A 57,671-nucleotide genomic window follows, 5' to 3' on the forward strand; every position below is an offset into this window, starting at 1 on the left:
CAATGCCACCGTGCTTGACGGCGATGCAGGTGCCTTCGAAGAGCTGAATTCGGGACTTGTCTCCCTCACGGACTCGGACGTGAACCTTTACGGTATCACCCGGCCAAATGGTTGGCGCGTCTGGGTTGATATTCCCCTCGGCGACGCTGGCCAAGATAGCTTGTTTCGACATAGTTTTTGTTACTTCCGTATCCGTATTGCCTGCATTCTCCAGAACGCAAAATCGTAAACCCGTAGGTTTTGCATCCAACCCAGAGGCGCAACGGAAGTTCTGCGCTTAGGCCGAACTTCCATTCTGGCATATTTTCGACTCGAAAATCCTTGTTGTCAGCGGTTACCGCAAGAACTCGGGGACCTCGTCGCCGTCCTGCTTCGGAATATGGTTGTCCACGTAGCCAACCTTGCCGATTCGGGTCAGGGGGAGCCAGATGAATTCGGCGCGTCCAACGATGGCAGATCGAGGCACGAGACCCCATCCTCGGCTGTCAAACGACCCGTTGCGGTTGTCGCCCATGAAGAAGAAGAATCCGGGCGGAATCTTCTCGGCCGGAAGGTCGCGAACCTTCGGCCATTCGGCGGGGTCCTCAATTCGATACTTGGCGGCGACGTCGTACGGTCCGCCGAGATGGTTCGCGTCGTATTCCGTGTAGTTCAGCGGGATCAGCTCACCCTTGTACTTCACGAGCTTCCAATTTGCCTTGGGATAGGCGTCGACCTCGGAACCTTCCAGGAGTCGGAACTGGGAGTTCTGAGGCGGGTTCATGCTTTGGGTGTAGTGCTTGTAGGGCTCCCAAAGGTGCTTGCCATTGACGTAGACCTCGCCCTTTCGAATTTCGATGAGGTCGCCGGGTTCGCCGATGAGGCGCTTCACAAAGTCGGTGTTGACCGTTCCGTCGGGGTCGATTTGGTCGGGCGTACAGGCCTCGGCTGGCGGTCGAAAGACGACGATGTCGCCCCGCTTCGGCTCGGTATAGCGGTAGATCAGCTTGTTCAGGCCGATGAAGTCGCCCACCATACAGGTCGGGACGAGCGAGCCGGTTGGGATTTGGAACGTCTGGAAGAAGAATGGCCGGATGACCATGAAAATGAAGATGGCAGCGTAGATGATCGAATCGCAGAATTCGCTGACGCCATTCAGGGCCTTCCAAGTGGTATCGCGTCGGTGGATGGGCGCATTCTTAATGAATTTGTAGGTTGCAACCCGGTATGCCGACAACACGAGCGCCAAGATGAGAATTTGGCTGAGAGGCGTCCTTGCCAAATGGTCGACGAGTTTTTGGATGTCCATATTTCTTGAGCGGGTCCTGCCAACGTCTATTCTACAGACTTAAATACTACTAAGGCCACGGTTGGATTGAAAGTTCCGACTGTTAACCTTCGAGCAAGTCGGGTCTGCGGGTCCTGGTTCGCTCTTCGGCCTGCTGTTGACGCCACTTGTCGATCGCGCCGTGATTGCCGCTCTTGAGGACGTCGGGAATGGGGATGCCGCGCCAGACTTCAGGGCGCGTGTAGTTCGGTGCGCCGAGGAGATTGTTTTGGAAGGATTCTTCGTCGAGCGAGTTCTCGTTGCCGAGCACGCCGGGGATTAGGCGAACCACGGCGTCCGCCATCACGAGAGCGGGCATTTCGCCATTGGTGAGCACATAGTCGCCGATCGAAAATACGTGGGTCGCGAAGGTTTCCTCGATTCGATGGTCGATGCCTTCGTAGTGGCCACAGACGAAGATGATTTGGTCGAATTCTGCGAGTTCTTCGGCGTGTTTTTGGGTGAAGGGGATGCCGGATGGTTCGGTGATGACGATGGCGGTTGAGTTTGGAGTTTGGAATTTGGAATTTGGAAGGTGTTCATTCCCGTTTTGCACGATCGACTCACCCGGTTCGTTCGTGCCTCTCTCACCGACCTCTCTCTCAAGAGAGGTATCTGGCTCGTCTGTTTTCGGCAGACCGTTCTGCAAACTGCCGACTGTCAACTGCCAACTGGAAAGGCTCTCAATCGCCAACGCCACTGGCTCGGCCTTGATGAGCATGCCCGGGTGGCCGCCGTAGGGGACATCGTCGACTTTCTTGTGCGGGTCGTAGCAAAAATTTCGCGGATTGACGACAGAAAACTCGACCAAATCCGACGCCTCGGCCCGCGCGAGGATCGAGTGGTCGAGGGACGACCGAATCCAGTCGGGAAAGAGCGTGACGAAGGCGATTTTTTTCATCGGAAATGGGGACGGGCAACCCTTATTTTGACCGAACCCGAAACGGTATCCTATTACCCATGTCGAATATCCCAAGCGACCTCAAGTACACCAAGTCGCATGAGTGGGTCCGGGTCGAAGGCGGCGTCGCGACCATTGGCATCTCTGACTTTGCTCAATCAGAACTCGGAGACGTGGTTTACGTCGATCTTCCCAGCGTTGGAAAGGTGCTCGCGGTTGGCGACATCTTTGGTAGCGTCGAAAGCGTCAAGACGGTTTCAGACCTTTACGCTCCGGTTCCTGGCGAGGTCGTCGAGGTCAACGGTGCGCTTGCCAACGAGAGTCAATTGGTCAACGACGATCCGTACGGAGACGGTTGGATGATCAAAATTCGGGTCACGGCCGAAATTCCGGGCGACCTTTTAACCCCTGAGGCATACGGAGCAGTCGCTCAGTAACGATGCCCTACGTACCACACACCGAAACCGACACCCAAGATATGCTTGCGGTGATCGGTTCTCATTCTATTGACGACTTGTTTCGCGAGATTCCCGCGAACCTGAAGGTCGCTCCGGGCTCGCTGAACCTGCCGCCGGCACTCGACGAGCATCGTCTGATGGCGCACTTGACCGAGATTGCGAGCAAGAACCTCGACTGCACCAAACTTGTCAGCTTCCTCGGCGCAGGCATCTACGACCGCTACATTCCCGCCACCGTAGGGGCCGTCATTTCGCGAGGCGAATTCCTCACCGCCTACACTCCTTATCAGCCGGAGGCATCGCAGGGCTACCTCCAAACCATCTACGAATTCCAGACGATGGTCGCCGAGCTGTACGGAATGGACCTCGCTAACGCCTCGATGTACGACGGCGCAACTTCGATGGCGGAAGCCGCCATCATGGCGACCGGCATCAAGGGTCGCGAGAAGGTCGTGGTGAGCGAAGCCGTCCATCCGCACTACAGGCAGGTACTGGCCACCTACTGCTGGTCGATTGGAATCGACGTCGTGACGGTGCCGGCTAAGGACGGTGTGACCACGGAGTGGAATGCCGCCGATTCGGCTTGCATCATCGTTCAATATCCCAACTTCTTTGGTTGCATCGAAGACCTCGCTGCCGCTCGTAAGGCCGCCGACGAGGCGGGGGCGCTGTTGATTGTGGTCGCTGACCCGATCGCCTGCGCATTGCTACGATCTCCGGGTTCCTATGGGGCCGATGTGGTGGTTGGCGAGGGTCAGCCGATGGGCATCGCGATGGGCCTTGGCGGTCCAGTCGTCGGCTTGTTTGCCTGTAAGAAAGAGTACGTTCGACACATTCCGGGGCGAATCGTGGGCAAGACGAAGGAGCTTCACGGCGACAAGATCGGCTATGTGATGACGCTTCGCACCCGCGAGCAGGACATTCGGCGCGAGAAGGCGACTTCGAATATCTGTACGAACGAGGCGCTGATGGCTCTGGCGGCGACGGTTTACATGATCGCGCTGGGCAAGAACGGCATGACTCAGGTCGCGACGAGTTCGGTGCGGAACACACAGTACGCCATTTCGGCCCTGAAGGGGATTGGCGTCAAGGTCAAATTCGGCGGGAAGGTCTTCGGCGAATTCGTCGTCAGTCTTCCGAAGAACGCGACCCAAGTTCGGGATGCGATGATCGAAAAGGGATTCCTGGCCGGGCTACCTCTGGGAACCTACTACGATGGAATGGACAACGATCTGCTAATTGCGGTGACTGAGATTCGCTCGAAGGAGCAGATCGACGCATTTGTTTCGGCGCTCCAGGAGGTGCTCGCGTGAGCCGAACCCAAAAGATGCTCGAAACTCCGCTGATTTTCGACCAGTCCCGACCGGGACGAATCGGATGCAACGTGCCGCGATGCGACACGCCAGAAGTCGATTTGAGTTCGGTGGTGGGTGAGACCCGGGACGACCTGCATCTGCCGGAAGTCTCTGAGCTTGAGCTCCTTCGCCACTTTACGAATCTGAGCCACATCAACTACGGGATCGAGACGGGCTTCTATCCGCTTGGCTCGTGCACGATGAAGTACAACCCGAAGATCAACGAGCAGACGGCTCGCTTGGCTGGTTTTGCGAATCTACACCCGATGCAACCGGTTGCGACCATCCCCGGAGCAATGGAGATTCTGTACGGAGTTCAGTCGATGCTGATGGAGATCACCGGCTTCTCGACCATCACGCTTCAACCGGTGGCAGGAGCGCACGGCGAGATGACGTGCTTGATGCTGATCAAGGCGTACCATGAGTCGCGCGGGGAAGCAAACCGGACGATCGTGCTGGTGCCGGACTCGGCGCACGGCACGAACCCGGCTTCGGCGGCGCGGTGCGGGTACTCGGTGAAGTCGATTCCGACCGATGCGGCGGGCAATACGGATCTGGCTGCGTTGGAGGCTGAATTGGCGCTCGACGGTCCGAATGTGGCGGCGTTGATGCTGACGAATCCCTCGACGCTTGGTTTGTTTGAACCAAATATCGAGAAAATCTGCAAGATGCTTCACGAGGTTGGCGGGCAGGTGTTCTGCGACGGCGCGAACATGAACGCGATGGTCGGCACGACGCGACCGGGCGACCACGGCTTCGATTGCATGCACTTGAACCTGCATAAGACGTTTAGCACGCCGCATGGCGGCGGCGGTCCAGGTTGCGGCGCGATTGGTCTGCAGAGCCACCTTGAGCCGTTCTTGCCCAAGCCGGTGATTCGGCTTTCGGAAGGGAAGATCATTGCCGATGAGGAACGTCCACAGTCGATTGGGCGAGTGGCCGGGTTCTACGGTCAATTCCTGATGGAAGTTCGGGCGTACACGTACCTTCGAGCCTTTGGCAAAGAGCACATGGCGGACATTTCTCGTTATTCGGTTTTGAATGCGAACTACGTTCGCGAGCGATTGAAGGACGTTCTTCCTCCGGCGCATGACCGCCCTTGCATGCACGAGTGCATTTTGACGGCGGAGAAGTACAAGAAGGAGCACGGGGTTCGGGCGTTGGACATCAGCAAGCGATTGATCGACTATGGCTTCCACCCGCCTACCAACTACTTCCCGCTCATCGTTCCCGAGTGTTTGATGATCGAGCCTACGGAGACGGAGACCAAGGAAACGCTGGACGAGTTTTGCGACGCGATGATCGCGATTTGCAAGGAAGCGGTCGAAGACCCAGACCTTCTGCACGACGCGCCTTCGACGAAGGTGGTTGGTCGTTTGGATGAGACCCTGGCGGTGAAGTCGCTGGACGTCCGCTGGTGGCCCGCTTAGAAGGTAGGGTCGATTAATTTCGAATCGGATGAGCCATCGATAGGTTCGACTCATCCGGTTCACACAGCTTTGCGTGTTCACCGGCTTCTCTATCCAGAGAAGCATCTTGTCTTGTCGACGAAACGAGATGCTCCTCGGATTTCTTGCTAACCGGTGGTTTAACCCAGCCATTCAGGCAGGGCTACGATGAAACGGGGCAAGTTAGATTTCGCTGGCTTCCATTGGTTCGACTCATCCGGTTCACACAGGTTCGCGTGTCCTCCGGCTTCTCTATCTAGAGAAGCACTTGTCTCGTGTGGCGCCGACGAGACGTGTCGTTTTGGCACAAAATGGCACGAGTGAGCTTGGGAATGTGTACCCTATACCGGTATATCTTGCACTCAAGCGTTTAACTAATGGGATAGTGGAAAAGTTATAGTTTAGAAGTAACGTCTTAGTATTTGCTGTTTTGGGCTGTTCGTCCTATACTGGCGGCATGTCGATCCAACAAATGCAGGTTCACAGTCGATTCCGCTTCTTTGAGGCCTCGACCATATCCGAACTCGGAATGAAAATCCGAATGTTCACCGCCGGTGGCGCGATTGCCGCCAAGAGTCTGAGCATTACGCACGTCGCGTCGCGCAATGTTTATGTGCTCGTTCTCGGTTTTGCCGAGCTTCAAGCTGGCTACCCGGTCAAGCTCACCGAAGTCGAAATCGGCCCGATGCCCACCGATGGAGAGATGGATGCGATCTCGCAGGCGATGGACGCCAAAGCGCATGAATTGGGAGAGGTGATCAGTCAATCGACGACGATTGGGCCTGATGGCATCATTCGAACGGTTTTCATGCAAGTCGTCTATATTGGATAAGGGCCCTTTTCCGGTTACAATGGAAGGGTGGTAGCGCGAGAGCGGCTGGAAGCCGAGAGCAAGCTTTTTGTGGGTCTTTTTGGGGGATTCGGCGTGCTGATGTGTCTTTCCGTTTCTTCCTTTTTGCCGATCTACCACGCCGAGTGGTACCGCTATTTCGCGGCCATTGTCCTAACCTTGGTCAACAGCTGGTCGGCATGGGCGGCCTGGCGCACAGGGTATGGCGCAAATTTGCTTCGTTTCCCGGCCGCGGTTTGGGTGATGAGCCTCTTGGCGGTTGCGGCGGTGAGAAAGTTCGAAGTCTCCGACCTGCCGGTGGTCTTGCTCTTCTTGGCTCCGTTTTTGACGATTGCCCTATATTCGGCCATTCAATACCGGAAGCCGGATGGCGGAAAACAGTTGGGAGTTCCGGTTGGGATGGTCCACAACTACAAACGGCTCGGCTGGAAGTGGATGACCCGGCCTCAGTTAGATTTTTGGTTGGTGTGGGTTGGCATTTTGACCTCGCCTACGCTTGGAATCTACTGCTTTGCCAGGCTTTGGGACCGTACATTAGGGAACGCGTGGGCCTACCTTCTGGCTTTCTTCGGGGTGGTCTATTTAGCGATTTTCGCCTACCAGTGGTTCAAGGCTTTGGGTAGTCGAGGCAACTACAAGAATGTCGTCGTCTCGGCTGGACTGGTCCGTGGGACGGGGTTGCTGTACGCTTATTGTTTTCGGCCCGATATGGAACCGTGGACGGCACGATTGAGTGGTTTCTTAGTGGTCTTCGGGATTACATCTTTGATTGAGAATGCCTACGGTCGGTGTTGCGAGCGCCAGACTCAAGAGGGAATTCTCGAATATGAGTCTCTCGAAGGACCGTCCGTCGGCCTGTGACCTCATTAGTGGTCGAGGGTAGGAATGACGGCGTCACGAATATGGCGCGAGACGTTGACTTGCTTAAGCGGGCCGAATCCGGTGTAGGTGGGGCTCGAATCTATTTTTGGGAGTCGGTTTGGGTGACGCTCGGCAACAGCCAGGTGGCCTCGGATGTGTTGTTGGATTTGTCGGTGCCGCACGTGGTTCGTCCGACCGGCGGGGCGGCGGTGCTACATGGGCATGACCTGACGATTGGGATTGCCATGCCTTTGACGGCCCTTGGGTGCGAGGGAAGGGAAGTGAAGAAGGCTTTTCTCGGGTTGACGAGACCGATTCTTACCGCTTTGAATGCGGTTGGGATTCCGGCGGTTCTTGGGCGTGATTTGGCGGGGCGTGGAGTGGTGGATTCGCCCTATTGCTTTGGGATGAAGTCGGACTACGACGTGTTGCGCGGAGACACGGGCGAGAAGATCTGTGGGTGCGCGATGAAGGTGTCTCGTCATGCGGCGTTGGTTCAGGCGAGTATTCCGATTGGCGAGCCGCTGGTCGAGCCGTCGCGGGTGGTTCGGGATTATGTGGAGACGTCGGCGAGTGTGTTTGACCTTGATGGTTTTGTGGCGGCTTTTCGGGATGAGATTGGTGTTTGACTAGCGCTGCCGGTAGAGCCGCTTCTCGACCCTGGCTAGGTTAGTTCGCCACTTTGTGGCTTGGTGGTCGCAAGATTGTTTCGGTGAAGGCTTGGCTCATATTTTCGAGATGGCAGCTATGGTCTCTTGAGATGGCTGTTATCATCCACCCCATCGCTTCGCGCCACCCCTCCGATCTTCGGAGGGGAGATGGTCGGTCGGCATTTAGTGGCTTGGGCGGGGCAAATCCCAGCTTTGCAGATGTCTCTGCCATTGCCAAGAACTTGGATCAATCCAAAGAAAGTGGATTTTCCCCTCTCGTCGTTCCGCCTGTGGCTCTGCGGAACGACACTCTTCCATGCCGAATCAGCCTTTTTGGCAGTTTCGGCATGGACCCTCCAAATCTCCTTCGGACAATTTGGAGAAAGGTTCTGCGTCGCTTCGCGCCACCCCTCCGATCTTCGGAGGGGAGATGGTTGGTCGGCATTTAGTGGCTCGGGCGGGGTAAATCCCAGCTTTGTTTGCAGGTGTCCTTACCGTTGCTACCATTATTTCTAAGTGCGAGTGCAGAGAGATGGGTGGGTCGGAGGCGGGTGAACGAAGAGAAATAGATTTTCTCAGTGCGAAGCGCAAAGGAAAATGCGGACGTGCCAGAAGAATTCATAATATGCTTTGGTACAACGATGTCCGATAACCTGATTCCTGGCGCAAGTTTTCTGTCCGGCGAGGTCGCCCGAGTCTTCACCCCTGAGGATTTTGGGAGCGATGAGAAGCTGATGATCGATACGGCGGAGCAGTTCTGCCGGAGCGAGGTCATGCCTCACCTCGAAGCGATCGACGCACAGGAAGAGGGGTTGATGCCGAAGCTGATTCAGAAGGCGGGCGAGCTTGGGCTCTGCGGCATCGACAGTCCCGACCAGTACGGCGGTTTGGGTTTGGGCAAGAACCTGGCGGCGCGAATCCTCGAATTTATGAGCTTGAACGGCTCGATGAGTGTGACGTACGGCATCACGAGCGGGATCAGTCAGGTTGGGTTGAGCCTATTTGGAAACGAAGATCAGAAGGCGAAGTATCTGCCACCGTTGACGAGCGGCGAATGGATCGGCGCTTATGCCCTCAGCGAGCCGAATTCGGGTTCCGATGCGTTGTCGGCGACGACCAGCGCGGTGCAGAAGGGCGACAAGTGGGTGCTGAACGGCACGAAAATGTGGATCAGCAATGCCAAATGGGCGAACCTCTTCCTCGTGATGGCGAAGATCGATGGGGAGCAGTTTTCGGCGTTTTTGGTCGAGCGCGACACGCCAGGTCTGACCATTGCTCGCGAAGAATACAAGATGGGCCTGAAGGGGTCGTCGACGGCGCGTATCGTGCTGGAGGATGCCGAGATTCCGCTCGAGAACCTCCTTTATGAACCGGGGAAAGGGCACCATGTCGCCTTTAATGCGCTGAATATCGGCCGGTTCAAGCTTTCGTCGATGTCGATCGGTCCGGCGCGAAACGCAATCGAGCTGGCAGTGACGTATGCGCACGACCGGAAGCAGTTTGGGCAGAGTTTGTCGTCTTTCGGCCTGATTCAGAAGAAGCTGGCGCAAATGGCGGGGTGGTTTTTTGTGGCCGAGTCGGCGATTTATCGAACCGGCGCGATGATCGACGAGGCGTTTGACGCCTTGGGCGGGACTATCGAAGGGAACCGAAAGGCGGCGGAGGAATATGCGATTGAGTGCTCGGCGTGTAAGGTTTTCAGCACCGAGGTGGAGTCGTACATCATCGACGATGCGCTTCAGATTTTTGGCGGCTACGGGTTTACGGAAGAGTTTCCGATTGCGCGGCACTACCGCGACGCACGGGTCAGCAAGATTTACGAGGGAACCAACGAGATCAATCGAATCTTCTTGGCCGACCGGTTCCAGCGGAAGCTGAAGGCGGGGCAAGTTTCGGTTGGGGAAGGTCGGTCTTTTATTGAGGATCTGGCGATCAAGGCGATTCAGCGAGATTTGGCCGGGCAAATTGAGATTGGGGCGGCGTCGGATTTGCTTCTGCTCTCGTACGCTGAGCAGTCGGCGAAGGCTCGGGCGGAACGGCTCGGGGCTCAGGCTTTGCTGGGCACGGTTCAGGGGGCGATGAACGCAAAGGCGGCGGAGGCGTGGCAGACTCTTACGGGCGAGTCGGTTTCGTTGCCGCCGGTTGGGAAGGCGGATTTTGCGGCGGTGGCGGAGATGGTTCGGCACCATAACGGGGCGGTTCGGTTTAACTAGGGTTTTGTTTGTTGAGTGTTATCATCCACCCCGTCGCTTCGCGCCACCCCGTCGATCTTCGGAGGGGTGGCGCGACCTAGTGTTTGCTGGACTAATTTGCGTCCAACAGGTCCCCCTCTGGACGACTAGGAGCCATGCGGTCACAGAACTGGTGGAGAAGTCTCATATTTATGCTGGGTCGGCTATCTGATCGCCATACGCATTTGAGCAGATTGAGTTTCTTTTGTAGCATCGTTTAACCTAGAAAATGCGAGTGCTCTCCACCTTAGGATTGGTGCAAGCGCTTGGCTGAGAGATTGAAGCGGTCTTATCTCAGAGCCTTATGGTGCTTCATGCATTGTCGTTGCGGTTTCAAAAGTCAATCCACATTGCAATAATCTTTCGTGGTTAGGCGCGGACTAGCACGACTCAGACTCAGCTAGACTTATCGAAAGTCAGACCAATGACGTTGTCGTCGTCTTTCGTATCCCATTCCTGGAATATTTCGATGGATGGATGAACGTCAGAAAGCCACTCAGCTAGACGCAATGAGCTCCATCTCCTCAAGGAAAGTTTGCCTTCTTGGCCAAAAATGGTGAACGCACTCTCCACCTTATGACCTGCTGACAGAACGACGTAGTCGCTCGCATATATAACATCGACGTAACCCAGGCGATAGGACCACGAAGAAAACAATTGTTGGACTGTGAGATTTGCTGGAGAGCTCCTGGCAACAATGAAATCTAGTTCAATGTGCTTGGGCATCGTCTCCATCGAATAAATATATTCGAGAAATGCCTCCGCTCGACTGGGCACATAGCAAAGCAAATGTGTTGAGCTCCTTAGGCTCTGTGAGAACTCGTTAACGCCGACCTTGGCAGTCAGCAAGTTCAAAATGGCTGTGCTCGGACCTTGCGGGAGACCACCTAAATCATCGCGATGCAGGTAAAGGGCGTTCCGGATGTTTCCCTTTTCAGAGTTCGTTATGATCTCGAGATCTGCAAGCGCAGACACAAGGGCATTAGCCGACCTGAAGCCGGTTGCTTCCTGCAACTCTCTTAGGGTCTTGCCCTTCAAATGGCTCTCGCTGGAGGTTCCCATGAGCTCGGAATCCTGACTAAGATACCAATATTATCAGATTCTTACATGAATTTCTACACAAATTTTTCATAGCCAGTGAATATAGATTCTATTGTGGCAAAAAAGATGATTCCATTTTGTCTCAAAAATCTTTGAATATAAGTGAATATTTGGAGTTAAATGGCCTCGCGTGTCTCGTGGAACGTGATGTCTTCTAGGATTGATATGTAACATTTTACATATTTTTACACATTTCTACATAATCTCGTCCTTGTTGGTGTATATTGGCATTAATGGATTGGCTATCGAGGCACGATGCCTCAAATTCAAATGCGTGCAATTATGGAAGGTTCTTCTTTTTCCGAAATAATGACTGCGGCAGTGCTTGCTGGAGCCGGAGCAGTCCTAGTCAAAGTGGCTGAAGAGGCTTTTCACCGCTTCACTACCGATAAGTGTTCTATCCGGATTGAGTTAGAGGGTGAGCCAGTAGCCCACGCCCGACTCGTCGTTCTTGGATGGAGGTCATTTTTGGCTAACGAATCAGGTTGGGTGGAATTTCGAATTCGAAAGGGAACCGAGTTGGAACTTGCTGTCTTCGACGACGAATTCCCCTTTCTGATTCTAAACAGCTTGAAGAAGCAATATTGCTTTGTTAAGCGCGTAGCATCGCAGGCTGACCCGCTTGTGCTGAAAGTTAGGAAGGCAAATATACGTCGTGGATGACATTGGGCAGTAATCTCGGTTTAATCCCATTTCCGGTTTTTGGCTTGTTCCAGCGTGGGGCAGTGCATGGCTTTGCGCTCGGCGTCGCCGATGCCGGTGGTGTCGAATGCGTCGAGTTTGAAGGGGCCGCCGCCGTCGCTGGAGTACTGGGTTCCGTACCGTTGGCGGTATCCGGCGGAGAGGGACATACGGTCGTAGGTGGCGGCGCAGAGCCAAGCGGCTTCTTGGCGGCCGAGGAGGAGCGAGCAGATGGAGAGTTCGTGGGCGAGGGCGTAATCCTCCCAGCTTGAGCCGTGCTGGAGGACGAGCGAGGCGTGGTCGAAGTCTTCGGCGGTGACGACGCGGCCCTTCTTGAGCAGGTCGATGATGCGGGTCTTGCGCTTTTTGTCGCCGTCCATGATCTCCTTCATTTCCTTCGAACTGAGCTTTGACCAGTCCTTGGAGCGGACGGCTTGGTCGTCGGCGCAAATCTTGGTGACTTCCTCGTCGCTCTTCATCTTGGAACTGCGTTCGACGGCTTTGTCGGGAGCGAGGAAAACGTCGCGGATCGACTTGGGGGCGGGATCGACCTTGAATCGGTCGTCTAGGTACTTGATGGTCCCGATGGGCTGGCGGCGACCGGTCGCCAGTACATAACCGTCCCATGTCTTCTTCACTTCCTCGCGGGCTTTGGGGTTGCCGTTGGCGAGGGCGGCGAGGCATAGCTCGTGCTTGACTCGACTGATTTCGAAGCGAAAACGGACATCGGTGACGATGGACGAGGCGCGGACGAACTCATCGGGGGACTTCAGGTCGTCGGCTTCGGCGAGGGAGAAGACCCCTTGGTTGACGGTCAGGAGTTTCAGGATGTCGAAGTGCGGCGCTTGGTTCGCCTTGTAGGTCTCTTCGAGGTCGGTGAGGGAGGTCAGTTGAGTTACGGCGAAGGCGAGCACTGGGACCATTCCTTTCATTGTAGACAAGAAATCTGTCCCAGTACCAGATTTATTTACGAATCTTGACTTGCGAACTGGACCAGTCCAACACTATTGCCGTCGGGATCGTGGACGGTAGCGGACCAGCCGACGCCGGGAACGGGCTGTTTGGGGTCTTGGGCGGAGCCGCCCAGGGATGCGGCCTTGGCAATGGTGGCGTCGATGTCTTCGACTTGGAACCAAACGCTTGGCGAGTTGCCGACGACGATGTTGTCCGACTTCATGAGTCCGCCGATATGCTGGTCGCCGATGCCGAAGACGACCATGCCCTCGATGAAGCTTCGGAATTCCCAGTTGGGGAAGAGGCCGTGGAAGAACGCCTGTGACCGAGCGAGGTCGGAAACATTGAATTCAATGTGACAGATTGTGTGCATGACGGGACCATGTTACAGGCTTTAGCGTGGTCCTCAGTTATCCAAAATTGCGCTTCTTGTATTCGGTTGGCGTGACTCCGAACGCGGCTTTGAAACGGCGGCAGAAGGTGGGGACGCTTTCGTAGCCGACGGCGAGGACCACGGCGGCGATCTCCATACCCGAATCGAGCAAGCTTTTCGACCATTCGAGGCGGCGACTGGCGAGCATCTTGATGGGCGATATTCCGTAGGTATCGCGAAATAGGCGGATGAAATGGCTTTCGGAAATGCCGGCGACGCGCGAGAGTCCGGCGACGGTCAGGTCCTGGCCAGGGGCGTCGAGGATCAGCTTGCGGGTGAGCTCGACCCGCTCCAGCAGTTCGGCCCTGGTGGCCCACTTTTGGCGCGGAACTCGGCTCATCGCCAGTGCATAGGGGCAGGGGCCAGGCATACCGAGATTATAACGCCGGGTAGTCTCGCGGCATGATCGCCGCTCTTTGTTTGGTCGCCGTTGTCCAGGCCGATGTGTACGTCGGGGTTCGCGGGCTGGACTCGAACCCGGGAACCGACAGCCGTCCGATGCGGACGATCATGTCGGCGGTACGGCGAGCGCGGGAGTTGAAGGCGCATCGGGTTGTAGTTGGTGCAGGCGAGTACCGATTGTTGGATTCGATCGAGTTGGGGGCGGAAGACTCGGGGTTGGTGATCGAGGCGGGGAAGAACGCTCGGCCGATGATTACGGGTTGCGTCGACGTGGCTAAAGAGTCGTGGAAGAAGTGTCGCGATCGGGCGGTTTTGGATCGGATCATCGATGCGGAAGCCTGGGGCAAGGTTTGGGAGATCGACTTGGGGGCATTGATTGGTAAGCCCTTGCCTGCAGCGGCACCGTACGGATTTACGACGCCGGTTTCGGTGGCGGGCAACGAGCTTTTCGCCGACGACAAGCCGATGACGGTGGCACGATGGCCGAACGAAGGCTTTGCCAAGGTGGCCGAGGTGGTTGAACCGGGAAACGGCGAAGAGGACCAGAACAAGCCGCCCAGGAAACCGGTTTTCTTGGCCAATTCGGATCGCCCGAAGCTGTGGGCGAAGGCGTCGGACGTGTGGCTTTATGGCTATTGGAAGTTCGATTGGGCGGACGAAAGCATTCTGGCCGACTCGATCGATGGCGCAACCGGGCGAATTACGCTTTCGAAGCCGCACAGCTACGGGGTGACGAAGGGGGCGGACTTTTTTGCGGAGAATCTGCTGGAGGAACTGGACCGGCCAGGCGAATATTTTGTGGATCGGGTCGGGGGGATGGTGTATTTCATTCCTCCGGATGGTGCGCAGACGATTCGCATTTCGGCACTGGATAAGCCGTTGATTCGGGCTACGAAGGCCTCGAAAGTTGTTTTGCGCGACATTGATTTGGCCTACTCGCGGGGCGACGGGATTCGATGTGAGGACTGCGTCGATCTGAGGATCGAGGGGTGCCAGATGTACAACCTGGGCGAGCGAGGGGCGGTGGTGAATGGTGGCCGGAATTCGGGCCTGTACGGGTGTAACGTTTGGAATACGGGCGAGGGCGGGGTGACGCTTTCGGGCGGAGATCGGAAGACGTTGACACCCGCCGGGCTGTATGTTGAGAACTGCAATATTCACGATTTTCAGCGCCGGACGCAGACGTATCGACCAGCGGTTAGCGTTAATGGGGTCGGCAACATTGTCCGTCATTGCGCTCTGCACGACGCGCCACATTCGGCGATTATTTATGGCGGCAATGACCACCTTTTTGAGCTCAACCGGTTCTATCGGACTTTGAAACGGACGGGGGACGGCGGGGTGGTTTACACCGGGCGGGACTGGACGGCGAGAGGGACGATCATCCGCAACAACTACTTCTTCGACAATGTCGGCATGAGCAAATGGGAGCCCGCGATTTACTTCGACGACCTGGCTTCGGGGTTGACGGCGACAGGGAACGTGATCGAGCGGTGCCATTGGGGCTTTTTGATCGGTGGCGGTCGCGACAATGTGATCACCGACAACGTCATCGTTGACTGCAAGCTCGGGTTTGACTGTGATGCGCGGGGTCTCGGTTGGGCGGCGAAGAGCGAGCCGACGATGATGGAGCGGCTGAAGGCGGTGCCCTATGAGAGCGAGCCTTGGAAGTCTCGGTATCCGCAGTTATTGACATTGTTGGCGAACCAGCCGATGGCGCCGATGGGGAACGTTTTGAAAGGGAATCTGTTGGTGCGGTCGGGGATGGTTTTGGACCGGACCGAGGCGCCGTTCCAGAAGACAGCTTTGTACGAGGGGAATATCGAGTCGTCGGCGTCGGGGGATTGGGAGAAGATTCCGGGTGCGCCGAAGGTTCCGATTGGAAAGATGGGTCTTGTGGAGGACAAGGTTCGGCGTCGGTTGCCGGGAAAATGGGATTGAGTTGGGATTTTTGCGGTGGTAAGGGCGTTGCCTTCACTGTGGGGAATAGCGTAAACAAATTGCCTTTTGTTCGGTCCGCTATCCCCCGGTTCCTTCGTCACCGACCCCTTCGCCAAGAGGTAACTGGGTTTGGGATAGTAGGGATTTTGGCGGTTGTAATGGCGTTGCTTTCGGCTGGGCTTCATCCGGGTCGCGTCGATTACGCTTCGCCCTAACGACTCACTCGGTTCACTCGCAACTCGTTCACCGGCCTCTCTAGCCAGAGAGGCATCTCGGCTCTGACCCTTCAAGGTTTGGATTGGAAATGTTTGGGAACTAGTTGATTGGCCCTCACCCGTCTCCTGACACAGGTCAGGAGCCACCCTCTCCCATTTTCACTTCGTGAGAAATAGGTGAGGGACGTTTGCTGGACTCAGGATTCAGCGATTGGAACACGCCGTCACATTTCTTGTGAGCGAGACGCTCACAACTCCCAGGGGTTGTTCACCTTGGCGAATGTGCCCTCACCCGTCTCCTGCTGTAGTTCAGGTGACAACCATCCCCGTTGAAACTGCCTATGTGGCAGTTACAACTACGGACCCTCAATTCAATAATTAGGAGAGGGAAGTCTTTCCGTGGACCGACTCTAGTCTTCCCAGTGCATGGCCATGTCGCCTTTAAGTTCCTGGAGGTAGTTCAGTTGGGCGTCGTGGTAGCCGTTGTGCCAACAGCACGAGAAGGCGAGATCGAGGGGGCTGGTGTCGCCAGTTGGGAGGGGGATGACGCGGGCCATTTCCTCGGCGGGGGTTGCTTCCCAGGCTGCGATGAGGGCGTTGGTGCCCTCGCGGACGCCGTCGATGGCGGCTTGCTTGGTGCGGAAGCTTTCGGGAGCGAGCATCCAGCCACCTTCGGGCCACGGGTCGGGGGTTCCGCCCTGGATTCGGGTTGCAAAGCGGCGGTTGACAAAGGCGACTTCGTAGCTGAAGTCGATCGGCTTGCGTTCGGACCCGCCCATGCCGTTGAGGAGGTCCGATTCGGACATGGATTCGAGGTCTTGGAGGTAGCTGTCGCGGGCGAATCCGAGCTGTTTGGTGATGAAGGCTTTGACGGTATCGAGGCTCATAGGGCAATCATAGCCGGAATGGAGGGGCGATGGAACTACTGGGACGGCCCCGGCGGTAACGAGTTTGGAATATGATGGTGGGAATGAAGGTTCGCGGGTTTGGGATTTTGGCGGCGGTGGCGCTGACTTGCTGGGCGTCGGCTCAGGTTGAGCGGGGCGCGCCATTGCCTCGGAAGGCATCGCTAGGTGCGCAATTGGGAGTGGTGAGCCCCGAGCAGGCGAAGCAATTTAATGCGCCTGTGGGCTCGGTGGACATCGTGCGAGTGATTCCGGGTACGACGGCGGAAGCGCTTGGGCTTGAGGTCAACGACGTGTTGTTGAGTCTGAACGGAGCGAAGACGCCGACGGTGGCGGCCGCGTTGAGTCAACTGCGAAAGGTTAACGGCGGCGATACGCTAAAGGTGAAGATCCTTCGGGGTGGGGCGACGATCGAGCGAAGTGGGAAGGCAGTCGAGCGTCCACGACAGAAGGGCGACGGCATCGTGGTTGCTTACGACCAAGTCGTGAGTTTGGGCAAGCGGATTCGGGTAATCGAGACGCATCCCGAGGGCGCAGGACCGTTTCCAACGATCTTTTGGATCGGGGGAATCGGGGCGTATTCGCTGGACGGCGAGTATCCAGGGATCGCCTATGGCAACATCATGGGTCCGCTCTCCAAAGAGTATGCGATAGTGCGCATCGACAAGCCGGGGCAGGGCGATAGCGAGGGGCCGGAGTACACCGACCTGGGCTTTGATACGGAACTTGATGCCTACCTACAGGCGTTGCGGCTGACTAAGACCTTGGGCTTTGTGGACTCGAAGCGGATTGCGATTGTGGGTCACAGCATGGGCGGCGTGTTCGCGCCGCTGGTCGCCTCGCAAGAGCCGGTCGCGGCGATTGCGGCATGCGCGACGATCTCGAAAACTTGGAACGAGTACATGCTGGAGAACACCCGACGTCAGTCGCTGCTGGGTGGGGCGTCGCCGGATGCGGTCGATCAAGAATTGGTGGAGATGAGCGCGATCTGCGACCATTTGTTTAACGAGCAGATGAAGCCAGCGGATATTGCCAAGAAGTATCCGGCGCTGAAGAACCGGCTGAACGGGATCATCCCGGACGGGAAGACCTATTCGGGGGTTGGGATTCGGTTTTTCCAGCAGTTGGCGAAGCGGAATCTGCCGGCGGCCTGGCTGAAGGTTGACGCCAAGGTGGCGGCAATCTGGGGCGAAAACGACTTCATTTCGACGCGCTACGACCATGAATTCATTGCCGACATGATGAACAAGAAGCATCCGGGTTCGGCGGAGTTCATTTTGGTGCCGCATAGCGATCACGGCTTCTTCAATACGGATTCGTTTGCCGATAGCCTGCAGAAGTGGGGAAGGGGCGGCAAGTTCAACCCCAATATTATTCAGATTTTGGGCGATTGGCTGAAGAAGTCGATCGGACCCTAATTGAGGTCTTTGGAGCGCTCGTCGTAGGTCGCGCGGACTTGCTGGGCGAGCTGTTCCATTCGGCTAGGATTGGACTCGACGTTCTTTTCTGCTTTAGGAGCGGCTTGGTCGTCGCGGCGAGCGGTGGCGGATAGGATTTCGTGCTCGGTGACGTCGCTGGCTGCGTTGGTTTCGGCCCGGATGGCGGCGACAAAGGGGAGGAGTTCGACGGCCTTTTGCTTGATGATGCGCTCGCGGTAGGCGGCTTCGGAGTCGAAGCGGACGTTGCGGTCGCGGATCATCTGTTCTTTGTTGCGTTCGATGACTTCGAGGAACTCGGGACGCATGTGGGCCATTTGGGCTTTGGCTTGCGCCCACCACTCATCGTCGGTGACGGCCTCCTGCTCCTCGCGGACCTTTTGACGATTGGGATGGGCGGCCTCGTCCTGCAGTCGAAAGTAGGTTTCGATCTGCCGCAGGAGTTCGCTTTGCGTCATCGTTGGTTTACTTTACGCCAAATGATGGCGATTAGGAGGCAAAAAGGGGTTTAGTGTCGGTCTCTGATCTCTTGGAGTTTCTGGCCTAATTGTTCCATGCGTTTGTGTAGGCGTTTCGAGTGGGCCTCCCATTTTTCTTCGGTGAGGTTGGCTGGGTCTTCGAATTGCGCCATCTCGGCCCGATGAGTTTTGCCGTCTTCGATGAGGAGCGCGAGAAGGTCCCGCTTCTTCGGGTTTTCCATTTGGCCAAGACGATCTTCGAATTGGTTCAATGCCGATTCAGTGAATGCGCGATGTTTGCGCATGGTGACGATTTGGATTTCGTCTTCGGTGATTTGGCCGTCGATGTTGTTTTCCCGTCGATACTCCAGGATATGCGGGAGGAGTTCTTCGGCTTCGTGGGAAGCCATTTGCTCCACGTCCATGCGGTCCAATGTGGTTTCTTGATGTCGCGACTGAATGACTTCTTCTTTGGTGCGGCGATCGAAGTTGCGGAGGCTGGGGGGAAGTTCTTGTTTCTGGGCTTGGATTTTTTCCCACCACTCGTCATCGGTCAGTTTGTCCGATTCAGCCTTTTGCTGGTCGTGGTGACTTTTGATGTTCAAGTACTTCTGACGAAAGTGATCCTCTAGTTGGCGGAGGAGGTCATTCGAATCCACGAATGTATTGTAATGTAGGAATGTGAGATGAAGGTCAAGCGATTATTGGTCGGTGCCTTTGGGGTTCTCGTCGCTTTGATGGGGGTTGGGATTTTGGCTGATGCATTGACGGTCCAGATGCGGCCATTTTCGTGGGATTCGTATTTCGGTCAATGTTGGAAGGATCTTGTTTCGGGGGTGGGCCTGTTGGTCCTGGGATTGACGATCTTTTTCTTGCGGGAGTCGAGGTCCGTAGTTCGAATTTGGCGTCGTTGAACGTTGTTTGGGGTCTAAGGCGGTGATAATCGCTTTGCCTCTTTTGAGCCTTCGGCTGGGCTTCGCCCGGGTCGTCCCGAGGATCGGGACTCCTCGGACTCTTGCCGGTACGGGTTGGCACCCAGCCCTACGAGCCGATTCTCGGCTCTTCGGACTGGGCTAAATTAGGACGGGCCTTCAGCCCTGCGTTGGTCAGGGGTTGTTGGTTGATTGGCAGGGCCGAAAGCAGTTTTGTTTCTGGTGACTCTTAGTTCGCTGATGAGCCTCAACTTGCCACACTAGAAGTTCTTGAATTCCGCCACCGTTTGCAATAGTTATGTCGATGATCCCTTGTCGCATGCGAAGTCAAGACGGGCTTCGCCGGGGTCGTCCCGGTCGGGACTCCTCGGACTCTTGCTGGTTCGGGCTGGTCTAAGCTAAATCGGGCTTTTAGCCCTGCGTTGGTTACCGTCTGAAGGTTGGCTGGCTGGACCAGAAGCCGTTTGATAGGAGGATCTCACATTTGAGCTTGGCCTGAATCTTCATGAAGGTCAGTGGATGATGGCTGTATTGATGCACCGAATTGGCCTTGGTTCCATTGATCTTTCCTTGAATTAGCCAGCCTTGAGATGCTCAGTACTTCGGTAAACATGTAGACGTGTTTACCAGTGCCACGACTTAGCCTTGATGGGCAATCCCGATTCGCTTCGCTCATTTCCCTACGGCGGGAACTTCGTGATGCCCACCTTCCCAGTGGCTCGTCGGCTACGAGGATAGGTGTCGGTTCTTGCTCTTGGTTTGAGGGGATTGGTCTTATTTGGGTTGAGATGAAGCAAGTGATGCCGTCGTGATTCATGTCAAACTATTGGGAGCATGACGTTCCAAGAGTTGATCCGCCGCCTCGATGAGTATTGGGCAGCCCAGGGCTGTGCGATTCTTCAGCCGTACGACGTGGAAGTCGGCGCGGGGACGATGCATCCGGCAACAACTCTGCGGGTGCTTGGACCGGAGAGTTGGAACGTGGCCTACATTCAGCCATCGCGACGTCCGGCGGATGGTCGATACACGCTCAACCCCCAGCGGAGCCAACGGTATTACCAGTACCAGGTCATCATGAAGCCGTCGCCGGACAACATCGTGGACCTTTATCTCGGTTCGCTGGACGCGATCGGCATCGACACGACGAAAAATGATATTCGGTTTGTGGAGGACGACTGGGAGAGCCAGGCGGCGGGTGCGAGCGGCGTGGGTTGGGAGGTTTGGATCAACGGCGCCGAGATTACGCAGTTCACGTTTTTCCAGCAGATGGGCGGAATCGAGTGCAATCCGGTGTGCGCTGAGATCACTTACGGCCCTGAGCGGCTGTGCTTGATGCTGAACAACCAGCAATCATTTTGGAAGGATCTGGAGTGGAGCGACGACCTCAAGTACTTCGATGTGGACTACCAATTGGAGTTGCAGGATAACGTCTACAACTTTGAGGTCGCCTCGACGGAGATGCTGTTTAAGATGTTCGACATGTATGAGGAGGAGTCGAAGCGCGTGATTGAGACCGAGGTCTTTTGGGACGCGAAGCAGGGAATCCTGACGGCGGCCGATCCGGGAGGAGAGAAGGTTTTGCCTCCGAAGGGCGCGGGGCCGGCCGCGCTGGTGTACCCGGCGTTGGATTTGGCGCTGAAGTGTTCGCACATTTTTAACTTGCTGGATGCTCGGGGAGCAGTTGGCGTCACGGAGCGGGCGAAGTATATCAATCGGATTCGCGGTCGCGTGCGCGCGTGCTGTTTGAAGCATGTGGAGCAGTTTAGAGTGGCAGTTAGTTAGGGGTTCGCCGTCAATCCCCCGGTTCGCTCGTTTCTCGCTTACCCTCCACGGAAAGCGCATCTTTTTGATGCCCTTTCCGCGGACCCTCCTTCACCAAGGGGCATCTTAGGGAGCCGCGAGCGGCTAGCCGCAAGCAAGTATTAAGCTATCGCCAGTCAAACCAGACGCCCATCGTCTCGGCGCGACGTTCGGTATTTAGTTTGTAGGCTTCGACGGCGTCGGTGGGAAGGAAGCGGTGGGTGTTGAGGCCTTGCACCGAAAAGCGGCCGGCTTGGACTAGATCGTAAAACTTGGGAATGATCCTGGTCTCGTGCCAATCGGCGGTTTCATGACTGATGTGGCAACCGTGGACTCGAACTCCGCGAGTCAGGACGTCGGGGGTTAAATGCTGTCCGGCGGGGGTGCCGGTGTCGCCGAGCAAGATGACCGTGCCGAAGTTGCGCGGAATAGCGAGCGCCTTCTCCATGACGGATGCGAAGCCCGTGCAATCCACAACAACCCGAGGCTTTGCCCCGAAAACCTGTTCGACGTGCGGACCAAACTCTTCGACGGTGCCGAGCATGGGGTTAGTGACGCCGGCTAGTTCGGCCATGCCGAGGCGCATGGCGACCGTGTCGCAGATCGTGACTTTGCATCCAGCGGCGAGGAGCCAGCGACACGCCATCTGTCCGACCGGGCCAGCGCCGACGACGGCGACGTCATCTTGGAGGCGGATATCGCCCGCATCGAGGATCATGGAGCCGATCATGGCGAGGGCCGACCATTGGGCTTCCTCGTCGGAGATTGCGTCTGGAATCTTGACGACGCGTGTGGTATCGACGATGTGTTCCGATGCGTGGGTAACGCGCGTAAAGACGCGATCTCCAACCTTAAAATCGGTGACGTCGGGTCCGACGGCGACGACATCAGCGACGACACAATAGCCGGTTCGGAAGGGGTATTTCACCCATCGATCGAAATGGGTTCCGGGGTCGAAAAGGCGATTGAGGCAGATGCCCTCGGTACCGGTGCTGATGAGCGACGTGCGCGTTTGGAGGTGAATTTGGTTCGCGCCGAGGTCGCCAAGTTTGAACTCTTGAAGCTCGACAAGACCTTTGCCCTGGAAGACGATCCCAAATGCCATTTTTCCAGTCTATCCAAATGTGGTTTTCTCTCCGAACTATAATGAGGTGCTTATGGACGTAAAACGTATCATCGCCGAGAGCTATTTGGCAGCTGGATTCACTGATGAGTTCATGGATCGGGTAGCCGCGATCTCCGAGATTCGGCAGTTTGGCGATGGTGACTCCATCGTTCATGAAGATGACGAGACGGCCGATTTGATGATCTTGGCGGAAGGGAAGGCCGAGATTGTTCGCATCACGGGCGACACGATTGCGTATATCAAACCGAATATGCCGTTTGGCGAGGTGGCTTTTCTCGATCATAAGCGACGTTCATCGTCCGTTATTGCAAAGGGCGACTGCAAAGTGGTTGTCATCCCCGAGGAGCCTTTGCGGGAAATGCTTCGCGCCGAACCGGAGATGGCCGTTCGTGCCCTGATCAACCTTAGCTCGCTGCTGTGCGAACGACTTAGGAAGGCGAACCAGCAGATCGCTGCCCTCAACGCGATCGAAGAGTTTCAGCGTTAGGCCGCTCGGCGCTTGGCGACGTACATCACCTGATCGGCTTCGGCGACGGCCACATCCGGCGTGTGTTCGGGGGTGAGTTCGATCGCACCATAGCTAATGTGTAGCGGAATGCTCGCGCCCACGTAGACTAGCGGATTTTTGGCGAGGATGGTGTTGACGCGCTCAAGTTTGGCTTCCAGTTGGACGAGCGAACCCCGATAGAGAACCGCGAACTCATCGCCTCCATAGCGGACCACCGAGGTGCCAGGAAGAGAAAAGGTCTCGGTTAGCCGATTAGCTATGGCGACCAGCGCGGCATCGCCACATAGATGGCCACGGCTGTCGTTGATGTGCTTGAACTTGTCCACGTCCATGATCGCGAGGCAGTATTTTTCGCCATGAGCGATCTTGGCGATACCGACGGTGAGGAGAAAATCGAACGCACTGCGGTTTCCGAGTTTGGTTAGGTGGTCGGTTCGGACGGCCTTCTCGGCATGCTTGAGCTTGGTGCGAAGGACTTCGACATGTTGAGAAGCGACCTTTCGGACGAGCTTTGCGTCTTCGCGGTGCTTTTCGACGGCGGAGTTCAACGTGGCGATTTCCTTCTTGATTCCACCAATGACTTCTTCGTAGCTCTTGGCGCTTTGGAGGCTGAGCAGGCGGGTGGACGCGGACTGGGTGGCGTCTTCGAGCGTGTGCCCGGTGGCAATGGCGCCTTCGAGTGACTTGAGGACGTCGCGGAGGCCATCGTAGACCTCGGAAATGCTATCTTCGATGGCCGAGCGTTGTCGGCGTGAGAACTTGGTGATGATGGACTCAAGTTCATCGACGATCTCGCCGAACTGAGCTTGGCTGATTTCGGGCACGCAAGCCTCGTTGGCAAGGGTATCGACATCCTTGATGAACTGCTGCGAAACCGGGTCGTTGGGAACGATGACCAATTTCTCAAAACCCTTCGACGCAGCGACCCCGAAGCGAATCGCCGACGGACTACTTGGGGCTAATTTTGCCCACTCCGACCCCTTCTTCCAAAACATCCCAAAGTAGGAATGCCATATGATTTACGACGTGGCCCAAGAAAAAATGCTAGGCGGGAAACAATTCTTTTCGATAGATCGTCCAGATTTCGCAAGAGGACTAGCTTAATCGTTCGTTCTGCAATATAATGGCAAAGCTGGTGCAAATGCGAGTGCCGTCTTGGCGTCGCTGTGCATCGGGATTTGGATGCATATTAGAGGTGTCTTGTTAGTGTCTATGACTAAAACAATCTGCAATCGAGTTTGGCTCGGTGCCTTGACCCTTGGAATTGCTTCGCTGGTTGGTGCGCAAACGGCGGACCTCTCCAGTGGCGGTCAATCCATGTTAAAGGCCCGTCCATCCACGTTTACGAAAAACATTGGACAGTGGGACTCGAAGGCTCTATTCGGCGGGCATGCCGCAGGAATGGACTTCTGGGTTTCTAAGGAAGGATTTGTATTCCAGTATCAGCGAACAGCGAACGATACAGGAAACAAACAGTACGCCGGCCAAGCGGTTGGAATGCTCTTCGACGGAGCCAAGCCGTTCGTGGCGACTGGTTCTACGGAGTCTGGCGCACAGGAGTTCATCGGAAGCAAGGCGAAGGGGGTCGCAACCAAGTATCAGCGGGTCAACCTAACTGGCGTTTACGACAACGTGGACGCGGTGGCCTACTTTGACGGTAAGACTCCTCGCTACGACTTCATCCTGCATCCAGGCTCGAAGGCAAGCGATCTTCGATTCAATTTCAAGGGCGCGGCAGTTAAGGTCGTTTCCGACCAGAAAGTCAAGATCAACACTATTCTTGGTGATCGATTCCAAGAAGGCCTGTTTGCCTACCAGATGGTTAATGGCAAGAAGGTTTCGGTCCCGGTCAGCTTCCGGCAGATCGATGGCACCCACATCGGTTTTAATGTCGGGTCCTACGACAAATCGAAAGACCTAATCATCGACCCGCTCGTGTATGGCACCTACTACGGCGGCGATCAGGGATTTGACGAAGTGCGTGGCGTCTGCGCGGACGCCAGCGGCAATGTCTATTTGACAGGCTACACTCGCTCTGCAATCTATCCGGTTCTTTACGGTCCGTTTGGCTATAACGGTCTGGGCGGCAAAGAAGCGTTCGTTTCCCGACTTCAGGGTGACGTTTACGTTCATGACTATTCGGCTCTCTTAACGGGCACCGGAGACGACCAAGGCAACTTTATTAAGCTAGACGCTTATGGAAATGTCTGGGTTCTCGGTTCGACGACGTCCAACACGTTCTGCGGCAACACGAAGGCCGGCAACATGTGGCTCGTTCGATTTACGTCGTCGCCCACGACGGTTCTGACGCCATTCAAAGCAGACGGAGTCACTCCGGTTCTGTTCCGGTTTGGCGGTACGACCTCGAACCCCGACGTTACCGCGATCCGATCATTCAGCATTCGACCCGACGCCACTCCGGCGCCGGTACAGATGTTGATCACGGGCGCTTGTAAGTCGGTTGGTCCTACCGGTTTGTTCACGGGTAATTCGCACGGCGGATTCTACTGCTCGCTTTCTTACACCGAGGCCACAGGCTTTAGCTTGGTCTCGGGCGCATCTGGTTTGCCAATCACCTCGAGCGCAGGTTCGTTGACGGTTACGGGTGGAGCCTATGATAGCGATGGTAACTTCTTCCTGTCGGGAACTCTGATCGCGTCCGGTAACTCGGATACGGCTCAGCCCGGCATGGTATTCGGTACGACGGCTGGAATTTTCCAGAATGGTCGACTGCAACGCCAAAAAGACATTTGGGTCCGCAAGATGGCGGCCGACGGAACGCTGGTTTGGTCCGGTCTCGTTGGTGGCGCTTCGGACGACGTGACGGAAGGTTTCTTCCGAACCCACAGCGCCAATACGACCGACGTCGGTGGTACAACGGTCGCTACCGACCCGGCTGGCAACGTTTACGTTCTCGGTCGATCTTCGTCTTATGACTTCCCGCGAACCTCTGGAGTCCTCGGTGAAATCTACGTTAGCGGTCAGAACTACATTACGGTTACCAAGATCAAGGCCGATGGCTCTCAGATCCTGTACTCGACCAACATTCGAAACCGAGGTCGCATCAACGCTTCGGGCATTGGCGTCGACGCTCGCGGCAACGCCTATATTACGGGTGTCGTCAGCACTGAAGCCGACCTCGTTCCGACGTTCCCAGACCCGATCGAACCAAACCTTCAGCGCCCTGATACTGACGGTTCGATTCCCCTTGTAAATCCGATCCGATCGGCTTACACCTACCCAACCATTCCTGAGACTTCGTCGAACGACGCTTGGCTCATGATCATCAACGATACGGCGACGGATATCATCCGCTCGACGTACATTGGCGGAATTCTCGACGACGCAGCGTTCGCTCCGTTCGTCGATCCGAACGGTGACGTCTGGGTCTTCGGTTGGACCGATACTTGGCGCGACTATTTTGTCATCAACAGCACTCAGACGACGATCACTGAGCGACCGACGGGTGGACGAAGCGGCGGTCTGGATACGGCCTTCATCACCAATCTGGCATTTAAGCAGTTCCCTGAACCGCCGAGCAGCCAGGGTGTGATTACTGATCCTACAGGCTACTTCCTGACGAACAACGGTACTGACTTCAACTTCGGTGCCATTTATCCTCCGGCGAACTTCCCTGGCTTCGGCATCTCTTATGCCCGAGACGGATACGTTCTGCGATTCCGAGAATCTCTGCCGCTCATTTCGACGATGACCCTTGCTCCGTCCCCGATTCCGGGTGGCGATCCGCAAGGTCTTGCTAATCCTCCGTCCTCGACGGGAACGATCACTCTCTCCGCTGCGGCTCCGTCCGGCGGTGCGACGATCAACCTGACGCTCAACAACTCGACGGTAGCGTCCTTCTCGCCAACAACGAACACCGCCTCGCAGACGATCATCATCCCTGCCGGCGCAACTTCCGCTACTTATAGCGTATACAGCCGAACGGTGACTGCTCCGGTCAACGTCCAGGTTCAGGCCAACTACTCAGGCAACCTCAAAGTTGCCTCGCTTCAGATCATCCCGTGGCTGAGTTCGCTCACCATTAATGGTTCAAGCATCGTTGGTGGTAATACCACGACGGCGACGATCAAGCTCGCATCGACGGCTCCGTCCGGCGGTGTGACGGTTGACCTCGCAACGGATCAGCCGAGCGTGGTGACCTTCCCCTCGGGCAGCACGGTTACGGTGCCTGGCGGTCTGGACAACGTCACCTTCACGATCAACACCAATGGTGTCGATGCGTCGGTGAACGCAACGATCAACGCGACGCTCCTTGGAGTGACGCGATCGGGAAGCCTCGGCGTGAGCCCGGCCAAACTGACGACCCTCGTCCTGACGCCGAACCCGGTTGCGGCCGGTGGTACGGTGACGGGCGTGGTCAACCTCGACGGCAAGACCGGTTCTGCCGGAACACTGAACATCACGATTCAGGGTTCGCCGGCAGGGTACGTGGTCAACCCGACGACGGTTACGATCCCGGCTAACTCGAACGTCTCGAATCCGTTCACCATCACGGTGCCGTTTGAAGCGGCCGACGTGTCGCGAGTGGTTCAGGCGGTCCGTGTCAATGGCAGCAACACCATTATCGATGGTCCGGTTACTTCGACGCTGAACGTTGAGGCTCTTGCAGTCTCCTCGATAACGGTCGACCCCGATACGATCGACAGCGGTGGCTCTGCGGTAGCGACGGTCAACCTGACTGGAGCGGCACCGGTTGGTGGAGCACGAGTCTTCGTCTCCTCTGACAAGCCTGGCATCGCCGTCCCGGTTGACTCCAATGGAGTGCCGATCACGGAAGTGACAGTCCCAGCTGGCACGACGAGTGTCGACTTCGACGTGAAGGGTCTCTTTGCCCTGAACGGTGACGAGTTGGTGACGCTGAGCGCCTATCGAGGCCCGACGCCGCAGATCAATAGCCTGGTGAAGACGACGACCCTCACGGTCCTTGCCCTTACCTACACGATGGACATCACTCCTTCGTCGGTCTTCGGTGGCCAGAGTGCAACCGGTACGATCACGTTGAGTGCTCCGGCTATCCCCGGCTTCTCGATGCCGGTGACCTGCGACGACAATACCGTGACGTTCACCCAGCCGGTGTTCACCACGGGTAGCACAACGGCTACGTTCTCGATTACGACTCCGATCGTGACCGATACGAAGACGGTGACGTTCTCGACGCATGCAGGCACTCTGCCGGATGTGTTCGCGACGCTTGAGATCAAGGCGACGGAAGTTGTGTCGGTAGCGATCCTGCCAAGCAACTCGGTACGCCAAGGCGCCACGATCCAGATCCAGGTGACGGTGAATCGAAATGTTCCGACGGCGACGACAGGAACGATCACCTTCGACAACCCGAGCTTGGTCATCCTGCCTAACGGTCAGAACTACGTGAACTTCACGGTACAGCCTGGTTCGAACAAGGCAACGGTGACTCTGATCACCCGACGCGTTCCGAGAAATCTCTCGACTCTGGTTACCGCAACCACGAGCGTGTCTGGTCTAGGGGCAGTCGCATCCACCACTCTCTACGTCAAGATCTAACGGCGTAGGGTTACACAAAAAGGGCTCCAGCAACGGCTGGAGCCCTTTTTTCGTATTTGGGGGTAGAGTTATGAAAATGAGAAAGACCTTCGCCCTGCTTATGGGAATTGGCGTGGGCGTTGGAGTTCTGGCTTGGATGATTCGGCAGAAGGAAGAGGAAGAGTCCTCAGAGAACCTTCTGAACCAGATGAACGAGAAGATCGAACATCTGGAAGCCAGAACAAAAGAACTACAGCAGAACGCTTAGTCTAGGATCGTTTTTCCGAGTACGGTTCCCGCTTCGTCCAAATCATAGATCAGCGGGACGGCGGTTCCCAAATTGAGCTCAAGAACCTCGGCGGTCGAGAGCTTGTCGAGTTGCATCACGATCGATCGGTTCGAGTTGCCATGGGCGACGACCAACACGTTTTTGCCCTGGGCGATGTCACCGAGGATGCATCGCTCGAAGAAGGGAAGCGTTCTTGCGGCGGTGTCTTTGAGGGACTCGCCGTTGGGTGGCGGAACGTCGAAGCTGCGTCGCCAAATCTTGACTTGTTCGGCTCCGAACTTCTCGGCAGTGCGGGCCTTGTTGAGACCCTGGAGGTCTCCGTAGTGCCGTTCGTTTAGGGCCTCGTCGCGGATGGTCGGAAGGGTCGTCCCCATGCTTTCGAGAATGAGCTTGAGCGTGTTCTGAGCTCGTTGCAGACTGCTTGTGTAGGCAACATCAATGGAGATACCTTTGAGCTTGGTGCCTGCGTTGCGTGCTTCCTGTTCGCCTTGAGGGGTCAGGGGTACATCGACCCAACCCGTAAATCGGTCTTCGAGATTCCAAAGGGATTGGCCGTGGCGAACGAGAATCAGTTTCGGCATACCGTTGAATGATACCGTCTAGGACCGTTAGCCGCCGAGGCGGCGAAGAATCTGTTGGAAGTCCTCGTCGGTGAACTGCATTTGCCCGTCGATCCAGGTGAGCGTAGAGGCGGCTTCCTGCATGAGGTGGCGAAGTTCGGAGGCGAGGTCGTCGGATAGCTCGATAATGATTCCGTCGTGCTGGAACCGGGTCTTGTTTTCTGCTGAGAGAATGCTTTTCAACGCTTCTTGGAATTGGCTGGGCGAATCGTAGTCGAGGGTTATTTTGTTGAAATCGACGTGGGTACAGCCGACGGGGCAGATGCGTACCGTCCCGTGCGGGGACTTTGCGAGGGGGATCGATTCGTCGTGGTGATTCACTATCGGAAAGTCCAGCCTTGTTTAACTAGACAATAAAGTATAGATTAGTCGAATCGGGAAAGTCATGGGGCACGGTGTTTTTGGCGAAGAGATTTGGGAAGTATCCGTCGGTTTTCGGGAGAAGCGACGCTAAGCGCCTTCCTTCGAGCAAGCCTGCAGCAGGGCTTTGCCCGGGCCGTCCCGATGCTCGGGACTCCTTGGACTTTTATGGATACGGGTCTTTCCCGGGGTCTACGACCTCGGGCTAATAAGCTCTGCGACTGCTAGATTGGCTGGTGCCCAATCGCTCTAGACCCATGTTCTGAACCAGGAAGAGGTGTTGGGTCGCTCAATCTTTGATTTGCCAGCCGGTGAATTCGTCCCAGTCGGTGTCGGGCCAATCGTCGAGTCCGGCGGCTTCGGCGAGAGCGCGGATGTGCCCGCGGTGGTAGGAGCCGTGGGTTAAAGTGTGGTGGATGACATCGACGGTCTTCCAGGCCCAGGTGCCCCAGTCCGGGTGCGAGCGTTGGCGGGTTTGGTCCAGATCGCATGTTTCGATGAACTTGGCCATCCGTTCGTATTGATACTTGAGATCTTGGGGCAGGTCGCCGGTTGGGCTTGTTTCGGTGTCGGTCATCCAGTCGTACCAAGATTGATAGCAACCGCAGATGTGGCCGAGCCACCTTTCGGCGGCGACCCGAAACTGGGCACCTCCTGGCTTTTCCGACACGCAGTCGAGGTACTTTAGCCAGAGGCCATTGGCGTGCTCCTCGTAAGCCACCATCTGAATATATCGATCACGTAGGTTCATATTAATGGTCTCCAAATTGCAGGCATCGGCCCATCGGACTGCCGACCGGTTCTTGCTCGAATGCAGCAAGGCTACCCGCCAGGTAGACGGCCTGCACCTGGCCAATTAGTTCTTCGCCATCGTAGGGACTCCATCCGCACTTGGAATGGAGAAGGGATTCATCCACCGTCCAGCGGCGATGGGGATCGACGAGCACGAAGTCGGCGTCATAACCGATCTCGATTCTCCCTTTGCCTTCGATCTGGTAGAGGGCGGCGGGAGTCTCGCAAAACATGCGAACTAAGGTTTCGTAGGAGATACGGCCTTGAGCGGCGTAGGTTAGCAAGACGGGAAGAATGGTTTCGACGCCAGGCATGCCGCTGGGGGAGGATGGATAGGGCTTGGCTTTCTCCTCGGCGGTGTGCGGGGCGTGGTCCGAGCCGAAGACGTCGAAGAGACCGTCATCGAGCGCGCGCCAAAGAGCGGCACGATGCCCCTCGGAGCGGACGGGAGGGTTCATCTGCGCCTTGCTGCCGAGGCGATCGTAACATTCGGGAGCGACGAACCATAGGTGCTGGGGCGTGATCTCGCAAGTGATGGGGAGGCCCTGGCGCTTGGCTTCGGCGATGAGCGGTAATTCGTCGGCAGTCGAGATGTGAAGGATGTGGACCGGGCGATGGGTTTCCCGGCAGAGGCGAATTAGACGCTCAGTCGAAATCTTTGCGCTTTCCGCATCGCGCAGGAACGGATGCTCGCGAGGGTGCGGGTTATCACTAATGAGGGCCTTTCGCTCGCGATTTCGAGCCTCATCCTCGCTGTGGACGGCGACCCGCTTGTGCCCATTCATCAGCACACGGCGGAGGTCGTCTTCTTGGTCGACCAGGAGATCGCCCGTGGAACTACCGACGAAGATCTTGACTCCCGGTGCGCCGGGCAGGAGTTCGTATTCGGCCAGGTGTTCGGCGTTGGCGGGTGTCGCGCCGAAGAAGAAGCCGAAGTTCGACCAGCAACGTCCGCTGGCGCGCGTTACTTTGTCGGCAAGGGCTTCGGGGCTGGTGGTTTCGGGCTTGGTGTTAGGCATCTCTAGGAAGGAGGTCACACCCCCGCAGAGGGCGGCCAGCGATCCAGAGGCGAGGTCTTCTTTGTGCTCCATTCCCGGCTCGCGGAAGTGGACTTGGGTGTCGATGGCGCCAGGCAGCAGGTAGAGGCCCTTCGCATCGACGATCTCATCGGCATCAACTTGGGCGAAGTCGCCGAGCCCCTCGACCTTTCCGTTAGAAACGGCCACATCGGCGAGGTGCATGCCGGTGGCGGTCACAACGGTTGCGCCACGAATCACGAGATCAAATGCCATCCTCCTATTTTGGAATATGAAATCCTGCCAATAATGCCAGGTATGACCCTAACGTTGTGCTTTGCCGCCGCATTTTCCGGTTTTGGGACCGCGCCGATCCCCACGGAGTTTGCAGAAGGACAGAAAGTGTTCCATCGAAAGAAGGGGATTGATCGCACGACGGGCGACGCGGGAGTAAAGATCGGCGAGTGGTTCGACGGCGACCGAAAGCAGGTTGTGGAGGAGGCGATCTTCCTGACTCCAGGTTTGCTGAGCCGATGGCTGGGCTATCAGGCCGCATCAGGCACGGCAGACGAAGAGATCCAGAATTCGTGGAAAGCCTGCACGGACCAACTGCAGGATAAGTCTCTGGCGTTCATCCGCCTTTCGCGCCTGGGGACGGTCGATCCGGTTGATGGCAACGTCGAGGATACGGCGAATATCGAAGCGCTGAATACGGTGCGGTTCGACATTCGGCAGGACGGCAAGTCGTGGCAGAAATTGGACTTTAAGGTGGTGCAGGACGTGCAAGACCGCTGGCCGACAGATGTGTTGAAGGATTCATGGGATCAGGTAATGGCGAAGTTGATGGCTTGGCCAAGCACGCCGACCAATAATGAATTGGTTTCTCAGATTCGGTGGGGCCGCAACCGACGCATTTCTGTGCTAGCCGAAGTTCCGGCCATTTCGGCCAACGCGAAGTGCGAACTGCGGATTACCGAGTCCGACCGGACGCGAACGATCAAATTCCGGTATCCGAAAAGCTAAAATGAACGAGTGCGAGTCGCCACATTTAACGCCGCTTCCGTACGAGCTCGATTGCCGCTACTGGTTCAATGGCTTGAGGAAAATCCTGTCGATGTCCTTGGCATCCAAGAGACCAAGGTCGAAGACGACAAGTTCCCGCGAGCCGAATTTGAAGCGCTCGGCTACGAACTCGCGCTAAACGGGCAGAAGTCCTGGAACGGCGTTGCGTTGCTTTCGAAGCTCCCGATGACGGACGTGGTGAAGGGCGTTGGCGATGAGGATTTGGACGTGCAGGCCCGCACGATCGCGGCGACGATCAATGGAATTCGCATCATCAACACCTATGTGCCGAACGGCAATACGGTCGGCTCGGAGAAGTGGGAGTTCAAGATGCGGTGGCTGGAGAAGTTCAAGGATATGGTCTATGCGCACGACCGAAGCCAACCGCTTTTGTGGATGGGCGACATCAACATTGCGCCTCAGCCGCACGACGTTTTCGACTCGCCGAAGCTACTTGGGGGAGTTGGGCATCACCCGGACGAGTTCAGCCGACTTTCGGCGATCGTTTCTTACGGGCTGATCGACCTGTTTCGACTATTCACCTTTGAGGGTGGGCACTACACGTTTTGGGACTTCGTGATTCCTGGCGCGCTAGACCGCGGCATGGGGTGGCGCATCGACCACATTTACACCACCGAGGAATTGGCGGAGAAGTGCACATCGTGCGTGATCGACGTCGAGGCGCGTCGGCGCGAAAAGCCGAGTGACCACACGTTTGTGATCGCCGATTTCGACGTTTAGGAGATCATCTGTTTGCGGACGATGCGCATCTGCGTCAGCGTGGGGCTGACGCGCTTTTGGAGAAGGAAGAACTCATCGTCGTAGGCTTTGATCGGGTCGGGGAAGGTTTCGCCTCGCTCCCAACTGAGGGCGATGTATTTTTCCAAGAGCGTGCGAACTAACGACATTTGGTCGCGGGGAATCGGGTGGGTTTCGAAGTCGGGTACGCCGATTTTGATGAGCCCGAAGGAGCGGAAGGTTTGGTCTTCGGTTTCTTCTAACCTCACGTGAAACTGGAGTTTCGTGACGTCGAAGTTCTCCCCGAGGATCTTCTCCAGCTCTTCCTTTGTGCGAAGGGAACCGGTGATCTTGTCGAAGATCCAGGTTGCGCCGGTTAGCTCGGCAGCAGCATCGGAGGCGTGGAGCAGGAATTGGAGATGACGCTTGTCCTTCAGCTTTACCGGACTGCCGTACTGAAGTCGGATGATCGAGTGGAATCGGCTGACGTCGGCAACAAACTCATGCTGGTCAGGGATGGATTCTGGGAGCTTGTTACCCTGGAACAGGTTGGGATTTTTGGACCGGAGCACGAGGGCGATTTTGAGGCGGACATCGCTAAAGAGCAGACCTTCACCGGCGCTGATTGGGTTTTGGCCCTGCTGGACGTAGGGATTCTCGCCGACCAGGCGACCCATTAGACGGTCTTGGTTAGGCATGGAATCGGCGGTGGAGTAGACCCAGTATTCAGCGTGGGCGTGAAAGCGGTTGAGGCGGGACGAGCGGAAGTAGACGCCGATGCTGATGGCGAGGGCAGCCAGGAGGATGAGGACCGTTGCAATGATCACGGGCCGATTCCCGAGGTCCATTTGACGGCGGCCTGCAGTTCCGGGTTATCGAGCGAGGCGTAGCACCATTGGCATAACCCAGCCTCGTTGACGTTAGGGCGGCAACACAGCATGCATTGGCCGACTTTGCGGGCGTTCTCGACGATCTTTCGATTGCCGAGGGCGTAGAGAAGCTGACTTCGAGGAATGCCTTCGGAGTTCAGCCTTTCCATAGGTGGAATTGTACCTACGGAAAGGCTGAACGGCTTACTTCTTGGGCAGGGTGTAGGTCAGGGTGTCGGCGGTCTCGAAAACGCCGGGTTCCTTTTCGGCTTTGAAGACCAGTTTGACCTTGGGGCCGTCGATATCGACGACGGCATAGCCGTACTTCTGCTCAATGTGGCTGACATGCTTAAGTTGCCAATCGCCGTCGGCGGGCGGAGTTTTGCCGGTGTAGAACGGGGCTCCGGCGGTGCCGATGACGAACTGATGGATGGACTGTCCGGCGGGCCAAGAGGGAAGTCGAGCCTCGACGTGGTCGTAGAGGTGATCGTGGCCGAAGAAGACGGTGCGGGCACCAGCCTTTACCAGCTTATCGATAAAGTGGTCGCGCTTGTCGGCGGCGGTCCACATGCCGTCGGTGTGGCTGCCAGAGAAGAAGGCCATCTTGTGGGAGAAGACGAAGATGTGCGGCGCGTGGTTGGCGTCGATGACCTTGTCGAACCAGTCGAGGTTACCGGTCACGCCGGATGGGCCGAACTGATCGAGGGAAATGAAGAGGCAGTTCTTGAAGGTGTAGGCGTAGGTTAGACCTTCTTCGCCGGTCGGTCCGGTGGTCGGGTTGGCGAACTTGCCGGTGAAGACCTTGTGCCACACGTCGTCGGGGTGGGGGCATCCGGCTTCGTGGTTGCCGCGTGCGGCCAGGACTTTGATTCCGGCGTTGTAGATGGGCATCATGACCTGCTTCCAGGTTTCGAACTGAGAGAGTTCGGCTTCGTCCGTTTTAGCGCCGCCGACGAGGTCGCCGTTGAAGAGGAGCACGTCGGGCTTTTCGGCCACGATGGCCTTGACGATTCGTCGCATCGCCGCGACATTGACGCCGTTTTCATCCTCACCCGGACGGGCCTTGCCGCCAGCCCACCGGTCATCGCCGGTGATGATGAACCGAACGTGGTTTTGGGCAAATGCCGAGGCTACCGAGGTCGCCATGATGAGGGAGAGAAGCCACTTCACGATGCCTGCATGTTACCTTTGTCATTGAAGAATTCGGCGTCGGTTAACCACTCGTTAATCCACTGGTAATCTCTCGTCGTGCGCATTCTCGAATCGGTTCTCTACGCTGAGGATCTCGTCGCCGCCCGCGAGTTCTACGTCGGTCTTTTGGGCCTTGAGGAAGTCTCCTTCGATGCCGACCGGGACCTCTTTTTGAGGGTAGGGGATGGCATGTTAATTCTGTTCAAGGCGAGCCGAACGGTGATCCATGACTCGGGCGTACCTCCGCATGGCACGACGGGGGCTGGCCATTTGGCCTTTGCGGCAACGCCGGAGGAGATTGAGATTTGGCGAGCCCGGCTGGAAGAGAATGGGGTTGAGATCATCCAATCGATCGACTGGAAGAATGGGGCGAGGTCGATCTACTTTCGCGATCCGGCGGGGAATGTGTTGGAATTTGCCACGCCGAGCCTTTGGGGGCTGGCTTGATCGCGGCTTTCGTTGCGCTGGCGTTTGTGAGTTCTCGAACGACATTGAATCTGGATGACGGTTGGCAGTACACAACGCTTGCGGCGCCGCCATCGATTTGGTCGGGAGCGGATGCGGTTCCAACGGCGGCCTGGAAGGTGGTTCGAGTTTCGAGTGAGGAGACTACGGCGGAGAAAGCGCCGGCTTCCCAGGCGTTCGATGGCGACCCGAAGACGTTTTGGCATACGCGCTGGCAGGGGACTCCGGGCGGATATCCGCACGAATTGGTGCTCGACTTGGGCGGGCGGACGGAGGCGGTCGGCTTTCGTTTGTTGCCCCGGCAGACCGGGCCGAAGAATGGCCATCCCAACCATTTGCAGGTTTTCCTGTCGGATTCGCTTGATTCGTGGGGTGATCCGGTGGTTACGGGGCAGGTTCCAGATTCTTCGGACCTCTTTCAGGTCCGCTTTACGCCCCATCGGGGGCGCTACTTGCGGTTGGTGGTGTCGGACGGCTACCAGCGTGAGCCATTTTTGGTGCTCGCCGAGATTGGGCTGATTCGTTCCTTGGACGAGAAGCAAAAGCAGGATTGGGAGAGCCAATATCACATCGCAACGGTCGAGACCGGAGATGCCCGGTACGACCTTCGGGGGGCGGCTTTGGAAGGCGTAAAGCAGGCGGAACTGGCCAAAGTGAAGGCGGCGGATTGGAAGTCTGCGACCTTGCCGCATGCAGCCTGGATTCGTCCGATGGGAAAGCCGGAGATTTGGCAGGGAGTGGCTTACTACCGGCGATCCCTAGACGTCGATGACGGATTGCTTGCGAAACACCTTGAGCTTACGATCGACGGGGCGATGCAGGTTTCGGACCTATGGCTGAATGGCCAGCACGTGGCGACGCATCGGGGCGGGTATCTGCCGATGGTGGTTGATTTGACGGGCAAACTTGGGCGTCGTAACGACTTGCTGGTGCGCGTGGATAATCGGGATAACCCGCTGGTGCCGCCGGGCAAGCCTCAGCAGGACCTCGATTTTATGTATGGCGCAGGTCTGACCCGGCACGCCTGGCTGACGGCGACCTCGAAACTGCGGATTACTGACGCGCTGGAGGGCGCGGCGGGGCGGTTTGGCGGAGGAGTCTACGTGACGGATCCGGTTGTGGAGGCGGACCGAGCCACAGTTCGGGTTCGGACGCACGTGGCAAACGAAACGGGTAAGACGTGTGAATTCCAGATTCGGCAGAATCTGGGCGGGAGGATTACGACGAGTGGAAACGTCCGTTTGAAGCCGGGCGAAATGGCTTGGTATGGGCAGGACCTGAAGGCGGATGGCCTGCCTTTGTGGTCGCCCAGTTCGACGGCGACGATTACATTGCGGACGTCTCTGGTGTCTTCTGGTGAGGTTGAGGATTCGGTTGATACGTCGGTCGGCATTCGGAAGATCGAGGTGAGCCGGGAAAAGGGATTTGTGATTAACGGCAAGTCGATCGAGTTGATGGGGACGAACCGGCACCAGGACTACCCATGGGTGGGACCCGCGCTCTCGGATGCGGCAAACGTTCGCGATGTGCGACTGATCAAGCTGGCAGGGCATAACATCGTCCGGCTATCGCACTATCCGCAGTCGGAGGCGTTTCTGGACGAATGCGACCGGATGGGTCTGATGGTGATTCCGTGCATTCCGGGATGGCAGTTTTTGAACAAAGATACTCGGTTTACGGAGGCGGTTCGTCAGGACATTCGAAACCTAATTCGGCGGGATCGGAACCATCCGTCGGTGGCGTTTTGGGAGACGAGCCTGAACGAAACATATCCGCCTGCGGATGTGGCCCAGGATTGGTACGGTACAGCGAAGTCAGAATCGGTGGATGGGGCGATTTTGCTGGCGGGGGATGCGAGGAGGGGCGCGCCGTGGGACATTGCGTACAACCAATGGAAGGACGACTTCACTCGTCCGCAGAGTGTGTTGCCTTCGCGGCCGGGCTATGTTCGCGAGTATGGCGACTACGAATTTGGAGGCGCTTATAGCACGTCTCGGGTTCGGATCGCGGATGGGATGACGAAGCTGCTACAGGAGGCGTGGAACCAATCCTGGTCGCTGAATCGGCTCCGTCCACAGCTTCCGTGGACGATGGGATTCGGCACATGGGAGATGTTTGATCACAACGTTCCTTGGGAGTTTTCGGTTTCGGCCAGCGGCTTGTGCGATATTTTTCGGATGCAAAAGCCGAGCTTTTGGTTCTTTCGGAGCCAGCACAGCCCATCTCCATTTGTTAAGGTCGTGGGAGATTGGAACCCTGGCCCTCCCAAACGAGACTTGGTCGTCTTTTCGAATTGCGAGGAAGTGGAACTCCTGGTCAACGGCAAGTCGATTGCGCGCCAGTCGCCTGTACGAGGGGGGGCAACAGACTACGCTGATGCCAAGCCATTCGATGGATCAAACACGGGTAACCTGCGCCACCCTCCCATCGTGTTTCGGAATATCCCGTATCAGCCGGGCTTGGTCGAAATAAAGGGCTTTGTCAACGGAAAGGTTGTAACGACCGACAGGCTCAGAACAGTTGAGCAACCCGAGCAAATTAAAGTCTTTGTGTACGAGTATGGAGTTCCGGCGACGAAGAATGACCTCGTTTTCTTTCGGGCGGCAGTCGTTGACTCGCATGGCAATGTCTGCGTCGACGATAGTCGAGAGATTCACATCACGGTAAGCGGCGCCGAACTCGTTGGGAAAGCGGAAATCGTTGCGGGAAAGGGCGCCATTGTCGGCCTTATCCGGACATCGCCAACGGCCTCTATCGTCTCGATTAGGGCAAGTGCTCCTGGCCTTTGGCCCGCCAGCAGTGTCCTCGCCACGCGGTAGGTCCCGGAGGCGTTTTTGCCTCCGGGAGGTTTTTCCTTAATAGGTCTTGGGGTCGAGGATTTCGAGTTTGTCCTTGAACTCCTCGGTACCGATCTTCATCGTGACCTCGTACGTTCCAGCCGGGGCGAAGACGCCGCGAAGGCGTGGCACCCAGTCGAACCGGTTAAGGCCCTTGGCGAAGATGAGATCGCTGTTTTCGGCGATCGTGTCGGTGACTCCGTCTGGACCTTTGAGGGAGATGGAGACCTTCGTGTCGCTCTTCGGGACCTCGGTCAGATAGTAGTAGAACCGCGCTTTGGGTTGGCTGTTCGGGCTCATGAAGTACGAGTTACCTTCCAGCGGGTTGCCGGAAATGTAGGGCATGCGGATTGCGGGCGAGGTTCCGAGGAAAGCGTCCTTCTTCGGAACTCCTCCACCCATACCTTCCAGGGCGGCGACATCGATCGTCCAAATCGAGCGGCCATGGGTCGCGATGACCAGATCCTTCATCAGCGGGTGAACCTTCAGGTCGTGGACTGCGACCGTGGGGAAAGCTCCTCGCATGCGACTCCACGATTTGCCGTTATCGACGCTGAATCGAAGCGACATCTCGGAGCCGAGGAACAGGAGGTTCGGGTTGTGTTCACCTTCGCGGATAACGTACAGGCAGTCCCAATCGGCCAGGCCGTTGGAGAGCGAGCGGAACGTTTTTCCGGCGTCGTCAGACACGTACAGGTACGGCTTGAAGTCGTCGTTTCGGTGTCCATCGGCGCAGACGTAGAGCCGATCTTTCTGCCAGTGCGACCAGGTCACGCGGCTGATCCACGTGTTGGCCGGGAGCCCGGGCAGGTTTGCGGTGACGTCGGTCCAGGTTTCCCCGCCATCATTCGTGATGTTGACCAGTCCGTCGTCGGAGCCACAAGCGATGCGTCCCTTGACCATCGGCGATTCGTCGATGGTGACGATGGTGCAGTGGTTTTCTGCGCCAGTGGCTTCGGGGTTGATGCTGACTCGCTTGGCGATTTCGATGGTGTCGATCTTCTTCGGGCTCATGGTGGTGAGGTCCGGCGAGATCGACTTCCAGGTATCGCCGCGGTTGGTCGACATCATCAGGTGGTTCGCACCGATGTAGATGGTCTTGTTGTCGTGAGGGCTGATGTGGATTGGCGTGTTCCAGTTGTAGCGAAGGGGCTTACCATCGAGGTTCCGTGGCTGGATGAAGCGCCGCTGCCCAGTCTTACGGTCGAGGCGTTGGGCCGCACCACCTTGGCTTTCGCTGTAGACGTACTGCGATTCCACGTGGTCGGCTTCGGCGTAGAATCCGTCGCCTCCGTTGAGGTTGGTAGCGTCCCACGGTCCGACGCTGCCGCGCGGGCTCTGGGTGGGCAGGGCCCATCCGCCGTTGTCCTGTAGGCCGCCGTACACCCAGTAAGGAATCTGGCCATCGAACGAGACAGCGTAGAATTGGCCAATCGGGAGCTTGTTGCAGTGCTCCCAGGTGTCGCCGTGGTCGCGGGACTGGTAGATGCCTCCGTCGTCACCGGTGATGATGTGGTTGGAGTCCTTGGGATCGACCCACAGGGCGTGCTGGTCGGCGTGGACGATGTTTGAGCCGACGGTGTTCCAGGTTTTACCGCTGTCTTCGGTCCGCCACAGGTTCATCCCGCAAAGGTAGAAGGAGTTGGAGCGGCTCGGATCCCAGAGGGGAGTGGAGAAGTAGAAGGGGCGTGGATCGATCTGCCAGACGAGGTCCCAGCTTTCGCCGCCGTCCTTGCTGATGAAGGTTCCACCGCCGTTCATCTGCACGCCTCGGACCTGTTGGAGTCGAGGATCGGGTTTAGGTTCAGGCTTTTTGGGCGCCGGCTTTTTGTCGTCCTTCTTTGCGGCCTGCGCGGGGGCGGCTTGGGCAGGAGCGGCTCCACCCTGCATGGCGAACTCGTTCTCATGATCGCCGTCTTGATCGCCGCCGTTGTCCTTGACTCGGCCTTCATCGTCGTTCTCATCGTTGCTGACTCGGATAGGAGCGCCGGGGACGCGGTATTCGACGGTGGCGATGATCATACGCGGATTGCGCGGGTTGATGGCAAGGCCGATTCGCCCAAGGTCGCCAGTCGGGAGGCCTTTCTTCAACTGCTTCCAGGTCTTACCGGCGTCGGTGCTCTTAAAGATTCCGGCGTCCATGCCGCCGTCCTTGAAGACGTAGGCTTCTCGGAGGCGATCCCACGCGCAGGCGTAGAGGATGTTCGGGTTGGACGGGTCCATGTCGAGGTCGATGATGCCAGCACGGTCGCCCTGGGTGAACACGAGATTCCAGGTTTTACCGCCGTCGATCGACTTATAGACGCCTCGCTCGGGGTTGCGACCCCAAAGCCGCCCGAGAGCGGCCACGTAGACAATGTTGGGGTTATGCGGATCGACCACGACTTTGGATATGTGTCGCGTGTCGGTAAGACCCATGTGCTTCCAGGTCTTTCCGCCGTCGGTCGACTTGTAGACTCCGTCGCCCCAGGCTACCGAGTTTCGGCTGGACTGTTCGCCGGTGCCGATGTAGATGACGTTGGGATCGGATTTGGAGAGGCCGATGGCGCCCATGCTGACGCTTCCACCGTAGTCGAAGACGCAGTCGAACGAGATTCCGCCGTTAACGGTCTTCCACAGTCCGCCGGAGGCCGACGCGACGTAGAAGATGTTGCTGTTTGACGATTGGACGGCGATATCCATGATTCGGCCGCCCATGTTGGTAGGACCAAGCTGTCGGGGTTGAAGGTGATCCAGGATATCGGCGAGGGGGCCTTCGCTGATGGTTGGATACTTCTTTTCCCCGGTATCGAATTGACCAAATGAGGATGCCGCAAGAAAGGCAAGAAGGAGAGCATATCGTTTCATGACGATTAATCGTGGGTTTACCCTGCCGGTAATTTCATCAGGGCTTAACAAACGAAGAAGGGCGTAGTTTTTTTTGCGCTACCCTAAAAATGAGGGTCCATTCTCTCGACAATTGAAGCTTAGGGGATTCTTCCTGTATGAACTTTGATGTGGCCAGCCTAACAGCCATTCCTTCGATTCTGGTCGGAGTGGCGATCTCAAGCGTTGCTTGGATGTTTTTAGATAAGTACTTCGCCAAGAAGAGCGATGGTGGAACGGGGTCGGGTACGAGCGATACGCTCGTTGAGACGCTTGAGGCGGAGCTTGTCTCCGCAAAGGAGAGCTTGGCGAAAGTCAACGAAGTCCACGCCTACGCTCGGCAGCTCGAGGAGAAGATCCAGCAGTTTGAGAGCATGGGCGAGAACGCGGATTCCGACTTGCGCGTTAAGGTCCTGGAGAAGCAACTTTCCGAAAAGGCCGACCTCGAGGCGAGACTGGCCGTGGCGTTGCAGCAGCTTGAAGACTACAAGGCCAAGGCTGAGATGTACGACACCGTACTTGGCAATACCGCAACTGCTCCGTTGACAGAGACGTTTGACTCGAAGGACGAGGTCGCCGCTGAAGAAGAGCCGGCTGCCGAAGAAGCTCCGGTCATCGAGGAAGCCCCGGCGGTGGAAGAGACTCCGGCTGCCGAAGAAGAAGAGATTTTGATCGAAGAAGAAGAGGCTCCGGCCGCCGAGGCTGAGCCCGAAGTGGCAGAAGAGCCCACGCCGGTGGTTGCAGAAGAGGAAGAAACTGAAGCCGAGCCTGAGCCGGTCGCGGCCGAAATAGAAGAGATTTTGGCGGAAGAAGAGCCAGCCGCCGAGGTTGAGGAAGAACCTGCCGCTGCCACGCTGGTCGAGCCGAATCCTACCATCGACGTCGAGTTGGAAGCGCCGGCGGCCCAAGCTGCACCAATCGAAGTTACGCCAGCGGCAAAGGAAATCGAAGAAGAACCCGCAGTCGCGGTTGCCTCCGCCGACAAACACCTTGAGATCACGCTGGTCCAGAACGAAGTCGCTAAGGGACCGGCTTCTCCGGTAGGCGCGGTTGCCCCGGCCGTCGAAGAGCGACCGGCACTGCGCATCGAAACGATGTCGGACCCTATTGGATTGAAAGGCGATCCGCTTGAGAAGATCGACGGGATCGGACAGATTTACCAATCGAAGCTGTATGAAGCGGGAATCCGCACCTTCGCTCAGCTTGCCGCCGCCTCACCGAGCCGCATCACTGACATCATCGAGCCTCAGAACTGGCAGCAGATCGATGTCATGAAGTGGCGACGCGAAGCCGCTCTGTATGCCGCAGGCGAGAAGGAGTAGTAGGATGTCCAAGACGAAGGTCATCAAAGGCGTCGTCGCCGGTCTTAGCCTTGTCGGCGCGCTTGGGCTCACCTATAAGTCCACGCCGGCTCCGGCTGCTAATGCCGCCAAGGGCCACAAGGGCGAGGAAATTCTGATTACTAGCCCAGAAAAGACAACTGACTACGGTCTGGGCACGTATCGAGTGGAAGGATTTGTGCCGAAGGGCGCCGAATTTTCGGTCTATCTCGACCGAAAGCAGATGGATTCCTTTAAGGCCAACACCGAAGACGGCAGCTACGTTTACGATTTCAAGATCGATAAGTCGGGCGACCACATGGTGGCGATCCAGTATCAGGGCGCGGACGGAAAGGGTGTCATGCGGAAGCTCGATTTTTCGGCTTCGGACATGAAGAACATCATCAGGGACACCGGCGGAGAAGCTGAGAAAGCGAAGCCTGAACCAAAGGTTTCGGAGCACGACCAGCAGAAGGAAGAGGAGACGCCGAAGAAGATCAACGACGACGCTCTCAACATGCTTCCTGAAGACAACGGCGGCGACGTGGTCTATCCTGAAGATCCGAGCGATCCGAACAGCGCCGAACACCGCAAGGAGAACGGCGTGAAGGACGACAAGAAGGCTCCGGCCAAGACTGACGTCAAGAAGCCAGCACCAGCCAAGAAGGCTGCACCGGCTAAGAAGCCGACAGTGGCTAAGAAACCGGCAGCCGCGGTCAAGAACGCACAGTTCGCGATCAGCAGCCATTCGAACTTCAACGTGATCAAGCATGGTCTGGTGAAGATCGGTGGTAAGGGGCGACCGGGAGACAAGATTGTGGTCCTGGTGGACAACAAACCAGCGATGAAGGGCACGATCAAGCCGAACGGGCGATGGAGCTTCCCAGTGAAGATCAGCACGCCGGGCTACCGAGTCGTGACGGCCCAGAACCTGAGTAACAAACAATCCAAGACGATTAAGCTCAAGGTCAACTAAGGCGACCCATAAGAAGGAACCCCTCGACTTTTCGAGGGGTTCTTTTTTGTTGCTCCGGTACACTTTTGGGTTATGGATTTTGCCCTGACGCAAGAGCACGAACTGATTCGGGAAATGGCCTATAAGTTTGGCCAAAACGAGGTTCTGCCGGGACTTGCCGAACGTGATCGCGAGCATCGAAGCGATGCCGAAATGCTAGAGAAAATGGCCGCGGGAGGCATCATGGGCATCTCTATTCCGGCTAAGTACGGCGGCAGCGATACCGACTATATTTCGCTCGGAATCGTGTGCGAAGAGCTTGAGCGTGCCGATTCGACCGCCCGCGTTGTGATGTCGGTTCACTCGGGCCTGCATTCATTGACCCTGTTGCAGTGGGGCACCGAGGAGCAGAAGCAGCGATGGCTTCCTGACTTGGCGAAAGGGAATCGCTGGGGCGGGTTTGGCTTGACTGAGCCGAATGCGGGATCCGATGCGGCGAACCTGCGGACGACGGCGACGAAGGACGGCGACTCCTACATTCTCAACGGCGAGAAGACGTGGATTTCGTTGGCCGACTATGCCCATCAGTTTTTGGTGATTACGCGTCTGACGCAAACCGATGCGAAAGCTCCGTATGCGGCGTTCATCGTCGACCGGTCGACTCCTGGATTTTCGTCGAAGGCGATCAAGGGCAAGCTCGGGGTTCGGGCGGGAAACACGGGGCAAATCTTTTTCGACAACATGCGCGTCCCAGCCGAGAACATGCTTGGCCAAGAAGGCGACGGCTTTAAGGTGGCGATGAGCGCCCTCGACCATGGCCGGTACACGGTGGCAGCGGGCGCGGTGGGCATCATTACCGCGTGCCTGGATGCCTGTACGAAGTATGCGAACGAGCGAGCCGTTGGTGGAGAAGTCATCGGCAAGAAGCAGTTGGTCCAGCAGATGATCGCTTCGATGGTGAAGGGGCGCGAGATCGGACGACTGCTGTACTACAAGGTCGGCTGGATGAAGAACACGGGCCAGCGGCATACGCGGGAGTGCTCGATGGCGAAGTGGACGAACTGCGAGGCGGCCTTTGATGCGGCGAACAAGGCGGTGGAGATCCACGGAGCTTACGGGTTCTGCGACGAGTTTCCGGTTGAGCGGTACTTCCGCAACTCGCGGGGAGCGATGATCTATGAAGGCACGCATGAAATCCACACGATCATGCAGGCGGAGTATGAATTGGGCTATCGGGCGGACAAACCGCTTGCGCACGTTTTGCCAACGTGGCCGGTGCAGTAGAGATGAAGTTGGCGGAAGCTCTCATCGAGCGGTCGGACGTCCAGAAGCGCCTGCTGCAACTTGGTGAGCGCCTGAAGGCGAGTGCGAAGGTACAAGAGGGCAACGAGCCGCCGGAGAATCCTGACGAGTTGTTGAACGAGCTCGACCACTTGGCCGCTCGGTTTGAGCACTTGGTTCTGACAGTGAATCTGACGAATGCGAAATCGGTGGTGGAAGGGAAGACTTTAACGGAGCATTTGGCGGTTCGCGAAGCGTTGGCGAAGAAGATTGCGGTTCTTCGGGCGCTGATCGCGGATGCCAGTCCGAACATGACGCGGATGACTCGGTCGGAGTTGAGAACGCTTTCGACGGTTGATATTGGTAATTTGAGGAGTCAGGTGGACGACTTATCCAAGCGGCACCGGGAGGTTGACACGCTCATCCAAGGTTCTAATTGGGTGATCGATCTGGTCGAATAGACAATTTGGTGTAGGCGAAAATTTGGGCGAGACGCAGGGTTGGTCAGTACCCGGAACTGATCCCTAAGGTAGCCAGCGGAGACTTGGCGGGGTTCGACTCCCCGTGCACCCATTATCTCAGCACAGGGCACCGTTTACGAGTCACCTTGACCGTGCACTACCAGCGTCTGACGAGTTTTGGCTGAGGGTGGGTTTCGGGGAATATTAGATTTCGCTTGTTTCCGGCTGGATTCAGCCGGAAACAATGGGCATTACTTGACTTTGGTAAACGTTACAGAGCCTTGGGGAGTTGTGAGTGTGAAGGAGTCGTCTTTGAGTTCGATATCGCTCGTCTTTGGTTCGTTCAGGGACTTGGAAATCTGATCTTTGAACCCAGCAAGACCGGCTTTGGCAATTGCGGGCAGCTTTGAGTCGTCGATCGTCACGTTTCGACCAGTCATCGTCAACTTCTTGCCGTCAAATGTATAGTCACCGGAAGCAACGATATGAAGAGTAATGGTGCCTTGACTCAAATCGAGTTGGCTTTCGTAGGTTTTGGCTTTGAACTCGGTGACGGCCGACATACCGGGCGGCACGGCAGCGCCGCTCATAGTCCACTTTCCAACGAGGCTCGGCCCGCCGCACCCGGCAAGACAGACGAGGGCTAACGGCAAAGCACGATAGATTCGCATGCTTCGTTATACACCAGAAGGATGGCGTCGGTTGCGGAAACTACTTAACCCTTGTGAACGTGCCCGACGATGATTTTGATAACATGGCGTCAGAGGACGTAGTCGACAAGGTGAGTTTGTCGCCTTCGATTTTGGCGGGGATATCGACGGGCTTTCCTTTCTGCTGATCGAACATTGAGGCGAGCTTTTGAAGCTGATCCGGCAATTTAATGGTGTCGGGAGTCCAGTGGATATTCTTCCCGTCGTACGTGTAGGGCCCGGACATTTCCATATGGAAGCTTTGCCCCATCATGTTGCTGTCCGTGCTCATGGCTAACTGGTTGGAAGTGAAGTCTAAGTTAACAGTTGCTCCATTCTGGGATTCGGTCCACTTACCGACTAGAGTTGGTCCGCCGCAACCAGCAAGGCAAACGACGGCTAATGTTAAGACCGCATAATTTCGCATGCTTCGTTATACACGCTTTTGCAGTACTTAGGTTGCACTATTTCACTCGAAAGCTGGCCCAGTAGCCGGCTTCATGATCATTTACATGCGCCCACCCGGTGACATAGACGGTGTTGCCGACGCGAGCGAGGCCATCGATGCTTTCAAACCGCCAGCCCTTGGTGCTTGCGCCGGAGGTTTTGAGGATCATCTCTAGATAGTTGCCGGTGCCATCGGCCTTCCACACGACGGCTTCGGGCCCAGCATAGCCGCCGATGAACGACCCATCACGAGCGACCGTCTTGGCGACGGCATTGGCTTGGCCGAGAAGGTCGAGCTTGACGAATTTGCCATTTTTCCAGAAAGCGGCAGGGGAGTTTTCGTCGCTGATGGCGCCACCCACGATGACTGATCCGTCCTTGTTGACGCCGTATGCGCTGGAGTCGGTGTAAATGTCGGGCAGGGGAAGCTCTTGGGAGACTTGATTGCGGAATTCGTAAGCGCGGACGGTCGTGTGGTCGGCGCGGATGCCAGCCACCACTTTGCCGTCGCCGGAGATGCAGGTCGGGGTGAACGAATCGAAATTGATGACGCCGGACTTGGTCCACAGGTAGCCGCGAACGTCGGGGTTACCCTGAACCTGGCAGGCGACCGCAGTGCCTTTTTCGTTGACGGCGCGGGCAAAAGAAGATGCGTTGCCAATCATCTGCAGACCCTTGTGGCGGGTCCAAACGTAAGCTCCACCAGCTTGGCCGACGATCACTTGTCCGTCTGCAGATACAGCCTGCGCGTACTGGGCTAAAACCTTGGGGTTTGACGACGGTCGGAAGCGGGCAACTTCTCCGCCACGCCAGGTGAACGGCTGGCCAGGGGCGAACTGCCCGACGACGGTTTTTCCATCGGCGGAAATTGCAAGGGGATGGGGAGCGGGGAGTCCGCTGATTTTTGGTAGTTGGACGAGATGGGCGTTAGAAAATCCGGTTGAGAGGGCGCAGATGTGGGCTAAAACCAATTCGAAACTCCTTATCAATACTGTCTGCAAGTTTTGTGCCTGCCTACGGGCACGGGTCCGGGATACACTCTTCCTTGAGTGGATCGCAACGCTTTCGTCGCCGCCTGTACGGGGCTTGGTATAAGCCTATCACATTCTCAGATCGAGAGATTTGTCGCGTTTGAGGATGCGCTGTATCAGGCAAACGAGGTGATGAACCTCACGCGGGTGCCGCGCGAGGAGTGCGTTACGCGGCATTTTCTAGACTCGCTCCTGCTCGGAACCGTCATTACCCAACTCAACCCAGAGGCAAGGGTTTTGGACATCGGCTGCGGTCCGGGGTTTCCTTCTTGGTGCCTTGCGTGCGCTTACCCTTCGATGGATGTTACGGCGTTGGATTCAAACGGAAAGATGCTGGGATTTCTTCGTTCGCAACCCCTGCCGAACCTGACGGTGATCCAGCAACGCGTCGAGGAATGGGATGTGGAGGAAGAGTATGAGATTGTGACGGGTCGGGCGGTGGCTCCGCTGACCATTCAACTGGAGATCTCGGCAAAGCCGACCGAATTCGGCGGGCACGTGATCCTTATGCGAACGCCGCAGGACGATTTTGCCAGTAGTGCGGCGGGCAAGCTGGGGCTCAAGCTGGTCGATAGCCAAGAGATTTTGCTTCCGGGAACCGATATTCTCCGAGTTTTTCCCATCTATCGCAAAGATAAGGAAACGCCCAAGACATACCCGAGGCCTTGGGCGATGATCAAAAAGAGGCCGCTTTGACGCTTGACCCGGTGGCGGCGCGGCTGGTCCAGGCTTGGGGATTTGAGCCGACCGAAGAACTTCCGGGTGGGCATTGTTCTCACGTTTACGCGACCTCGGAAAAGGTTCTGAAGGTGCCCTACCAGGGCGAGGAGATGACCTCGGGCTACTGGGCGATGGTCGGGTTGCATGGGGAGTTTGCGCCGAGGATTTTTGAGTCCGACCCGGCGACAGGCTCGATGCTGATGGAACGCGCCATTCCGGGTACGAAACTGCATGAATCTGGTATCGATCCGTCGGAGCAGACGGAGATCTGGCGTCATGTGGCATTGAGCTTTCGTGGTTTGAGGTCGGAGAAGCTGATGACGATGGCGGAGTATACGGGCGCGAAAGACCCGCTGGTGGTTCACTTGCTGGAAACCACCGAAAGGGAAGTGTCCTTGCACGGCGACCTGCATCACGAGAACATCCTTCGGCATGGCGATAGGTGGATGGTGATCGACGCGAAGGGGCTGGTGGGCGATCCCGCCATTGAGGCGGCGGCGTTTGTGTGCAATCCGATTGCTGATTTAGCAGAGCGGACAGCCGAACAGTTTTTGGAGCGTGTGTATGAGACGGCAAAGGCGCTCGACGTCGATCCTTTCCGGGTTTGGGGTTGGAGCCTGGCGCGGATGTGCGAAGACACGCCGGAGCGGGGCGAGCCGTGGTGGTTTGCGCTACAAGGCCTGAATCAATGCGCTTCTGCCTTCGATGCCGAACAGTGGGTTCGTCCGCTGGCGTAATATGGGAATGTTGCGATGCTAGATTCGAGCAACCGTATTTTTGGAGTTGAGACCGAGTTTGGATGCTTGGTCATGGACGAGGACCTGGGGCGGCCAGAAGATGTGGTCGAAGAGATCAAGGACCACCTGTTCTTCGATCGGAAGATCGGGGCGATCGACTACCACGCCAGGGACGACGTCTTTGAGCCGGCGCAGAGCGGCGGCTTTTTGTGCAACGGGGCTCGGCTTTATGTCGATGCGGTTGGTTCGCACCTGGAGTATGCCACGGCCGAATGCCGGTCACTGAAGGACTTGGTGGCCAATGACCGGGCGGGTCAGCGGCTGATTGTGCAGGCACTGAAGGACCTGAAGATTCAGGACGCGGTGGCAATTTACAACAATTCGATCGACCACTTTGGCGGGCACACGTTTGGGTGCCACGAGAACTATCTGGTGCAGGCTTCGGACGAGCTGATGAATGGGAACGTCCATTTCTTGGTTCCGTTCTTGGTGACGCGGCAGATTTTTGCGGGCGTCGGTCGCGTTGGCGGACACATTTTGTATGCGGGCGAAGCGCCGAGCAGTCAGCAGATGCACGAGAATCCGGTCGATTACATCTGGGTTTCGCACGTGTACGGCGTGATGGCGGACCCAACGGTGAAGTTCCAGCTTAGCCAGCGGGCCGACCACATTTTGAAGACGGTGGCGTCGCGGGTGCGATTCAACCGGGCGTTGATCAACCCGAAGTGGGAGACAATGTACTCGCAGAATGGCATGACGCGCCTGCACCTGCTGTTTGGCGAGGCTAACCAGAACGAGTATGCCTACGCGCTGAAGGTGGGAACGACGATGCTGTCCATCCGGGTTTGTGAGGCTGGGCTGATCGACTCGACGTACTTACTGGCGAACCCGCTAGCGGCGATCCGCGATATTTCGCGGGATGAGACGTACCGGTGGGAGGTTGAGATGATCGACGGAACGCGGACGAATGCGATCGAGATTCAGCGTCGGTACCTGGAGGCGGCGGAGTGCTTGGCAGGCGAGAGCGAGCAGACGGACTGGATTTTGACCGAGTGGAAGGCGACCCTGGACCAGTTGGAGAAGGACCCGCTGGTGATGGATGACCGGTTGGATTGGGTGGCGAAGAAGAAGATTTGCGAGCAGTACATCGCCGAGGAGCAAACTGATTGGAGCGATGAGGCTCTGCACTCGGTGGACTTGGAGTACCACAACATCGATCCGGCGCAGTCGCTGTTCTACGGGTTGACGCCGAGGCGGATGGTGAAGGACGTTGAGCTGATGGTTGCGCAGACTGATCCGCCGGCGGACACGCGGGCGAAGGGTCGCGGCAAGCTGGTGGAGATGATCACGAAGCGGAAGGGCTCGCCGATTTATGCGTTCGACTGGAATTTTGCTCAGATCGATCGTCAGAAGTTCGTTGATCTGAGCGACCCGTTTGATACGTACGAGAATCCGTACGATCAGTGGGGAAATTTGGTGTTTGATTCTTAGGCTGTTTTTGGCGTCCTGGTTTCGCCTCATCCGGTTCGCTTCGTGCCTCGCTCACCGGCTTCTCCATCCGGAGAAGCATCTTTGCTGGCATCATTCCTGGCGGACCCTATCCGGAAAAGCATCTTTTGTTAGTCGATTCTTGAGCGTTTCTAGTTAGCGCGACCATTCTGTTTGAGTTCGCTGGTTCGTATTCGCCTCATCCGGTTCGCTTCGTTCCTCGCTTACCGGCTTCTCCACCGGAATAGTGCCTTTGTGGCACCATTCCTGGCGGACCCTATTCGGAGAAGCATCTTGGCTTTGTCCTGTCTTGAGTTCCTTGAAATCCACGCTAACTTTGTTTTGAGCTTAGAGACTTTTTCTACTTATCCGGTTCACTTCGTTCTTTGCTCACCGGCTTCTCTATGCGGAGAAGTATCTTGTTGGGTTGTTGCCCTTAAGTTGGTAAGGAACTCCTGTATGGCTTCAGCGACGAAGCTAGGATTCGCGAGAACAGACTTGGCAGAGACTCGAAAAACGGTCACTCCTTTGGCTGCAAGTGCGAGGTCCCTTTCGTCGTCTGACTTCCTCTTGAGCTCATGAACTTCTCCATCAATTTCAATTGCGACGCGAGGAGCTGCGCAGTAAAAGTCTAAGATGAACTGATCGAATTGATATTGTCGGCGGATATGGAAGCCGATTTGATCCTGCTTTAGTTTGTTCCAAAGAAGCACCTCGGGCAAAGTCATGTTGTTTCGGAGGTGACGGGCAAGATTCCGTTTGTCCGAGGGCATGTAGTGATCTTACTTGGCTCGGTCGGCTATGACGCTTTGATGAGCTGAAGACAAGCCAACGAAATCCAAAGGGTTCTTGAACGAAGTTTTTGGAAGTATAAGGACGCGACGACCAGAAGCTTCCTCTTATCGGCATGCCGATAAAAACCTACAAATCAATGGATGCCAACGGCCAAGATGCTTCTCCGAATGGAGAAGCCGGTGAGCAAGGTACGAAGTGAACCGGATGAGGGGAATCTTTGCGATCGCAAAGACTCCATTGACGCCTATCCATGCCACCCAGTTTTCCGTCATTCAATGGGTTCGTAAGAAAGTATTGCGAAAGCGGCTAAGCCGCTCGCAGAAGATCGCCGTTGGCGTCCCGAAGCTGGCAGTGTTCGAGGGCGCGGAGGCATTCGGGGTCGAAGGCGGTTCCTTCGTCGCGCATCATGAGCGACACCGCTTCTTCCTTGGTCATCGGGTCTCGGTAGGGACGCTTGGCGGTGAGGGCGTCGAAGACGTCGGAGACGGTAAGAATTCGCATGTCGAGATCGAGTTGATCGGCCGTTCGTCCCTGCCAGTAGCCCTTGCCGTCGAGCCGCTCGTGGTGGGCCGAGGCAATCTCGGTGACCCGCTCCAGGCCGCGAATCTGGGAAAGGATCATGGTTGAGAAGTAGGGATGTTTTTTGACCTGGGCGAATTCGTCTTCGGTCAGGCGTCCGGGCTTTTCGAGGATGGAATTTGACACGCCCAGCTTGCCGATGTCGTGCAGAAGGGCGGCGTGCTCCAGCGACTTGAGTCGATCCCGCTCGAATTGGAAATAGTTTGCGATGTCCATTGCATAGGCGGTCACGCGGGTCGAGTGCTCGCCAGTGAAGGTCGATTTTGCGTCGACGATTTGGGCAAAGCACCGACAGACGGTGTCCAACGATGTGTCGCGGGCAAGGTTTTCCGCATCGATCGGAAAGGGAACCGTTTGTCCGTTCATGTGGGCGAAGTGATCGACCCAAAATGCTTCATCTTGAAGTGCCTCGAGGGCGCACCGCGATATTTCGGGCGAGAACCATCGGCCCCGCCTTTCGGTCACCATGACCATGGTGGCTTCGACGCCAAAGGTGGACAGGAAGACCTCCATGGTCTGCGAGATGCAGAGGATTTGGGCCAAGAGTGGAATTCGGTCGCGCTTCATGCCGGTCGGTGAGCCTTTGCCGTCCCAGTGTTCGTCAAGCGCTTGGATGGCGGCGGCGACCTCCAATTCGAATCCGAGTTCAAGTGCGATGGCGGCGCCACGGGTGCAACGTGCCTCGGTCACCTCGTTCATGATCTTGGTTGGCGGTCCGATGATGGAAGCGAACTTCTTGAGTTTTTCGGCCACCGAATCGCCCCATTCGATGTGGGACAGTGCGTACTTGATGGACTCGACCGAATTGCTCCAATCGACCAGCTTGACGGCCTGCTTCTTCAGCAGTTCGTCGCCGCCGAAGATTTTGTGGATGCGAACCGAGTTGTTGGAACAGCCGGAATCTTTGATGAGGCTGGCGAAGAAGACGTTGGTGATGGTCCGCTCGGGGAGGCCAAGGATGGTGGCGATCCGGCAGGCGATGCGCGACGTTCGGAAGGCGTGGCCCGCAGGCTGTCCTTCGACCATGTCGAGAGCCTTGCTGAGGGCGGCCAAGATTTCACCAGTCGACGCGAGCATTAGTTCAAATTGTCGGACGACCGGCTGACAAAGCATTCAAGTAAAATAGCCTTTCGAATGAAGTTCCCCTATTCGATGCTTCTTGACTACGTTGAGACCGGATTAACGGCTCACCAGATCGGCGATCTTTTGACGATGGCCGGTTTTGAGTTGGAAGGCATCGAAGAGTTTGGCGATGAGTGGGTGCTGGACATCAAGGTGATGTCGAACCGTGGCGACGGGCTGTCGGTTTTTGGCCTAGCCCGCGAGGTTTTGGCCAAGGATCAGCAGTCGAGCCCGACGAAGCTGTACCAGCGGGCGGCGGCGCGATTTCAGGACATCGGTGTTCCCGCAACGATCTTCATTGAGGACGAAACGGCGAGAATCGAATCCGAATCGTGCCGAAGGTTTGCCGTACGCGGATTCAGTGGCGTGAATGCTAAGGACCAGTCGCCGGCTTGGATGCAGAAGCGGCTCGACGCGTCGGGCATGCGACCGATCAGCCTGCTGGTCGATTTGACGAATTACATCATGCTGGAGCTTGGGCAACCGCTTCACGCGTTTGACCGCGACAAGCTGTCTGAGGGGCGGATCGTGGTTCGGCATGCCGGGCCGGGCGAGAAGCTGACGACGCTAAACGGCCTTGAGCATGAGCTGGACGGGCAGATGATGATCTGCGATGCGGCGAAGCCGGTCGGCGTTCCGGGCGTGATGGGCGGTCTGGAGACCGAGGTCACGGACGAGACGACGAACCTTTTATTGGAGTCGGCTAACTTTGTGAACACGGTGGTACGCAAGACGCGCAAGCAACTCGGCTTGGCGACGGAGGCGAGCTATCGGTTCGAGCGGAGCGTAGACCCGGACGGCGTCGTGGCGGCGACTTTGCGCTTTACCGAGCTTTTGCTCGACTCTCAGCCGGGCATTCAGGTTTCGAACATTGTCGATCTGTATCCGGGGCAGCAGACGTTTGCGCCGGTTCGATTGCGCATCGAGAAGGCGTGCATCCTGCTGGGCATGGATGTGACGCTCGAGCAGGCGACGACTTATCTGCGTCGGCTGGGCATGGACGTTAGCCAATCGGGTGGCGATCTCATGGTCGTTCCGCCGAGTTGGCGACCCGACATCGTTCGCGAGGAGGACTTGGTCGAGGAGTTGGGCCGAGTGCATGGGTACGAACTGATTCCGGAGGCTTATCCGGCGGGGAGTACGCCGTTGGGTGGTTCCCATGGCTACCAGTTGCTCAAGGACCGATTCCGAGAATCTTTGGTTCGCGCGGGTTTGACTCAGATCATCTCGCACTCGTTGAGGGACTTCCATCCGCTCGACCGAACCTGGGAGCGTGTGGCACCCAGAAATCCTGCTTCACCTGAGCATTGCGTGTTGCGCAACTCTCTCTTGCCTTGCCTTGCCGACGCGGCAAGGCGCAATGGGGGCAAAGACCTTCACCTGTTCGAAATGGGCAAGGTCTTTTGGCAAGACAACGGCACCTATGATGAGGGGTTTCACTTCGGCATGTTGTCACAGGGCGGGTTGATGCCCGAGAATCGCAAGGGCGACAAAGTCCCGCAGGCTGACTTCTATTCTTTGAAGGCGGTTCTTGAGCATGCGTTCGAATATCTTGGGATTTCGAGAGACATTCAGTTCCTTCCGCTCATTGGCGATGACGCGCGTTTCCATCCGACCCGCTCGGCAATGATTCTTGTCGGCAGTGAAAACTGCGGAACACTGGGTCAAATTCATCCTGAAGCCGCAAAGGCATCGGGATTGGAGCCTGATACCGTTCTGTGCGAGTTCGATTGGGATTTGGCTTCTGATAAGGCCCAACCGACTCTCTCGATCAGCAACATCAGCCGCCATCCGGCGGTTCGGCGAGATATCGCTGTGCTGGTCGACAAAGCTATGCCTTACGAAAAGATCGAGTTTGCCATCAAGAGTGGCGGCGGAGATGTCCTGGAGAAGCAGTGGCTCTTCGATGTCTTCGAGGGCGCGAATATCCCCGACGGCAAGCATTCGCTGGGTATCGGTTTGCAGTTCCGCAAGCACGGAAACTTTACAGACGAGGAAGCGAACCAGGTGCGCGATCGGATCGTGGCGGAGCTTGAATCGCTCGGGGCGACACTGCGGTAACCAGCTCGGGCCAGTAGGCTTCGAATAGCGTGATCACGAACAGCACCATTAGGGTGGCGGGGAAGTAGTGGTAGTGGCCGAACTGCTTGAGGAAGACCATCGGCAGGTAGGCGAAGTACGACGCCAATAGGGCCACAAGCGGCTTGAGGAAGCGTTTGCGGATGGCGAGCCACGCGGTGATGTTGCTGATGAAGCCGATGATGGGACCCCAGAACGAACTCGTGAGCAGGATCAGCGGTCCAGACGCCAACGAGTAGATGGCGGCCATGATGGCGAAGATGCCGGGGCAGAGGTAGTTGGACGTGTCGATCCATAGGCCGGGGCCATTGCGGAACTGCTGTTTTTGGTAGCCGCTCGGCTGAACCGGGATGATTTGGACTCGGTAGACGCAATAGGCGACGACGAGGCCCCAAAACAGGATTTGGAAGGCGAACCGGGTTTGGCGACCGTTGAGGCGGAACCAGATGCCCAGCATGAAGATCACGGTCGGGATCATGACGGCCTGTTCGTAGGTCATTAGCGCCAGCGCGCAGGATACGCAGGAGAGGATGAACCAACCCCAGACGTTTCTCGGCTCGCCGTCTTGGGTGCTGGTGCGGGTGGCGGGGGGATCGAGAGGCGTTGGCTGGGGTGGCGTTCGATAGGGTGCGCCGAGGCGCTCGAACCGGGCGTACGAGGCGAGCGAGACGAGCGCAAAGATGGTCATGGTGGTCGCGGTGCGACCGGGGAGCCAGAGGAGGGTGTGGCTGGATAGGTTCAATTGCCAACTGGCGAGTCGCGACCAGACGAAAAATCCGGCTAATCCGACGGCCAACCCTTGCCAGCTAAACTTCTTGTTCGACCTCATCCGGCCGAGGATGACCAGGAAAAGGATGACGGGAATCCAAGAGACGACCGTGAGCCACCAGTCGCCGAAGAACCAGTTGCCGAGCGACCATGACGCGAACAGCCAGGTTCCGGCTACAGCGACGGGAATGGATCGCTTAAGTTCGATGAGTAGCCAATACAGGAGCACGGTGCAGATCGCGCAAATGATGGCGTTCGTGAGTCCGAAGGCGTCGCCATTGCCGGGGTGCAGGCGGTTATCGATCTCGAAGACGAGAGTGGATATCGGGCGGTAGAAATGATTTTCCAGCGGCCAGTCGTGGGTAAACCAGCGCCAAGGGTTGTTGACCTCCGTGATCTTCTTGAGCAGGACGGCGGTATCGGAGTCGGTCAGGAGGGCGTTGCCCACCGCGCGAAAAACAAAAATCGGCACACACGCGAGCATCGCGAGGAATAAGCCGATGGCCTTGTTTTTCACCTCATCATTATGACCCGGGGAACCATTTGGGGTCTTGTTACATAATAGAGGGTATGAAGATCGTCAAGTGGCTTCTCCCCCTCGTGCTCGTTTACGGAGCCTTCGCGTACGGCCAAAGCGACTCCGTCGAGAACCTGGCCGGCAAAAAAATGCCGTCGTTCAGCATGACCACGTTTGCGGGCAAGAAGATCACCAACGCATCTCTCAAGGGCAAGCCCTACATCCTCGACTTCTGGGCAACCTGGTGCGGCCCGTGCAAGGCGGCATCGCCCACCATGCAGGCTCTCCACAAGAAATACGCCGGTAAGGGCCTCGTGGTCATCGGCGCGAATACGGGCGAAAGCTCGGGCTCGATGGCACTGGCAAAGAAGTACCCGTCTGAGCACGGCTACACCTACACGTTCACTTCGAAGAACGACGAGCTCGGCGCTAAGCTGGGCATCGGCGGCATTCCTTGCTTCATCTTCGTCGATAAGGCGGGCAAGGTGAAAGCAGTCAAGATCGGTTTTAATGGCGAAGCGAGCCCGAAGGAATTCGAAAAGCTCGTTCAGTCGATGATCTAACGAACGACGATCGGCGTTTTTGGCGCATAAAGAGCGACCCAATTGTCGCTCTTGCCCAATACTTTTGCCCCCGATATCGTGTGGCGTCCGAAAGGTAGCCACACTTTCTTGCCCACTAGATACGACGGGACTTTGATCGAGAGTCCGTCGATGCCGTCGCAGGCGTTGACGATCGAGGCGGGGACATCTTTAGGGTCGTACGACCGCATCAGCTTCATCGATTGGGCAACGATGTTTGCGGGCAGAATTTCCTGCATCCAAAGCATCAGGCCGATGTACCGATTCATGTGCTCCTCGCTTTTGCCAGCCAGCCACGAGCTGCCAGGGAAGTTCATTGCGCCTTTGGCAACCATTGGGTAGCACACGCGGGCGACATAGTCGCGCAAGACCTTGGGGTCGCAACCGTAAAGCAGGTCGGAGTTGATCGATGTCTGCTTGGCTAGCCAAGACATGAAGAAGTTTTCTCCGAAGTAGCCGTTCGTCCAGTACTCGGGCTTGTCGTATCCGCCTACGGCGGGCAGCGACGCGTGGCCGTACTCATGGC

At 56.9% G+C, this 57,671-nt stretch carries 53 protein-coding genes (2 of these 53 cut by a window edge); 26 read left to right on the forward strand and 27 right to left on the reverse strand.

Going from position 1 to position 57,671, the window contains the following annotated elements; genetic code table 11:
- The 3 genes from GC165_09670 to trmD form a co-directional block, all read right to left on the reverse strand.
- A protein-coding gene (locus GC165_09670; protein ID MBI1333134.1) for a 50S ribosomal protein L19 crosses the window boundary here: on the reverse strand, positions 1 to 172 show its start. 182 nt of this gene lie to the left of the window's left edge; only the first 172 of its 354 coding nucleotides appear in the window; it begins with the start codon at positions 170 to 172; the stop codon falls past the left edge of the window.
- A gap of 162 nt (positions 173 to 334) precedes the next feature.
- Positions 335 to 1,288 (reverse strand): signal peptidase I, encoded by a 954-nt coding sequence (gene lepB, locus GC165_09675; GenBank protein MBI1333135.1) that lies wholly within the window; start codon positions 1,286 to 1,288, stop codon positions 335 to 337.
- An 82-nt stretch (positions 1,289 to 1,370) separates the two neighbouring features.
- Entirely contained in the window at positions 1,371 to 2,207 is an 837-nt protein-coding gene (trmD, locus tag GC165_09680) for a tRNA (guanosine(37)-N1)-methyltransferase TrmD (protein ID MBI1333136.1), read from the reverse strand.
- A 59-nt stretch (positions 2,208 to 2,266) separates the two neighbouring features.
- Between trmD and gcvH the strand changes: the two genes are divergently transcribed.
- The 7 genes from gcvH (at position 2,267) to GC165_09715 (ending at position 10,042) form a co-directional block, all read left to right on the forward strand.
- The gene (gcvH, locus tag GC165_09685) at positions 2,267 to 2,644 is read left to right on the forward strand and encodes a glycine cleavage system protein GcvH (protein MBI1333137.1); all 378 of its coding nucleotides are present in this window, start codon (positions 2,267 to 2,269) and stop codon (positions 2,642 to 2,644) included.
- Between the two features lie 2 nt (positions 2,645 to 2,646).
- On the forward strand, positions 2,647 to 3,978 hold the full coding sequence (locus GC165_09690; GenBank protein ID MBI1333138.1) for an aminomethyl-transferring glycine dehydrogenase subunit GcvPA: 1,332 nt from the start codon (positions 2,647 to 2,649) through the stop codon (positions 3,976 to 3,978).
- A gap of 14 nt (positions 3,979 to 3,992) precedes the next feature.
- The gene (locus tag GC165_09695) at positions 3,993 to 5,450 is read left to right on the forward strand and encodes an aminotransferase class V-fold PLP-dependent enzyme (GenBank protein ID MBI1333139.1); all 1,458 of its coding nucleotides are present in this window, start codon (positions 3,993 to 3,995) and stop codon (positions 5,448 to 5,450) included.
- 475 nt (positions 5,451 to 5,925) lie between these two features.
- Positions 5,926 to 6,300 (forward strand): hypothetical protein, encoded by a 375-nt coding sequence (locus GC165_09700; protein ID MBI1333140.1) that lies wholly within the window; start codon positions 5,926 to 5,928, stop codon positions 6,298 to 6,300.
- A 27-nt stretch (positions 6,301 to 6,327) separates the two neighbouring features.
- On the forward strand, positions 6,328 to 7,179 hold the full coding sequence (locus GC165_09705) for a hypothetical protein (GenBank protein ID MBI1333141.1): 852 nt from the start codon (positions 6,328 to 6,330) through the stop codon (positions 7,177 to 7,179).
- A gap of 41 nt (positions 7,180 to 7,220) precedes the next feature.
- Complete coding sequence (locus GC165_09710) at positions 7,221 to 7,808, forward strand: hypothetical protein (protein ID MBI1333142.1); 588 nt, start codon at positions 7,221 to 7,223, stop codon at positions 7,806 to 7,808.
- Positions 7,809 to 8,470: 662 nt separating this feature from the next.
- Positions 8,471 to 10,042: an acyl-CoA dehydrogenase gene (locus tag GC165_09715; GenBank protein ID MBI1333143.1), complete on the forward strand. Its 1,572-nt coding sequence runs from the start codon at positions 8,471 to 8,473 to the stop codon at positions 10,040 to 10,042.
- A gap of 414 nt (positions 10,043 to 10,456) precedes the next feature.
- Here the strand turns inward: GC165_09715 and GC165_09720 are convergent, their stop codons facing one another.
- Positions 10,457 to 11,122, reverse strand: coding sequence for a hypothetical protein (locus tag GC165_09720; GenBank protein MBI1333144.1), 666 nt, complete (start codon positions 11,120 to 11,122; stop codon positions 10,457 to 10,459).
- A 294-nt stretch (positions 11,123 to 11,416) separates the two neighbouring features.
- Here GC165_09720 and GC165_09725 point away from each other — a divergent pair, with 294 nt between their 5' ends.
- Positions 11,417 to 11,824, forward strand: coding sequence for a hypothetical protein (locus GC165_09725; GenBank protein MBI1333145.1), 408 nt, complete (start codon positions 11,417 to 11,419; stop codon positions 11,822 to 11,824).
- A 20-nt stretch (positions 11,825 to 11,844) separates the two neighbouring features.
- Here the strand turns inward: GC165_09725 and GC165_09730 are convergent, their stop codons facing one another.
- The 3 genes from GC165_09730 to GC165_09740 are packed head-to-tail and all read right to left on the reverse strand — an operon-like array spanning position 11,845 to position 13,599.
- Entirely contained in the window at positions 11,845 to 12,765 is a 921-nt protein-coding gene (locus GC165_09730; protein MBI1333146.1) for a hypothetical protein, read from the reverse strand.
- A gap of 44 nt (positions 12,766 to 12,809) precedes the next feature.
- Entirely contained in the window at positions 12,810 to 13,169 is a 360-nt protein-coding gene (locus GC165_09735; GenBank protein MBI1333147.1) for a hypothetical protein, read from the reverse strand.
- Positions 13,170 to 13,206: 37 nt separating this feature from the next.
- Positions 13,207 to 13,599, reverse strand: coding sequence for a helix-turn-helix domain-containing protein (locus tag GC165_09740; GenBank protein ID MBI1333148.1), 393 nt, complete (start codon positions 13,597 to 13,599; stop codon positions 13,207 to 13,209).
- Positions 13,600 to 13,631: 32 nt separating this feature from the next.
- On the opposite strand from GC165_09740, the gene GC165_09745 reads away from it, so the two are divergent.
- Entirely contained in the window at positions 13,632 to 15,572 is a 1,941-nt protein-coding gene (locus GC165_09745; protein MBI1333149.1) for a hypothetical protein, read from the forward strand.
- A gap of 625 nt (positions 15,573 to 16,197) precedes the next feature.
- Here the strand turns inward: GC165_09745 and GC165_09750 are convergent.
- On the reverse strand, positions 16,198 to 16,674 hold the full coding sequence (locus GC165_09750; protein MBI1333150.1) for a hypothetical protein: 477 nt from the start codon (positions 16,672 to 16,674) through the stop codon (positions 16,198 to 16,200).
- Between the two features lie 71 nt (positions 16,675 to 16,745).
- Between GC165_09750 and GC165_09755 the strand changes: the two genes are divergently transcribed.
- On the forward strand, positions 16,746 to 18,110 hold the full coding sequence (locus GC165_09755) for an alpha/beta fold hydrolase (protein MBI1333151.1): 1,365 nt from the start codon (positions 16,746 to 16,748) through the stop codon (positions 18,108 to 18,110).
- Here the strand turns inward: GC165_09755 and GC165_09760 are convergent.
- Together GC165_09760 and GC165_09765 are read right to left on the reverse strand one after the other, a co-directional pair.
- Positions 18,107 to 18,586 carry a hypothetical protein gene (locus GC165_09760; protein MBI1333152.1) on the reverse strand — a complete coding sequence of 160 codons (480 nt, stop codon included), beginning with the start codon at positions 18,584 to 18,586 and terminating at the stop codon, positions 18,107 to 18,109. The genes GC165_09755 and GC165_09760 overlap by 4 nt on opposite strands.
- A gap of 50 nt (positions 18,587 to 18,636) precedes the next feature.
- Positions 18,637 to 19,245: a hypothetical protein gene (locus GC165_09765; GenBank protein ID MBI1333153.1), complete on the reverse strand. Its 609-nt coding sequence runs from the start codon at positions 19,243 to 19,245 to the stop codon at positions 18,637 to 18,639.
- Between the two features lie 1,107 nt (positions 19,246 to 20,352).
- On the opposite strand from GC165_09765, the gene GC165_09770 reads away from it, so the two are divergent.
- Positions 20,353 to 21,300 (forward strand): glycine--tRNA ligase subunit alpha, encoded by a 948-nt coding sequence (locus GC165_09770; protein MBI1333154.1) that lies wholly within the window; start codon positions 20,353 to 20,355, stop codon positions 21,298 to 21,300.
- Between the two features lie 145 nt (positions 21,301 to 21,445).
- On the opposite strand, the gene GC165_09775 is transcribed toward GC165_09770, so the two are convergent.
- Complete coding sequence (locus GC165_09775; protein MBI1333155.1) at positions 21,446 to 22,423, reverse strand: zinc-binding dehydrogenase; 978 nt, start codon at positions 22,421 to 22,423, stop codon at positions 21,446 to 21,448.
- A gap of 52 nt (positions 22,424 to 22,475) precedes the next feature.
- Here GC165_09775 and GC165_09780 point away from each other — a divergent pair, with 52 nt between their 5' ends.
- Positions 22,476 to 22,931, forward strand: a complete 456-nt coding sequence (locus GC165_09780; GenBank protein MBI1333156.1) for a cyclic nucleotide-binding domain-containing protein — start codon at positions 22,476 to 22,478, stop codon at positions 22,929 to 22,931.
- Here GC165_09780 and GC165_09785 read toward each other — a convergent pair.
- Positions 22,928 to 23,947, reverse strand: coding sequence for a diguanylate cyclase (locus tag GC165_09785; protein MBI1333157.1), 1,020 nt, complete (start codon positions 23,945 to 23,947; stop codon positions 22,928 to 22,930). The genes GC165_09780 and GC165_09785 overlap by 4 nt on opposite strands.
- 187 nt (positions 23,948 to 24,134) lie before the next feature.
- Between GC165_09785 and GC165_09790 the strand changes: the two genes are divergently transcribed.
- Positions 24,135 to 28,493, forward strand: a complete 4,359-nt coding sequence (locus GC165_09790; protein ID MBI1333158.1) for a hypothetical protein — start codon at positions 24,135 to 24,137, stop codon at positions 28,491 to 28,493.
- Between the two features lie 243 nt (positions 28,494 to 28,736).
- Here the strand turns inward: GC165_09790 and GC165_09795 are convergent, their stop codons facing one another.
- The 4 genes from GC165_09795 to GC165_09810 form a co-directional block, all read right to left on the reverse strand.
- A complete protein-coding gene (locus tag GC165_09795) occupies positions 28,737 to 29,342 on the reverse strand; it encodes a 2,3-bisphosphoglycerate-dependent phosphoglycerate mutase (GenBank protein MBI1333159.1) in 606 nt (201 codons plus the stop codon).
- Positions 29,343 to 29,369: 27 nt separating this feature from the next.
- Complete coding sequence (locus GC165_09800) at positions 29,370 to 29,702, reverse strand: hypothetical protein (protein ID MBI1333160.1); 333 nt, start codon at positions 29,700 to 29,702, stop codon at positions 29,370 to 29,372.
- 328 nt (positions 29,703 to 30,030) lie between these two features.
- A complete protein-coding gene (locus GC165_09805) occupies positions 30,031 to 30,492 on the reverse strand; it encodes a hypothetical protein (protein MBI1333161.1) in 462 nt (153 codons plus the stop codon).
- A gap of 1 nt (position 30,493) precedes the next feature.
- A complete protein-coding gene (locus GC165_09810) occupies positions 30,494 to 31,825 on the reverse strand; it encodes a dihydroorotase (protein MBI1333162.1) in 1,332 nt (443 codons plus the stop codon).
- 42 nt (positions 31,826 to 31,867) lie between these two features.
- Here GC165_09810 and GC165_09815 point away from each other — a divergent pair, with 42 nt between their 5' ends.
- Both GC165_09815 and xth read left to right on the forward strand, forming a co-directional pair.
- On the forward strand, positions 31,868 to 32,572 hold the full coding sequence (locus GC165_09815) for a hypothetical protein (protein ID MBI1333163.1): 705 nt from the start codon (positions 31,868 to 31,870) through the stop codon (positions 32,570 to 32,572).
- Between the two features lie 9 nt (positions 32,573 to 32,581).
- The gene (gene xth, locus GC165_09820; protein ID MBI1333164.1) at positions 32,582 to 33,352 is read left to right on the forward strand and encodes an exodeoxyribonuclease III; all 771 of its coding nucleotides are present in this window, start codon (positions 32,582 to 32,584) and stop codon (positions 33,350 to 33,352) included.
- Here the strand turns inward: xth and GC165_09825 are convergent.
- Genes GC165_09825 through GC165_09835 form a run of 3 tightly spaced genes read right to left on the reverse strand, consistent with a single transcriptional unit; the run spans position 33,349 to position 35,388 of the window.
- A complete protein-coding gene (locus GC165_09825; GenBank protein MBI1333165.1) occupies positions 33,349 to 34,176 on the reverse strand; it encodes a hypothetical protein in 828 nt (275 codons plus the stop codon). The two genes, xth and GC165_09825, sit on opposite strands and share 4 nt — an antisense overlap.
- Positions 34,173 to 34,388: a hypothetical protein gene (locus tag GC165_09830; protein ID MBI1333166.1), complete on the reverse strand. Its 216-nt coding sequence runs from the start codon at positions 34,386 to 34,388 to the stop codon at positions 34,173 to 34,175. Before GC165_09830 ends, GC165_09825 begins: the two co-directional genes overlap by 4 nt.
- Before the next feature lie 34 nt (positions 34,389 to 34,422).
- Entirely contained in the window at positions 34,423 to 35,388 is a 966-nt protein-coding gene (locus tag GC165_09835; GenBank protein ID MBI1333167.1) for a hypothetical protein, read from the reverse strand.
- A 78-nt stretch (positions 35,389 to 35,466) separates the two neighbouring features.
- On the opposite strand from GC165_09835, the gene GC165_09840 reads away from it, so the two are divergent.
- Positions 35,467 to 35,856, forward strand: coding sequence for a glyoxalase/bleomycin resistance/extradiol dioxygenase family protein (locus GC165_09840; GenBank protein ID MBI1333168.1), 390 nt, complete (start codon positions 35,467 to 35,469; stop codon positions 35,854 to 35,856).
- Entirely contained in the window at positions 35,853 to 38,693 is a 2,841-nt protein-coding gene (locus GC165_09845) for a DUF4982 domain-containing protein (GenBank protein MBI1333169.1), read from the forward strand. The genes GC165_09840 and GC165_09845 overlap by 4 nt, the downstream gene beginning before the upstream one ends.
- Positions 38,694 to 38,729: 36 nt before the next feature.
- On the opposite strand, the gene GC165_09850 is transcribed toward GC165_09845, so the two are convergent.
- Positions 38,730 to 41,558, reverse strand: coding sequence for a hypothetical protein (locus GC165_09850; GenBank protein ID MBI1333170.1), 2,829 nt, complete (start codon positions 41,556 to 41,558; stop codon positions 38,730 to 38,732).
- 137 nt (positions 41,559 to 41,695) lie between these two features.
- Between GC165_09850 and GC165_09855 the strand changes: the two genes are divergently transcribed.
- The 4 genes from GC165_09855 (at position 41,696) to GC165_09870 (ending at position 45,592) form a co-directional block, all read left to right on the forward strand.
- On the forward strand, positions 41,696 to 42,898 hold the full coding sequence (locus GC165_09855; protein MBI1333171.1) for a hypothetical protein: 1,203 nt from the start codon (positions 41,696 to 41,698) through the stop codon (positions 42,896 to 42,898).
- 4 nt (positions 42,899 to 42,902) lie between these two features.
- Positions 42,903 to 43,871: a hypothetical protein gene (locus tag GC165_09860; protein MBI1333172.1), complete on the forward strand. Its 969-nt coding sequence runs from the start codon at positions 42,903 to 42,905 to the stop codon at positions 43,869 to 43,871.
- 72 nt (positions 43,872 to 43,943) lie between these two features.
- Positions 43,944 to 45,134 (forward strand): butyryl-CoA dehydrogenase, encoded by a 1,191-nt coding sequence (locus tag GC165_09865; protein ID MBI1333173.1) that lies wholly within the window; start codon positions 43,944 to 43,946, stop codon positions 45,132 to 45,134.
- A 2-nt stretch (positions 45,135 to 45,136) separates the two neighbouring features.
- On the forward strand, positions 45,137 to 45,592 hold the full coding sequence (locus GC165_09870; protein MBI1333174.1) for a hypothetical protein: 456 nt from the start codon (positions 45,137 to 45,139) through the stop codon (positions 45,590 to 45,592).
- 251 nt (positions 45,593 to 45,843) lie between these two features.
- On the opposite strand, the gene GC165_09875 is transcribed toward GC165_09870, so the two are convergent.
- The 3 genes from GC165_09875 to GC165_09885 all read right to left on the reverse strand — a co-directional run bounded on the left by GC165_09875 (position 45,844) and on the right by GC165_09885 (position 47,699).
- A complete protein-coding gene (locus GC165_09875; protein MBI1333175.1) occupies positions 45,844 to 46,263 on the reverse strand; it encodes a hypothetical protein in 420 nt (139 codons plus the stop codon).
- 40 nt (positions 46,264 to 46,303) lie between these two features.
- The gene (locus GC165_09880; GenBank protein MBI1333176.1) at positions 46,304 to 46,573 is read right to left on the reverse strand and encodes a hypothetical protein; all 270 of its coding nucleotides are present in this window, start codon (positions 46,571 to 46,573) and stop codon (positions 46,304 to 46,306) included.
- 172 nt (positions 46,574 to 46,745) lie between these two features.
- Complete coding sequence (locus GC165_09885; protein MBI1333177.1) at positions 46,746 to 47,699, reverse strand: hypothetical protein; 954 nt, start codon at positions 47,697 to 47,699, stop codon at positions 46,746 to 46,748.
- A gap of 78 nt (positions 47,700 to 47,777) precedes the next feature.
- Between GC165_09885 and GC165_09890 the strand changes: the two genes are divergently transcribed.
- Genes GC165_09890 through GC165_09900 form a run of 3 tightly spaced genes read left to right on the forward strand, consistent with a single transcriptional unit; the run spans position 47,778 to position 50,707 of the window.
- Positions 47,778 to 48,455 carry a methyltransferase domain-containing protein gene (locus tag GC165_09890; GenBank protein ID MBI1333178.1) on the forward strand — a complete coding sequence of 226 codons (678 nt, stop codon included), beginning with the start codon at positions 47,778 to 47,780 and terminating at the stop codon, positions 48,453 to 48,455.
- Positions 48,425 to 49,216, forward strand: a complete 792-nt coding sequence (locus GC165_09895) for a hypothetical protein (GenBank protein MBI1333179.1) — start codon at positions 48,425 to 48,427, stop codon at positions 49,214 to 49,216. The genes GC165_09890 and GC165_09895 overlap by 31 nt, the downstream gene beginning before the upstream one ends.
- 15 nt (positions 49,217 to 49,231) lie before the next feature.
- Entirely contained in the window at positions 49,232 to 50,707 is a 1,476-nt protein-coding gene (locus GC165_09900; protein MBI1333180.1) for a hypothetical protein, read from the forward strand.
- 371 nt (positions 50,708 to 51,078) lie between these two features.
- Here the strand turns inward: GC165_09900 and GC165_09905 are convergent, their stop codons facing one another.
- On the reverse strand, positions 51,079 to 51,477 hold the full coding sequence (locus GC165_09905; GenBank protein MBI1333181.1) for a DUF559 domain-containing protein: 399 nt from the start codon (positions 51,475 to 51,477) through the stop codon (positions 51,079 to 51,081).
- Between the two features lie 328 nt (positions 51,478 to 51,805).
- Positions 51,806 to 53,191: an HD domain-containing protein gene (locus GC165_09910; GenBank protein MBI1333182.1), complete on the reverse strand. Its 1,386-nt coding sequence runs from the start codon at positions 53,189 to 53,191 to the stop codon at positions 51,806 to 51,808.
- Between the two features lie 21 nt (positions 53,192 to 53,212).
- On the opposite strand from GC165_09910, the gene pheT reads away from it, so the two are divergent.
- The gene (gene pheT, locus GC165_09915) at positions 53,213 to 55,261 is read left to right on the forward strand and encodes a phenylalanine--tRNA ligase subunit beta (protein MBI1333183.1); all 2,049 of its coding nucleotides are present in this window, start codon (positions 53,213 to 53,215) and stop codon (positions 55,259 to 55,261) included.
- Here the strand turns inward: pheT and GC165_09920 are convergent.
- Positions 55,185 to 56,564, reverse strand: a complete 1,380-nt coding sequence (locus tag GC165_09920) for a hypothetical protein (GenBank protein MBI1333184.1) — start codon at positions 56,562 to 56,564, stop codon at positions 55,185 to 55,187. The genes pheT and GC165_09920 overlap by 77 nt on opposite strands.
- Positions 56,565 to 56,617: 53 nt before the next feature.
- Between GC165_09920 and GC165_09925 the strand changes: the two genes are divergently transcribed.
- Positions 56,618 to 57,127 carry a redoxin family protein gene (locus tag GC165_09925; protein MBI1333185.1) on the forward strand — a complete coding sequence of 170 codons (510 nt, stop codon included), beginning with the start codon at positions 56,618 to 56,620 and terminating at the stop codon, positions 57,125 to 57,127.
- On the opposite strand, the gene GC165_09930 is transcribed toward GC165_09925, so the two are convergent.
- A protein-coding gene (locus GC165_09930; GenBank protein MBI1333186.1) for a hypothetical protein crosses the window boundary here: on the reverse strand, positions 57,124 to 57,671 show its 3' portion. The gene runs 487 nt beyond the window's last position; 548 of the gene's 1,035 nt are visible here — the last part of the coding sequence; the start codon falls outside the window, past its right edge; the stop codon is at positions 57,124 to 57,126. The two genes, GC165_09925 and GC165_09930, sit on opposite strands and share 4 nt — an antisense overlap.

This window comes from Armatimonadota bacterium, from assembly GCA_016125185.1.
Taxonomy (GTDB): domain Bacteria; phylum Armatimonadota; class Fimbriimonadia; order Fimbriimonadales; family Fimbriimonadaceae; genus Fimbriimonas.

Excerpts from the sequence above, each read along its gene's own strand:
- GC165_09785 (MBI1333157.1), bottom strand. The coding sequence starts at position 23,947 with ATGTTTTGGAAGAAGGGGTCGGAGTGGGCAAAATTAGCCCCAAGTAGT.
- GC165_09715 (MBI1333143.1), top strand. The coding sequence starts at position 8,471 with ATGTCCGATAACCTGATTCCTGGCGCAAGTTTTCTGTCCGGCGAGGTC.
- GC165_09925 (MBI1333185.1), top strand. The coding sequence starts at position 56,618 with ATGAAGATCGTCAAGTGGCTTCTCCCCCTCGTGCTCGTTTACGGAGCC.
- GC165_09745 (MBI1333149.1), top strand. The coding sequence starts at position 13,632 with ATGATCGCCGCTCTTTGTTTGGTCGCCGTTGTCCAGGCCGATGTGTAC.
- GC165_09710 (MBI1333142.1), top strand. The coding sequence starts at position 7,221 with ATGGCGCGAGACGTTGACTTGCTTAAGCGGGCCGAATCCGGTGTAGGT.
- pheT (MBI1333183.1), top strand. The coding sequence starts at position 53,213 with ATGAAGTTCCCCTATTCGATGCTTCTTGACTACGTTGAGACCGGATTA.
- GC165_09910 (MBI1333182.1), bottom strand. The coding sequence starts at position 53,191 with ATGCTTTGTCAGCCGGTCGTCCGACAATTTGAACTAATGCTCGCGTCG.
- GC165_09720 (MBI1333144.1), bottom strand. The coding sequence starts at position 11,122 with ATGGGAACCTCCAGCGAGAGCCATTTGAAGGGCAAGACCCTAAGAGAG.
- GC165_09905 (MBI1333181.1), bottom strand. The coding sequence starts at position 51,477 with ATGCCCTCGGACAAACGGAATCTTGCCCGTCACCTCCGAAACAACATG.
- GC165_09780 (MBI1333156.1), top strand. The coding sequence starts at position 22,476 with ATGGACGTAAAACGTATCATCGCCGAGAGCTATTTGGCAGCTGGATTC.
- GC165_09815 (MBI1333163.1), top strand. The coding sequence starts at position 31,868 with ATGACCCTAACGTTGTGCTTTGCCGCCGCATTTTCCGGTTTTGGGACC.
- GC165_09880 (MBI1333176.1), bottom strand. The coding sequence starts at position 46,573 with ATGAGCACGGACAGCAACATGATGGGGCAAAGCTTCCATATGGAAATG.
- GC165_09865 (MBI1333173.1), top strand. The coding sequence starts at position 43,944 with ATGGATTTTGCCCTGACGCAAGAGCACGAACTGATTCGGGAAATGGCC.
- GC165_09755 (MBI1333151.1), top strand. The coding sequence starts at position 16,746 with ATGATGGTGGGAATGAAGGTTCGCGGGTTTGGGATTTTGGCGGCGGTG.
- GC165_09740 (MBI1333148.1), bottom strand. The coding sequence starts at position 13,599 with ATGCCTGGCCCCTGCCCCTATGCACTGGCGATGAGCCGAGTTCCGCGC.
- GC165_09795 (MBI1333159.1), bottom strand. The coding sequence starts at position 29,342 with ATGCCGAAACTGATTCTCGTTCGCCACGGCCAATCCCTTTGGAATCTC.
- GC165_09775 (MBI1333155.1), bottom strand. The coding sequence starts at position 22,423 with ATGGCATTTGGGATCGTCTTCCAGGGCAAAGGTCTTGTCGAGCTTCAA.
- GC165_09850 (MBI1333170.1), bottom strand. The coding sequence starts at position 41,558 with ATGAAACGATATGCTCTCCTTCTTGCCTTTCTTGCGGCATCCTCATTT.
- GC165_09770 (MBI1333154.1), top strand. The coding sequence starts at position 20,353 with ATGACGTTCCAAGAGTTGATCCGCCGCCTCGATGAGTATTGGGCAGCC.
- GC165_09690 (MBI1333138.1), top strand. The coding sequence starts at position 2,647 with ATGCCCTACGTACCACACACCGAAACCGACACCCAAGATATGCTTGCG.
- GC165_09900 (MBI1333180.1), top strand. The coding sequence starts at position 49,232 with ATGCTAGATTCGAGCAACCGTATTTTTGGAGTTGAGACCGAGTTTGGA.
- lepB (MBI1333135.1), bottom strand. The coding sequence starts at position 1,288 with ATGGACATCCAAAAACTCGTCGACCATTTGGCAAGGACGCCTCTCAGC.
- GC165_09790 (MBI1333158.1), top strand. The coding sequence starts at position 24,135 with ATGCATATTAGAGGTGTCTTGTTAGTGTCTATGACTAAAACAATCTGC.
- GC165_09855 (MBI1333171.1), top strand. The coding sequence starts at position 41,696 with ATGAACTTTGATGTGGCCAGCCTAACAGCCATTCCTTCGATTCTGGTC.
- trmD (MBI1333136.1), bottom strand. The coding sequence starts at position 2,207 with ATGAAAAAAATCGCCTTCGTCACGCTCTTTCCCGACTGGATTCGGTCG.
- GC165_09830 (MBI1333166.1), bottom strand. The coding sequence starts at position 34,388 with ATGGAAAGGCTGAACTCCGAAGGCATTCCTCGAAGTCAGCTTCTCTAC.
- GC165_09725 (MBI1333145.1), top strand. The coding sequence starts at position 11,417 with ATGCCTCAAATTCAAATGCGTGCAATTATGGAAGGTTCTTCTTTTTCC.
- GC165_09810 (MBI1333162.1), bottom strand. The coding sequence starts at position 31,825 with ATGGCATTTGATCTCGTGATTCGTGGCGCAACCGTTGTGACCGCCACC.
- GC165_09735 (MBI1333147.1), bottom strand. The coding sequence starts at position 13,169 with ATGCACACAATCTGTCACATTGAATTCAATGTTTCCGACCTCGCTCGG.
- GC165_09875 (MBI1333175.1), bottom strand. The coding sequence starts at position 46,263 with ATGCGAATCTATCGTGCTTTGCCGTTAGCCCTCGTCTGTCTTGCCGGG.
- GC165_09860 (MBI1333172.1), top strand. The coding sequence starts at position 42,903 with ATGTCCAAGACGAAGGTCATCAAAGGCGTCGTCGCCGGTCTTAGCCTT.
- gcvH (MBI1333137.1), top strand. The coding sequence starts at position 2,267 with ATGTCGAATATCCCAAGCGACCTCAAGTACACCAAGTCGCATGAGTGG.
- GC165_09730 (MBI1333146.1), bottom strand. The coding sequence starts at position 12,765 with ATGGTCCCAGTGCTCGCCTTCGCCGTAACTCAACTGACCTCCCTCACC.
- GC165_09695 (MBI1333139.1), top strand. The coding sequence starts at position 3,993 with ATGCTCGAAACTCCGCTGATTTTCGACCAGTCCCGACCGGGACGAATC.
- GC165_09870 (MBI1333174.1), top strand. The coding sequence starts at position 45,137 with ATGAAGTTGGCGGAAGCTCTCATCGAGCGGTCGGACGTCCAGAAGCGC.
- GC165_09805 (MBI1333161.1), bottom strand. The coding sequence starts at position 30,492 with ATGAACCTACGTGATCGATATATTCAGATGGTGGCTTACGAGGAGCAC.
- GC165_09750 (MBI1333150.1), bottom strand. The coding sequence starts at position 16,674 with ATGAGCCTCGATACCGTCAAAGCCTTCATCACCAAACAGCTCGGATTC.
- GC165_09760 (MBI1333152.1), bottom strand. The coding sequence starts at position 18,586 with ATGACGCAAAGCGAACTCCTGCGGCAGATCGAAACCTACTTTCGACTG.
- GC165_09700 (MBI1333140.1), top strand. The coding sequence starts at position 5,926 with ATGTCGATCCAACAAATGCAGGTTCACAGTCGATTCCGCTTCTTTGAG.